Source organism: Kitasatospora sp. NPDC088351 (genome assembly GCF_040685575.1).
In the GTDB taxonomy this organism is placed as follows: Bacteria; Actinomycetota; Actinomycetes; order Streptomycetales; family Streptomycetaceae; genus Kitasatospora.
The window spans coordinates 1-56,579 of sequence record NZ_JBFBIL010000038.1; the positions used below are offsets into that span (position 1 = coordinate 1).

Genomic DNA, 56,579 nt, shown 5'->3' on the forward strand with positions numbered 1-56,579 from the left:
CAGTTGCGCTCGCGTCACACACCACGGTCTACCGGATCAGGACCCGCCGCGAAGGTGAATCACACAGATTGATCACGACCGAATACGCGCCCTAGCGTGACGTGTCCCTGGGTGGGTTCCCGGCGTTTCAGCCTGGGGCCCGGCCGGGGCCTGCCACGACAGACGAACGGACGACTGTGACCACATCCCGAATCCCGTACGCGGACCTGCCTGTTACGGCACGCAGGGCCGTCGAGGCGCACACCGGCCCGGTCCTGAAGGTGGAGTCGGAGACCGAGGGCTTCAACAGCTCGATCGCCGCCCGTCTGATGTCGCCGACTGGCATGTACTACGTGAAGGGGCTGCGGGCAGACCACCGACGAGCGTGGACTCAGGCCCGAGAGGCGGAAGTGAACCCGTATGTGCGAGGGATCGCACCCGCCTTGGTCGCCCGTGTCGAATCCGACGGGTGGGACCTGTTGATCTTCGAAGCGGTCGACGGACACCACGCCGACTACCGGCCTGGCTCACCCGACCTGCCGAAGGTCGTTGCCACACTGCGGCGTCTGTCGGAGATCCCTTGCCCACCGATCGAACTACGGCGCGCGGAGCAGCGACTCGCCCGGTACGCCGCACGGCCGGAAGACCTTGATCAGTTCGCTGGGGAGGCGCTGCTTCACACCGACTGGCACAACACGAACGTCCTCGTGACCGACCAGAGCGCCCAACTCGTTGACTGGGCCTGGGCCACCAAGGGCGCCCCGTGGCTGGATGCCGGGTACTGGGCGCTCTGGCTGATCGCGTTCGGGCACGACCCCGCCTCGGCCGAAGGATGGGCCGCCCGCGTTCCGACATGGCAGGCGGCGTCCGCCGAGGAGGTCAACGCGTTCGCTGTCGCCAACGCCAACATGTGGGACGAGATCGGCGAGGACGACCCCGACCCGTGGACGACCCGCATGGTCGGCGCCGCCCGCACATGGCGCGACTACCGGAAGGCGTGATCGGCCCCGGAACAGCCCCGGCTGTCCCCTCCCGTCGTGGAGAGGTGGCCGGGGCGTCATCGATTCCGGCTGGACCTACGCGTTGGGCTCGCTCTCGCCCTCGCGGTCCACCACGAACGTTCCGCGCTGCGGGAGGGTCCGGACCCACCCCTCGTCGCGCAGGAACTCGACCGCATGCCGTGCGGTGTTCCGGGCCACCCCGTAGGTCTGTATCAAGGCCGACTCGGACGGCACCCGCCCGCCGGGGCGCAGTTCGCCCGACCGGATGGCCCGGATCACATCGGCAGCGATCTGCTGGTACGGGTGCTCTTCGGCGTCCGGGTCGATAGGTGTGGCAGCCATGACGCAGAGCCTAGGCGTCTCGGCACGTCCTCGCGCGTGCCGGTACGAGTCAGAACGTATCTGTGCCGACAACGGCCCCGACGTCACCGCTGTGGGCGCCCAGGAGGCCGCCAGCCCCGGACAGGTCCTCTTCGCCTGCCCCCGCTGCGCCCCCGCCGTACGTGCCGTCTTCGCCATCGGCGACGACCGGTAGTCCACGCCACAACCACCCCGCCCGGCCGTCTGCCGGGCGGGGTTTCAAAGGCCCCTCGCTGTATCCCGAACGGTGTGCACTTCGGGCGAACGGCGCCACGCGTCCGCGGGCCGCTTCTGGCACGCCGCTCTCCACAACGCCCACACCGCCCACCAGCGCGACCTCGGCGCGGGCATCCTGTCCGATCTCGCGTATCAACTGCTGTGGCTCAAGGACGCACGAGCCGCCGCCGACATCCTCGACCACGCCATCCCTCGGACTCAGCACCCCACCGCGCGGTCCCTCCTTCACCTGCGACAGGCCCGCGCCCTCGCCGTGCTCGACGAGGGCGGCCTGTGCCGCCGGGCCCTCGCCGCCGCAGAGAAGGCGATGGATACCCCGCCGTATGATCCCGCACCCGCCTGGTGCTCGTGGATGTCGCACGCCGACCTGGCCGCGGACAGCGGCCGTTGCCTCGCGGACCTCGGTCAGCGCCGCCAGGCCCACCAGCTCATGGACGAGGGCATTGCTTTGCTGCCCGCCACCCGCTCCAAGACCAGATCCGTGTTCCTGACCTACCAGGCCGAGACCTACCTCCGCGACGGCGAACCCGACATCGCCGCGGAGACCGCCACACGCTCCCTCGACCTGGCCAGCCGGATCGACGCCCCCAGGTGCGTGACGATGATCCGCGACCTCGAACCAGAGCTGTCGCGATACACGCAGACCGCTTCCGTCGCCGAACTGCTCGAACGGCTTCGAGCGGTCGGTTGAAGCTTCGCCGCCGGCTGCCCACTCCTGCTTGTGGAGTTCGAACAGATGGTTGGACCGCACGGAGTACGAGGTGGTGCGGTCCGGCCCCCGCCGGCTGTGGGACGAGGTGGCCGCCGCGTACCGGTGGTGGGCCGACCAGGACCGCCCCGGGTACGAGCGGTTCGGCCTGACGGTCACCCCGGAGGGTCAGACGGCCTGGCTCGACTCTCCTGACCACCCGGTTCCGCGGCAGAGCTGACGGGCCGCCCTCGCCCCGGGCCCTACCGGCGGCCTGGCAGCGCCACCCAGATCCGGTCCCGCCCGTGCACGCCACAGCGGCGCACGGGCGGGGCTTCGCCTACCGTTGCGCACGCTGGTCACTCACCACGAACCAGCGGGTCAAAGGCAATGTGCACTCTTGTTCGCTTCGCCAACGCCGGGTGGGTACGGGGAGGCTGCTCGCTCACAGATCGGCGGGGTCATAGCCGAACGGGAGGAGCCCCCAGCGCTCCCAGTCCCGGATCATGCGTGGTGCAGCACCCACCGGATGCGGCTGATCGGCGTCCAGCAGCTCGGTGACGTCGTCGTGCTGCGATACGCGCCCAAGCAGGAATCCGTCTGAGCCTCGCCGTCAAGCCTGGCTGCCCGCCCAGCGCCGGTCGACGTGGGCGTTCCTGTGGTGACGGCGCAGTGGTCAAGCCCTCGCCCGGCGGCGCGCCGCCGGGCGAGGGCCGGGACAGCTGCTGCCTTCTCCGTCGGCAGGACGTCCCGGAGGATCCGGGCGGACCGACGGGCGTTGGGGCAGTGGATGACCTCTTCCGGCGTCACGGTGAGGTCGACTCTCACGTCGTTGGTCATATGTGCTGACTGTGGCGGTACTTGGGTGGGTGGGAGGTGGCTACCCACCCATTCCACTAGAAGGTCACTCGACCGCCGACACCGGAGCTTCGGCCGCGAAGGTGAGGAAGGCGGCCCAGGCGGAGGGCGAGAAGGCGAGCTGCGGGCCGGCCTTGTCCTTGGAGTCCCGGACGTGGACGAGGTTGGGGTGGGCAGCCACCTCGACGCAGTTGCCGCCCTCGTAGTCGCTGTAGCTGGACCGGATCCACGGTGCTGCGACGCTCATAGTTGCTCCGCTACCTTTCTGATGAACTGCATGGAATCCTCAACGCTGAGGGCTTGCGCGCGGATTATCGCGTGCCGCGTGCTGAGCTCGCTCACGACCTTCGGGTCGGAGTGGAGTGCGTTCGTTCCATGGGTTTCCACATATACGTAGTGCTCGTGATTGACCGTCTCTATGACAACCATCGATCCGGAGAGGGCCGAGGGGATGGCCCGGTCGATGGTCAGGATCTGGACTCGCACATTGCGCAACTGTTCGGTCTCCAGCAGGCGGTGCAGCTGTCGCTGCATCGTTCCTGGGCCGCCCAGGCCGGCGTGGAGGGCCGCCTCGTAGATCACGAAGCTGTACAGCACGGTGGGGCGGAGGGTCAGCTTCTCCTGTCGGAGCATCCGAGCCTTGACGCGATCCTCGACCGTCGCATCGTCCACGGGCGGCATGGTGTTGCTCAAGATCGCTCTCGCATACTCCTCCGTCTGTAGCAGGCCGGGGATGTAGAGAGGCTCATACGAGTACATCGCGATGGCCTCGTCTTCGGCGTCGCGGTACGAGTCGGTGCGAGTAGGCGGGCTCTCCGAGGCCAGGTACTGGTAGGCCCCGAGCAGCATGCCTCGTGCGTTGCACAACTCGTCGGCAACGGTGAGGAGCTTCAGTGAAGGCTTCCTTCGTCCGGCCTCCATCGACCGCACGCTCTCGCAGTCGTAGTTCGAGGCTGTGCTCAACTCATCTCGAGTGACACCGGCTTGGGCGCGCCAGCGCTTGATTTGGTCGCCGCAGTACTTCCATGCCGTCGGGTTCTGCTTGGGCGTGGCCATCTCCGGATCCCCTCCTCGTGCCGGTCAACCTGCGGTGCAAGTGCTGAGGTACCGGCGTCGTAACTCCCGAGGCTATGCCCGGTTGCCGACGCTTGGAACGTGCAATGGCCGAACTTCGCCCCACGGAGTGAGGCCCGACCTCCCCATGCCCCCAAGGACACTGATGATCACTCAGGCTGTCGACATCGAGTGGATGTTCCCCCGCCACCCCCGCAGCGCCGGCCGGGCCCGCGTCCAACTGCTCCGGCAGGCCTACGTCTGGCAGGTCGCCGACGAGACCACCGAGATCGCCGTCCTCCTTCTCAGCGAGCTGGTCACCAACGCCTGCCGGCACGCCCGTGGCCCGCGTGACCGTCTCGTGGGTGTCCGCTGCCTGATCGTCGACGACCTGCTCCGGGTCGAGGTCACCGACGCCAATGAGGACCTTCCCCAGCCCCGCGAGGCCGCCCTCGACGACGAGGCCGGCCGCGGCCTGCACCTCGTCGACGCCCTCGCCGACTCCTGGGGCGCCCACCTCCGCGGTGAGGGCTACCGCGGCAAGACCGTGTGGTTCCAACTGAAGCTCTGGGGCGGCGCGCTGTAGCGGCCGCGCGCCTGGGGGCCGGTCTCCCGGTGCAGGCTCTGATAAACATTTCAAGGTCATCCGGGCATTCCTCCTGCCCTTTCGGGCAATGCGTGGCCGAATTCCCTTTCGGTGGCCGATTCCCCGCGCCTCTCGCTCAATTCGGCCGGGCCGGAACTCCGGCCTGGCCGAATCCATGCCAGTCGTGGACAGTCTTTCGGTAACGGGCGGGGTGGGCGGATGGCAAGGTGATGGCGGCGTACCCCGATTGGTCAAGACCACTGCGATCTGCCCTGATCCATGCTGCGGAATGGTAAACCTCCACTTGTGGGCGGCGTACGGCCTGACCTGGCATGTCCGTTCTCGACCCGCCGTCTCGTGGTCTGGACCGCGCAAACCGGCCAACTCCTTGACAGGGCCATGCTGCCCATTGAAAGCTGGATGAGCTGCCGGAATCTCCCTGGGTTTCGGCTGTTGAAAATTTTACCGGCCGGCCGGTTCCGCGGTGTTCGAGTCCCTGTGCGCCCCCGTGAACGCACGTACTTCGAATGCCGCAGAGTCATGCGTCGTTACGCCGGATTCAACTTCGTTTCCATTTCTGATGCACCACCAACCCTCGACTGGCCCCGTCATGCCGTAATCGACCGAAGAGTGGAATCACTATGGGGAAACCTGCCATCGTGCTGCTGAGTGGCGGCCTCGACTCGACCACGAGTCTGGCGATCGCCAAGGACCAGGGCTTCACGCCCTACGCGCTGAGCTTCCGCTACGGCCAGCGCCACTCCGTCGAACTGGCGGCCGCGCAGCGGGTCGCCCAGCGGCAGGGGGTGGAGCGGCACGTCATCGCCGACATCGACCTGCGGGTGTTCGGCGGCTCAGCCCTCACCGACGACATCGAGGTCCCCAAGGGCCGGAGCGACGAGGAGATGGAGAGCGGCATCCCGCTCACCTACGTCCCCGCGCGCAACACCATCTTCCTCTCCTTCGCGCTCTCCTACGCCGAGGTCGTCGGGGCGCTGGACATCTTCACCGGCGTCACCGCCGTCGACTACAGCGGCTACCCCGACTGCCGCCCGGAGTACCTGGCGGCGTACGAGGCGATGGCCAACCTCGCCACCAAGTCGACGGCCGACGGCGAGCACCGCATCCGCCTGCACTCGCCGCTGCTGCACCTGTCCAAGGCGGACATCATCCGCACCGGCATCGGGCTCGGCGTCGACTACGCCCTGACCTCCAGCTGCTACGACCCGGACGAGGACGCCCGCGCCTGCGGCCAGTGCGACACCTGCCGGCTGCGGCTCAAGGGCTTCAGCGAGGCCGGCATCGCCGACCCGGTCCGCTACCAGGGCGTGTCGGCATGACCTACCTCGTCAAGGAGATCTTCTACACGCTCCAGGGAGAGGGCCGGCACGCCGGCCGCCCGGCGGTCTTCTGCCGCTTCTCCCGCTGCAACCTGTGGACCGGGCTGGAGAAGGACCGCCACCGGGCGATCTGCCAGTTCTGCGACACCGACTTCGTGGGCACCGACGGCGAGAACGGCGGCCGGTTCGCCACCCCGGAGGACCTCGCCGCCGCCGTCGAACGAGTGTGGGCGCCGGACGCCAGCGAGCAGCGGTTCGTCGTCATCACCGGCGGCGAACCCCTGCTCCAGCTCGACGCCCCCGCCGTCGACGCCCTGCACGACCGGGGCTTCGAGGTCTCGGTGGAGACCAACGGCACCCGGACGCCGCCGCCCGGCATCGACTGGCTCTGCGTCAGCCCGAAGCTCGGCTCCGAGATGATCGTCGAGCGGGGCAACGAGCTGAAGCTGGTCTACCCGCAGGAGAACGGCGAACCGTCCCAGTTCGAGCACCTGGCGTTCGAGTCCTTCCGCCTCCAGCCCATGGACGGCCCCGACATCGAGGCCAACACCCGCGCAGCCGTCCAGTACTGCCTGGACCACCCGCTCTGGAACTTCTCCCTGCAAACCCACAAGTACCTGGGGATTTCCTGATGAGTACGTTGCTTCTGCCCGGTGGGGCGGCGGCCCGGCACACCGTGTCGGTGCGGCACAACTTCGAGACCGCGCACCGGCTTCCGCACCTGGAAGGCAAGTGCGTCCACTTCCACGGGCACTCCTGGTGGATGCAGGCCAGCATCTCGGCGCCGGCCCTCGCCGACGGCACGGTGGTGGAGTTCGGCGCGTTCAAGGCGCGGATCCGCTCGTGGATCGACACCCACCTCGACCACGGCGCCATGCTGGGCGCCGACGACCCGCTCGCCGCGGTGCTGACCGAGCACAAGAGCAAGCTCTTCCGCTTCGGCGCCGCCGACCCGACCCCGGCCGAACGACTCGCCGAAGGACTGTCGTACCCGACCGTCGAGGCCGTCGCCGAACTGCTCGCCAGGGTCGCCGACGAGGCGCTGCGCTCGTTGGACAGTGCGCCCGGCGCGTTCGTCCAGGAGGTCCTGGTGAACGAGACCCACGTCAATGCCGCGGGATGGCGCAATGTGCCGGCCTGAGCTCGGCCGGCCGTCCCCGTTGTCCACCGAGGAGTTCACGACATGACCAGTATCGACAGCCCGGCTCTCACCGGATCGGCTCTCACCGGGGCCGCCCTCTCCGGGGCCGAGCTCTCCGGCGAGGCCGCCCTGGACCAGGCCACCGCCCACGCGCGCGCCATGCTCACGTCGCTCGGCATCGACTGCGACAGCGCGTCCACCCGGCGCACCCCCTACCGGTTCGTGAAGGCCCTGGCCGAGATGACCGACGGGCTGCGCCAGGACCCGACCCGGCACCTGAAGGTGCAGTTCCCGGCCGAGTCCGTCAACCAGGGGATCATCGCCGCCGTCGACGTCCCCTTCGTCGCCGTGTGCGAGCACCACGTCCTGCCGTTCCTCGGCCGGGCGACCGTCGCCTACCTCCCGGCGCCGGGCGCCCACATCGTCGGCCTCTCCAAGCTCGCCCGGGTGCTCCAGGAGTACGCGGCCAGGCCGCAGGTGCAGGAGCGGCTCGGCGAGCAGGTGGTCGAGGCGCTCAGCAAGCACCTGACCTCGCTCGGCGCGGCCTGCCTGATCCGCTCCGAACACGCCTGCCTCACCCTGCGCGGGGCCGAGGCGCACGGGGCGGTCATGGTGACCAGCCACCTGTCCGGGGAGTTCACCACGGACCAGGGCCTGCGCGCGCAGGTCCTCGCCCTGGCGCCCGCCCACACCGGGCGCTGACCGCTCCCCGCACGACCACCCGGCGGCGGCGCCCCTTCGGCGCCGCCGCCAGGCGCCTTCGCCCCCGATCCGACCTGCTCCGACCTGCTCCGACTTGCTCCGACCTGCTCCGACCCTGAACGGACCACGCGCGTGAACATCGCCTTCGTGCTGCTGACCCACAACCCCGACGAACCGGCCGGGATCGAGCGCAGCATCGCCTCGCTCGCCGACGGCCTGCGCGAACTGGGCCACCGCGCCCTCATCGTGGCGGCCGGCCCGGCCCACCCGGCCGACGACCCCGACCTGCTCCGCCTGAGCAGCCTCGCCCTGCCGCGCCCCGTCCAGTACGACGAGGTGATGCGCCTGCTCGCCGAACCCGCCGCCGTCGACCGGGAGGTGCGGGACCTGCTCACCGCCCACCGGGTCGACCTGGTCTGCTGGGTCGACGCGGGCGCCGGCCTCGGCTTCCTCAACCCCGCCCCGCCCGGCGTGCGCACCGCGCTGATGGTGCACTTCCTGCGCACCGACGACGCGATGCACGAGAGCCTCAAGCACCAGCCGGGCGTCGTCCTGCCGGTCAGCGACTTCCTGACCGGCGAGGCCGCCCGCGCCGGGCTCGACACCACCGGCTGGCAGGCCCTGCCCAACGCCCTGCTGCACCACAGTGCGCCGCCCACCGCCGAGGAGCGCGAGCGGCTGCGGCGCACCGGCCCGGTGCGGACGCTCTCCCGGGCCGATCCGCAGAAGGGCGTCGCCGAGCTGCTCCGCGCCTACCCCGCCGAAGGGCTCGGCCGGCCCGTCCAGATCGTGCTGGCGGCGGCCGGGTTCGAGTTCTGGCCCGGCATGCAGGAGCAGGTGATCAGCGAATGCCGCGCCCTGGCCGCCGGCCTGCCGGACGTCGAGATCCTGCCCGCCCTGCCCTGGCAGGAGGTGCAGCCGTTCCTCGCGGGCGCCGCCGTCACCGTGATGGGCTCGAACGCGCCGGAGACCTTCGGCAACGTCGCCGCCGAGTCGCTGTCGGTGGGCACGCCGGTGGTCGGGTACGGGCTCGGGCACCTGCCCGTGCTCACCGGCGGGGCGGGCCGGATGGTGGAGCTGGAGCAGGGGCCGGAGGGGATCTGGCGGGCGCTGCGGGAGCTGGTCGACGACCCGGAGGCCTACCACGCGGCCGTCGGGCAGGCGCCGCGGCAGGTCGCCGACCAGACGCCGGTCGCGGTCGCGCGGGCGTTCCTGCGGGCGGCGGCGCCGGACGCGGTCTGAGCGGCTGCGTGCTTGAGCGGCCACGTGGTTGAGCGGCCGGTGCGGTGGAGTGGTCATCGCGTCTGAGCGGCCATGTGTCTGAGCGGCCATGTGTCTGAGCGGCCATGTGTCTGAGCGGCCACACGGCTGAGGGCCCCCGGGGTGTCCGGGGGCCCTCAACCGGCCTGTGGGGGTCAGGACTTGGCGGCCGATCCGGGCCGGGCGACCAGGACGGCACCCTGGTCCCCGATCGCGTGCGGGCGGCGTGCGAAGTGGCGGCGCAGCGCGGGCGCGATCGCCTGCCGCATCGCCCCGGCGTCCGGGTGGTCCTCGTACCAGAAGTTGACCAGCGTCGTCGTCGCCGCCCGGACCCGGTCGTCCAGGTCGGGCTCGGGGAAGTGCAGCGCGGCCTCCGTCCGGTACAGCGAGAAGTCGTGGAACCCGTGCGTGCTCAGCAACTCGGCCGCGGTGGCCAGCAGATAGCCCTGGTGGTCATGGGGCTCGCCGGCCAGCGGGACGCAGGTCTCGTTGAGGATGCTCACCAGCTCGTTGTCGTCGGCGCCGCCGATCAGTACGACCTTCGCCTCCGGGTCGGTGCGGTCGCAGACCCGCGCCAACTCGGCGACGGACCGCTCCAGATCGTCCACGTAGGGCAGGATCCAGGTGGCGAACACCACGTCGAACGAGGCGTCCGGGAACGGCAGCGACTCCGCGTGCCCGGGGATGATCTCGATCGTGCCGGTGCCGCCCTCCTCCGCGCGCTCGGTGAGCGTCGCCACCCGCTGGCTGTGCGGCTCGACGGTGGTGCAGTGGCCCAGCTGGACGGCCACGGCGCGGGTGAGGTCACCGGTGCCGCCGCCGACGTCGAGCGCGCGCTTGTTGGCGGCGGTGGTGGAGCAGATCAGCGAGATCTCCTCCCGGCGCTCCAGCCGGCTGGTGAAGTCCAGCCAGCCGCCGTGACTCAGCCGGTGCGGCCCGCGATAGGCGGCCGGCATGCGGTCGGCCGGCCCGCACAGCGGATGCGTGCGCACACCCGTGGCGTCGAGGCCGGTGGAAACCAGTGCGGTGGATATCGGCGCGTTCAAATTAGAGCTCCCCTGAGGAGATTGTTCACGGGTGCATTCCATTGTGGCGCAGGGTGTCTCCATCGTAGCCATTGGCGGTGGCCAGTCAATGGTGGTCCGGAAAGGTCTGATGAAATGGCTTGGAATGGACCTCTCGGTACGACCGGACAGTGCCCCGGCATTCACTGGAGCCGAATTCAAGGTTTACTGCGAGGGGTGACCGGTGATTCCAGGCAGGTGGCGAGCGCCGTCTGATTCGCCAGGAAGCGCGTCGCCACCGCGATGCTCCGTGACTCCGCTATCGAACTGCCGCGGACTTCCTGGAGGATCCTGCGCAGGGCGACCAGGTCGTACCGCCGCACGACCTCGATGATCGCGGTTTCGGCCAGCGGCCCGAGGCGGGCGCCCGGCACGATCGACCGGGTGCACAGGTCGAGAAGTGCGGCCGCCGCCCCGGAACGGGGGCCGCCGGGCCAGGCGAGACCGGCGATCCGCCGGATCCTCCGGTCGTCGGCCTGCGGTTCGTCGGCCCGCGGCCCGTCGGCCGGTTCCGGGGCGAACCAGTGGTGGCGCCGGGAGAGGACGGCCGCGCACAGCAGCGCGTCGACGTAGGTCGTGTGGTACGAGTGGTAGAAGCGGTAGCCGGCGCGGCCGGCCGGTTCCTGCTTCGCCAGCTCCGCGTCCCGGAACGTGGGACCGGGCAGCGCCCCCCGGTCGTCGAGCACCCGGGTGCGCACCGCCCAGCCGCAGCGTGCGGCCGCCGAGGCGTGCCCCGGCAGTACCGCATCGGCCAGCAGCAATTCCCCCAGCAGGTCGAAATCGTCGATGGCCAGCGCGAAGCAGATGGTGGATCCGATCGAGGACCGGAGCCTTTCCGTGTCGATTCCCGGAATCCCGGCCGCGCCGAAGTCGGTGGCGTACATGAGGGTATGGGTGAGTGCGTAGCAGTCCTCCCGGGTGGCGTAAAGACCGTCCCGATCGGAGGCAATGGCCGACACCTCCGGACGCCACTTCGACGCCGCCCGGCCGGATTCGGCGAACGCCGGATGCGCCGCCCCGCGCCGCGCCCACTCGAATTCCAGGCGACGGAACGGCACATGCTCCTCGATGCCCACCTGGCCGGTCCCGACCGCGTTTTCCAGCAGGTGGTCCAGGTCCTCGTCCGGGCAGCCCAGGGCGGAAAGGAAAAGGTGGCCCAGGCCCAGACTCGACACCGTTCTGGGGTGGCGGGCGATCACGCAGCGCACCCGGCCGCCGCGGCACCTCCGTACGCACTCGTCGACGAGCCGCCGCCAGGCCTCGCCGTCCCGGTGACCCGGAATCCGGCCGGTCACCAGCAGGAGCATCGCCGTCTCGATGGCGACCTTGTCCTCCTTGCGGACCATCTCGCCGGGGTCGTCGTGCCAGTGGGCGGCGTAGTCGTCCAGGTGTCGCAGCTGCCCGGCGGCGAACTCCAGTACCTCGTCGATCCGGTGGTGCAGATACTCCGCCCGGGGGGCCGCACCGGGCGGGGCGGTCAGGCGGTCGCGCGGGCCGGCCATGGTGATGAACCTCCGCCGGGCGTCCGGTCCCCTTGTTCGTGGGTCCGCTTGTTCGGGGCGGCCTTGTTCGGGGTGGCCTTGTTCGGGGTGGCCTTGTTCGGGGGTGGCCGCAGGGCCGGTGGCGATGGCGCCCCGACTCCTGCGGTCACCGTGTGCCGGTTGTCGACGATGCCATTCCTCATTCCTCAAGCGGGCGGACTACGACGCAGTAGTTGGGATTGCATGCCACGAACGACTGGGTCTGCTTCTCGCTGTTGATCACCTCGGGCGTCAGATGCCCGCGGAGCTTCTCCGCCAAATTGATCAACTCGCTGTCGGACAGCTCCTGGGCAAGCTTCTGCAGGTCCACCTGGCGTTCGGTCATCGCTCCCACCTCCTTTCCGTTCGGCTAGCGGAACAGCCGCTGCAGAGTGGGGGACCGCAGCAGGATGTCCGTGATCTTCTCGATGAGACGCGGATGGTATTCCGGGCGCCCGCCCAGCTCGTGGACCACGCGTTCGGCCGGGCTCCCGCCCAGCAGGAGACGAAGGATCTCCGGCAGCGGCTCGACGGGATCGATCCCGTCGGCCTGGGAGAGCAGATCGCCGATCCCCGCAGCCATCCGCCCGACCGGATCGGCCCCGTACCGTGCGGCGAAGGCGTCCAGGGAGCCCCGGCGGTCCAGGCCGTTCAGCGCGAGCGCCAGCACGAGCCGCGCCTCGGGGGAGTTCACCCGGCGGCGCAGGGCCGTCAGCCGGTGGTCGCGCACCACCTCGCGGGCGGCTGCCCGCAAGGGGTCGGCGAACTCCGCCCGCCGGTCGGCGACGAGGCCGATCGCCTCCTCGGTGAAGGCGCCGTCGAGGTCCAGCCCGCACACGTCCAGCAGGACGGTGACGGCGGAGACGAGATCGTCCGTGGCGAGGGAGCGCCGGACGGCCTCCCGCAGCCCCTTCTCGTCCTCCTGCCGTAAGAGGTGCAGCAGTTGGAGCCGGCGGGTGAGCGACGGGTCCTCGTCGAACGGGTTGACCGAGAGCGACGGTGGACAGTACTCGTACTGGGGCTGAGCGCCGGGGTCGGACCGGGTCCGGACGACCAGCGTCGCCGACGGCTGGTCGAGGTGGAACAGCGCGTGCGCGCCCCGGGCGCCCGGCAGGATCGGGCGCACATCGCCCACGGCCAGGACCTCCGACCGCAGCCGGGTCGTGCGGCCGAGGAGCAGCCGCCCCGAGATCCGCGCACTCTCGTCGAAGCGCCAGGAACTGTGCAGGCTCGACCCGTGGAGCACGCGGAAGGCGCCCTGGAACGCGTGCTCGTGGATGGACGTGGTCGACTCCAGCCAGTACAGCAGCGTCATGTGGAAGCGGCTGGTGCTGTACAGCGTGAGCGGCGGCTGGCCGAAACGGGCGTCGAGATCCGTCTGCGCCGGAAGCACCGGCTCACTCGCGGCCCGCGCGGCCAGTTCGAGCGCGTCGACCTCGTCTAAGCAGGCGGCCTCCGACAGGCGCCGCACGGCGATGCCGACGAAGGCGTCCTCCCCGAAGTCGTGCGCCCGCCACTCCCGTGCGACGGCGTCACCCAGCTCCCGGAACGGACTCCACACGTCGTTTCCAGCCACGATGACCGACGACCCATCCAGTGCACGGCGCCGACCTGGCAATGCCCACCAGGCGCAGACGCCTCGGAGGTTCGGGCATTTACAATTTTCCTACACCCCCGGGAGCCGCGCACCCGGGGGAGGCCTGCTCACTCTGCGTCAGATACCCCGGGGAGTGAATCCGCCGAGCCGAGCGGCTGAACCCGGTGCGCTCGCCAGAGGTGGAGGGCGGTCGGCAGCGCGATCGCGGCGCAGCCGCGTGCCGCGCCCGCTTCGCTGCGTCAGGCCGGACGGCGGGTCGAGGTGCCCTTCCGCCGGGCGCGCGGGGCTTCCAGCCGTGCGGAAGCCCCGGCAGGGGCTCCTCCGGTTACCAGGGCGCGCGGCCCGGGCGACCCTGTCGCGGTTTCAGGCGCGGCTGATCGCCGCCCCGTCGCTGCGCGGGTCGGCGGCGGCGTGCAACGTGCCGCCGGGGCCCACCCGGACCAGTTGGCCGTGGCCGACCTGCTCGTCGAGAGTCCCGCCGACCTGGACCTGCGCACCCATGCCGCGCAGGGAGCCGATGGCGGCGGCGGGGACGTCCGGTTCCACGAAGACGGCGTCCGTCGGCGCGTCCACCTCCATGCCGCCGACCACCCACCGGGGGCTGTGCAGGGCGGTGGTGACGGAGTCCCCGGCGTGCAGGCGCAGCGCGAGGTGGGCGTGGATCTGCGGTTGCGCCTTGCCACCCATGGTGCCGTGCGCGCCGGTGACGGCGCCGTCCCGCCGGGTCAGGACGGGCATCAGCGTGTGGGCGGGGCGGCTGCCGCCGCGCAGGTGGTTGGGGGCGCCCGGGAGCAGGCTGAAGAACGACCCCCGGTTGTGCAGGACGACACCGGTGGCCGGGTCGAGGATGCCGGATCCGAAACTGTGGAAGAGGCTCTGGATCAGGGAGACCGCGTTGCCTTCGGCGTCCATGGCGACCACGGCGACGGTGTCGCCGCTGGGGCGGGCGGCCTGCGCGGCTGCGGTCGGGGAGGGCCCGCCGGGGTGGGCGTCCGGGTCGGTGGCGGCCTCGGCGATCCGGGCGATCCGGGCGGCGCCGAGCAGGTCGTCGACGGGGACGGGCGCGTACCGGGGGTCGGCGAGGAAGGTGTCCCGGTCGTTCGCGGCCTGTCGGAAGACGCGGGCGAGCACGGCCGCGTCGGCTCCGAGCAGGTCGAGGCCCGGATCGAGGCGTTCCACGGCGCCGAGGATCTGCAGCAAGTGCTGGCCCTGGGAGTTCGGTGGCGCGGTGAGGTACTCCTCGCCGCGGAAGGTCCGGCCGATCGGCTCGGTGGTCTCGGTGCGGTGCCGGGCGAGGTCGTCGCGGGTGATGGGCGAGCCGAGGCTCCGCAGGTGGCCGACGATCGAGGCCCCGATCTCCCCGTGGTAGAGAGCGTCCGGCCCGTGGTCGGCGATGGCCGCGAGGGTCCGGGCCAGGGCGGGCTGGACGAGCGGTTCGCCGGCGGCGAGCGGCCGGCCGGCGGCGAAGAAGACCTCGCGCATGCCCTCGTCCGGTGCGAGCAGGGGCTGTTCGAGGGTGAGGGCGTGCGCGACGCCGGGCGCGGTGGGCACCCCTTCCTGGGCGTAGGCGATGGCGCTGGTGAACAGCCGGTCGAAGGGGAGCCGTCCGGCGGTCCGGGAGAGGGTGGCCCAGCCCGCGACGACGCCGGGCACGGTGACGCTGAGCGGGCCGGTGACCGGCATCCCGCCGGCGCCGGCGAGGGCGTCCGGGTCGGCGGCCATGGGTGCCGCTCCGCTGCCGTTGACCGCGACGGGATGCCGGCCGGGCCGGGCGACCAGGGCGATCAAGTCCCCGCCGACGGCGCACTGGTGGGGGTAGACCACGGTGAGTGCGATGGCCGCGGCGATGGCCGCGTCGACGGCGTTCCCGCCGTCGCGTACGGCCTGCTCGCCGGCGGCGGTGGCGAGGGCGTGGGGGGTGGCCAGCGCGAAGGCGGTCGGGGCGGGAGCGGGTGCGTGGATGCTCATGGGAGGGGCCGTTCGTCGGGGGTGCGGATGGTACCCGGCCGGTGGGCGACCGGTCAGCGAGCGGGTCCGGGGCTCTGGCTCGGGCTCTGGTGCTCGTTCGGGCTCGCGGACTGGATGGTCTCCACGATCGCCTGGTGGACTTCGAGCAGGTGCTCGGACATGGCCTGCGCGGCCGTCTCGGAGTCCTGGCCCATGACGGCCTCCAGGATGCGTCCGTGCGCCCTCAGCGAGCTGACGAGCCGTTCGGTGCTCTGGTAGGCGGGGTTGCGGGAGAGCTCGACCCATTGGTTGGTGGTTTCCAGCAGCTGGGTCAGCAGCGGGTTGTGGGCGGCCTTGGCGAGCGCCACGTGGAACTCGCTGTCGAGTTGGACCAGGCGCGGCAGCAGGCCGTGCTTCAGCGCCCGGTCCGCCTCGGCGAGCAGGTCGCTCAGGTGCTGCAGGTCGGTGTCGGTGGCACGTACCGCCGCGCGGGCGGCGACGGGCGGCTCGACGGCGGAGCGCAGGTCCATCACCTCGTGGATGAGCCTGGCCGCCGAGTCCATGTCGCCCAGCTGCCAGTCTCGCAGGGCCGGGCGGGCGATGCCCGCCACGATGGTGCCCCGGCCGGGGCGGCGGTCCACCAGTCCGCGCAGTTCCAACTCGCGGAGCGCTTCGCGGACGGTGGCCCGGGAGACCCGCCAGGTGTCCGCCAGTTCTCGTTCGGGAGGAATGCGGTCACCCTCCGCCAGTTGTCCGTCCTCGATCAGCCGGTGGATGCGTCCGGCCAGCCGCTGCGGGCCGGAACGTGCTTCGGGAGTGATGAGCGACCAGTTGACGGACAACTGACGACCTCCATAACGGTGGGGCGGAACATGACCTACGGCGTCCATGCTCCCCGGCCGAGGACACCGGCCGGACGGCGGGAGTGGGCTCAGTCGCGGATCTCGACGGTGACCCACGCCTCGAAGGAGCTCCGCCGGGCCAGGCTCATGACGCCGATGGTGGCACGCCCACCCAGTCCGACCTCGGGGCCGAACACGTCGCGGAACAGGTCCGTGGCCCCGGAGGAGACCTTGTGGACGTCCTCGAACTCGGGCGTGGTCACCACGAAGCACAGCGACCGCACCACCGACGCGACCCGGTCGAGCGAGCCGAGGGCGTACCGGATGCCGCCCAGGCAGTTCAGCGCGGTGAGGCGGGCCGCCTGGTAGCCCTCCTCGACGGTCAGGTCCTGGCCCAGACGTCCGGCGAACCGCACGTTGCCCTGGTCGTCGTCGGCGGTGTGGCCGCCGAGGAAGAGGAGGTTGCCGGTGATGTGGTGGGGCTTCATGGAGCCGTAGTCGGCGCCGTAGTACGGGCGGCTGCTGTAGTCGGGCAGTTCCAGCCCGAGCTCCGCCACCCGCGCTTCGTAATCGGTCCGTGACATGCGCTGCTCCTTGGGGGAGGTTGACGGCTCTGCCGGTGAGCCAAGATAGTCAGATGGTCCGACCAAGTCGGGGGATTCTCTCCACACCACCCGGTTGCCTGTCAAGGCTTCCGGCCTTGAGGGCCCGGACATCTCGCCCGCGCACCCTGCCGTAAGGACCGCCCCAGATGAGATCCATCCGCTCCAACACCGCCGCCGACCAGCCCGCCGCGGCGCCCGCCGGGTCCGACCGGCGCCTGGTGGACCTGCTCCTGGTCCTGCTCACCGCGGCGGCCGGGGCCACCGACGCCGTGGCCTACCTGGGTCTCGGCGGCGTCTTCACGGCCAACATGACCGGCAACCTCGTGCTGTTCGGCATCGCCGGGGCGCACGGTGCGGACATGCACCTCGCCCGCGCGGGCATCGCCGTGATCGCCTTCACGGCGGGCCTCGTCGCCGCCTACCGGATAACCGATCGGTCCGGCCTGTCCGACTGGCTCTGGCACCCGCGGATCAGCGCCGCGCTCGGCGTCAACCTCGCCCTGCAGACGGGCTTTCTGGCCATCTGGGCGCAGTCCGGCGCGGAGCCGGGCCGCGCGGTCGACATCGCCCTGGTCGCGCTGTCCGGAGCGGCCATGGGCCTCCAGACCGCCACCGCCCGCCGCATCGCCAGGGCCGGCATCACCACGACCTTCGTCACCGGCACGCTCACCTCCGTCGCCGAGTCCCTGTCCCACGGCTCGACCAAGGACGTCCTGCGGCGCTGCGCAGTCCTCCTGGCCCTGGTCGCGGGCGCACTCGCGGGTGCGGTCACGCTGCGCTTCGCCCCTGTCCTGGCCGCGGCGATCGCGCCAACTCTGGTGCTTGCCACGCTCGTTGTGGCTCGCCGCCGCCTGCACGGAAGGCGCGGCTGAACCAGGCGCCAACGGATTCCGTCGATTCGCACCGCCCGCGCGGACGATTCCGTCAGGACAGCGGAAATCTTTCCGCCGGACCTTGACTCCGTGTCGGGGAACGCGTAGACGTTGGGCCCCGGAGGCAGTCCTGCCGGAACGCCTCCCGGTCCTTCCGGCCAAGTCATGCCCCGCCGGACCGCCTCCCCCACGGCGGTACGCGTCCCAACTCGCGCCCCCACCGGGCCGCCTGCCCTCCTTCCGGACGCCCCGGCAGCACCCCGCGGCTCACCACCGCCCGGAGAAGGACACCCCCGTGACCACAGACAGCACCCGGACCAACGGCAAGCAGACCACCCGCAGACCCAGGCCCCTGGACGTCTCCTTCCACGACGACCCCCGTGTGGTCAAGGAGGCCGCCAACGAGGACTACTCCACCCACGTCGTCCCACTGAGCTGGCGCAGCAGCCGGCTCTCCCTGACGATGACCTGGTACGCCGTGATCAGCGGCATGTTCTACCTCGTCACCGCGGCGACGCTGGCTGTCACGGTCGGCACCGTCAACACCCTCATCGGCATCGTCCTGGCCGTCATCGTGTTCGGCGTCGTCGGCGGCGCCCTGTCGCGCTACGCCGCGCACACCGGGCTCACCGTCGCCCTGCTCTCGCAACGGCTCTTCGGCCTCGCCGGCTCCGTGCTGGCCCCGCTCATCCTCGCGGCCACAGCGCTGTACTACGCCGTGTTCGAGAGCTCCGTCATCGCCCACGCCCTGCACGCCTACACCGGGGTGCTGGATATCCGGATCTGGTACGCCGTCGCCGTCGTCACCAACTTGCCGATGGTCATCGGCGGAGTGCGCCGCTGGATGGACAAGTTCAACGGCTTCCTGCTGCCGCTGTACTGGGGCGGCCTGCTCGTCGCCGTCGTCCTGGCCGCGGTGAAGTACCCCTCCAAGGGCTGGCTGACCCACGTCCCGGACAGTGCCCCGGACCTCAGCGCGCCGGGCTGGCTCTACGCCCTGTTCGTCTACCTCGGCGTGTTCGTCTTCATGATGTACACGGTGGACTTCGCCCGCTTCGGCAAGCCCGAGGACAGCCGCTACCACAGCGTCGTCACCTTCGGCCCGGTCTTCTACCTCTTCGTGTACCTCGCCAACGGTCTCATCGGGATCTTCCTGGTGATGGCGGCCGGCACCTCCGGCGCCTTGTCGGAGACAGCCATCGGCGACACCGTCATCAACCTGATGGGGATCTCGGGCCTGGTCGTCGTCTGGGTGACCCAGTCCAGGATCAACACGGCGAACTACTACGTCGCCTCCACCAATCTGGAGGCCCTGTTCACGCGGCTGCTGCGGATCCGCGTCCCCCGGGTCGCCGCCCTGATGCTCGCCGGCGTGCTGACCTACCTGTTCATGCTCACCGATGTCCTCAGCTACCTGCTCACCGCGCTGGCCTGGCAGGGCGCGTTCGTCGTCGCCTGGGTGGGCATCGCCCTGACCCACATGTGGCTCAGCCGCCACGGCGACCGCGACGGGCTGCCGGAGTTCCGCCCCGGCCGGGTGGCCTCGTTCGGCCCCGGCGCGATCGTCTGGCTGATCGTCTCGGTGCTCGGCATCGCGGTGTACGAGGGCACCGGCACCTTCGGGACCACGTGGTCCACCCCCCTGGTCCTGGTGCTCAGCATCGTCCTGTACACCGTGGCCCACCGGCTCGGCCGACCCGTCGCCCTCGACCGGCCGGGCGACCCGCGCGACGAGGTCGAGGACATCTGGGAGACCCGCGTCCGCTGCCACACCTGCGACCACTCCTATATCGCCGTGGAGATGGACCGCGACCCCAGCACCGAGGACGGCGCCGCGATCTGCGCCGACTGCGCGGGACGCAGCGCGGCGTTCCGCCGGGCCGTACTGCTCGAAGCCCGCACGGCCCCGACCGGCCGGCCCGCAGACCGCTGAGCCCGCGCCGGGCCCGTCCCCTCACGTGCCGAAGGACACGGGGGACGGGCCCGGCGCCCGGCCGCGCCTGGAGGTGACGGCGCGTCCGTGGCCGGGGCCGGGTGTCGCGCCGCTGAGCCGGCCGGACGGGGGCCGTCCGGCCGGCTCGGCGGGGGAGTGCGGGGGTCAGCACTCGATGACGTTGACGGCGAGGCCGCCGCGGCTGGTCTCCTTGTACTTGATCTTCATGTCGGCGCCGGTCTCCTTCATGGTCTTGATCGCCTTGTCGAGGGAGACGTGGTGGCGGCCGTCGCCGCGCAGGGCCATCCGGGCGGCGGTGACGGCCTTGACGGACGCCATGCCGTTGCGCTCGATGCAGGGGATCTGGACCAGGCCGCCGACCGGGTCGCAGGTGAGGCCGAGGTTGTGCTCGATGCCGATCTCGGCGGCGTTCTCGACCTGTTCGGGGGAGCCGCCGAGGACCTCGGCGAGGCCGCCGGCGGCCATCGAGCAGGCGGAGCCGACCTCGCCCTGGCAGCCGACCTCGGCGCCGGAGATGGAGGCGTTCTCCTTGAAGAGCATGCCGATCGCGCCGGCGGCGAGGAGGAAGCGGACGATGCCCTCGTCGTCGGCGCCGGGGATGAAGTTCAGGTAGTAGTGCAGGACGGCGGGGATGATGCCGGCCGCGCCGTTGGTGGGGGCGGTGACGACGCGCCGGCCGGAGGCGTTCTCCTCGTTGACGGCCATCGCGTAGAGGGTCACCCACTCCATGGCGTTGGCCGGGCCGATGCCCTCGGCGCGCAGCGCGCGGGCGCCGGAGGCGGCGCGGCGGCGGACCTTGAGGCCACCGGGGAGGATGCCCTCGCGGGACATGCCGGCCCGGACGCACTCCTGCATGACGCGCCAGATCTCCAGCAGCCCGGCCCGGATCTCCTCCTCCGTCCGCCAGGCCTTCTCGTTCTCCAGCATCAGGCCGGAGATGGACAGACCGGTCTCGCGGGTGAGCCGGAGCAGTTCCTCGCCGGTGCGGAAGGGGTAGCGCAGGGCGGTGTCGTCGGGCTTGACCCGGTCCGCGCCGAGCGCGTCCTCGTCGACCACGAAGCCGCCGCCGACCGAGTAGTACGTCTTCTCCAGCAGCGTGGAGCCGTCGGCCGCGTACGCCCAGAGGGTCATGCCGTTGGCGTGGTACGGCAGCGAGCGGCGGCGGTGCAGGACGAGCTGGGTGTCCGGGTCGAAGTCGATCGGCTGGCTGCCGAGCAGGTTGAGGCGCTTCTCGGCCCTTATCCGCTCGACGTCCAGGTCGGCCTGGTCGACGTCCACGGTGCGCGGGGAGTTGTTCTCCAGGCCCAGCAGGACGGCCTTCGGGGTGCCGTGGCCGTGCCCGGTGGCGCCGAGCGAGCCGTACAGCTCGGCGCGGACGGCGGTGGTGCCAGCCAGCAGGCCCTCGGACTTCAGTCGGCGGGCGAACATCCGGGCGGCGCGCATGGGGCCGACGGTGTGGGAACTCGAAGGGCCGATGCCGATGGAGAAGAGGTCGAAGACGCTGATGGCCACGGGGGACGTCCTTGTCTGGTCTCGTGGAAGGACAGGCGGGCAGGTGCCGGCACGGAACGGGGCACCGCGCGCACTGTCCAGTGTGCGCGGTGCCCCTTGATCGCAGGTGGCCCGACGGGGTGAGGCCGGTCACCCGCGCCGGACTACAGGTTCGGGTAGAGCGGGTACTTCGCGGCCAGCGCGGAGACGCGGGCCTTCAGAGCGGTGGCGACGGCCTCGTCGAAGGCCGGCTTCAGCGCCTCGGCGATGATGTCGGCGACCTCGCGGAAGTCCTCGGCCTGGAAGCCGCGGGTGGCGAGCGCCGGGGTGCCGATCCGCAGGCCGGAGGTGACCATCGGCGGGCGGGGGTCGTTCGGGACGGCGTTGCGGTTGACCGTGATGCCGACCTCGTGGAGGCGGTCCTCGGCCTGCTGGCCGTCGAGCGCGCTGTTGCGCAGGTCGACCAGGACCAGGTGCACATCGGTGCCGCCGGACAGGACGGACGCGCCGGCCTCGGCGACATCGGCCTGGAGCAGGCGCTCGGCCAGGATCCGGGCGCCGTCCAGGGTGCGCTGCTGGCGCTCCTTGAACTCCTCCGAGGCGGCGACCTTGAACGCGACGGCCTTGCCGGCGATCACGTGCTCCAGCGGACCGCCCTGCTGGCCGGGGAAGACCGCGGAGTTGATCTTCTTGGCGAACTCGGCCTTGGAGAGGATGACGCCGCCGCGCGGGCCGCCCAGGGTCTTGTGGGTGGTGGTGGTGACCACGTCCGCGTACGGCACCGGGTTGGGGTGCAGGCCGGCGGCGACCAGACCGGCGAAGTGCGCCATGTCGACCATCAGCAGCGCGCCGACCTCGTCGGCGATCCGGCGGAAGGCGGCGAAGTCCAGCTGGCGCGGGTAGGCGGACCAGCCGGCGATGATCAGCTTGGGCTGGTGCTCCTTGGCGAGGCGCTCGACCTCGGCCATGTCGACCTGGCCGGTCTTCTCGTCGACGTGGTACGCGGCCACGTTGTAGAGCTTGCCGGAGAAGTTGATCTTCATGCCGTGGGTCAGGTGACCGCCGTGGGCCAGGCTCAGGCCCAGGATGGTGTCGCCCGGCTGGATCAGCGCGAACATCGCGGCGGCGTTGGCCTGCGCGCCGGAGTGCGGCTGGACGTTGGCGTGCTCGGCGCCGAACAGGGCCTTGATCCGGTCGATCGCGATCTGCTCGACGACGTCCACGTGCTCACAGCCGCCGTAGTAGCGGCGGCCGGGGTAGCCCTCGGCGTACTTGTTGGTGAGCACCGAGCCCTGGGCCTCCATGACCGCCACCGGGGCGAAGTTCTCGGAGGCGATCATTTCCAGGGTGGTCTGCTGGCGGTGCAGCTCGGCGTCGACCGCGGCGGCGATCTCCGGGTCGAGAGCGTGCAGGGACTGGTTGAGAACCGTCATGGTGTGGTCTTCCCGGGGAGGAGAGAAGGACGTGCCGCGCTTGGCGCGCCCTTGGGAGGGAGGCGGCGGGCGACGGGAGGGCGGGGACGGCCGGCCGCGGGGCGGCCGCCGCGCTGCGGCCGCCCCGGCGGACGATCAGGCCTCGGGGTTGGTGAGCGCGTCGTACTCGTCGGCGCTCAGCAGCTCGTCGGTGGCCTCGACGCGGACCTTGAACAGCCAGCCGCCTTCGAAGGGCTCGCTGTTGACGAGGGCGTTGTCGTCCAGGACGGCCTGGTTGACCTCGACGATCTCGCCGGTGACCGGCGAGTACAGGTCGCTGACCGACTTGGTGGACTCGAGCTCGCCACAGGTCTCACCCGCGGTCACGGTCTCGCCGACCTCGGGCAGCTGCACATAGACGATGTCGCCCAGGGCGTCGGCCGCGTGGGCGGTGATACCGACCGTGGAGACACCGTCAGCGGCGGCCGTCAGCCACTCGTGCTCCTTGGTGTACTGCAGGTGCTGGGGGTTGCTCATGGCGTCATTCTCCAGGATGGGAAGCGGGTACGACGAAGCGGTCCGGCGGGCGGACGGCATCGACGTGGATCTACGGGGGGAAAGCGGGCCTCGGCGGACGGGCCGGAGGCGGGCTCCGCCCCGCGCCGGGGAGCTGCCCGGCGCGGGACGGAGCGGGCCCTCAGCGGGCGCGCTTGTAGAACGGCAGCGCCACGACCTGCACCGGCTCGGGCCGGCCGCGGACGTCCACCGCGACGGTGGTGCCGGGCGCGGCGTGCGCCGCGTCCACGTAGGCGATCGCGATCGGCTTGCCCAGCGTGGGGGAGGGGGCGCCGGAGGTGATCCGGCCGATCGGCGTGCCGTCGGCGGAGACCACGGTGTAGTCGGCGCGCGGGACGCGCTTGCCCTCGGAGACCAGGCCGACCAGCACCCGCGGCGGGTGGGCCTCGGCCTCGGCGGCGGCCTTCTCCAGCGCCTTGCGGCCGATGAACGCGCCCTCGTTGGTGGTCTTGTCGAACCGGACGACCCGGCCCAGGCCGGCGTCGAACGGGGTCAGGTCGGTGGACAGCTCGTGCCCGTACAGCGGCATGCCCGCCTCCAGGCGCAGCGTGTCGCGGCAGGACAGGCCGCAGGGCACCAGGCCGCGGTCGGCGCCGGCCTCGGTCAGCGCCGTCCAGACGGGCTCGGCGTCGGCCGGGGCGCAGAAGATCTCGAAGCCGTCCTCGCCGGTGTAGCCGGTGCGGGCGAGCAGCACCTCGCGGCCGGCCACCCGGGCCGGGAGGATCGCGTAGTACTTCAGGCCGGGCAGGTCGGCGTCGGTGGTGTCGGCGAGGATCGCGGTGGACTCCGGGCCCTGGACGGCGATCAGGGAGTAGGTGTCGCGGTCGTCGGTGACGACGGCGTCGAAGCCCTTGGCGCGGGCGATCAGCTCGTCCAGCACCAGCTGGGCGTTGGAGGCGTTGGCGACGACCAGGAAGGCGTCCTCGCGCAGGCGGTAGACGATCAGGTCGTCCAGGATGCCGCCGTCCTCGGCGCAGATCATGGTGTAGCGGGCGCGCAGCACGCCCAGCGCGGAGACGAAGCCGACCAGCGCGTGGTCCAGCATCTCGCCGGCCTGCGGACCGGTGACGGTGATCTCGCCCATGTGGGAGAGGTCGAAGAGGCCGGCCCTGGTGCGGACGGCGAGGTGCTCCTCGCGCTCGCTGCCGTAGCGCAGCGGCATGTCCCAGCCGGCGAAGTCGGTCATGGTCGCGCCGAGGGCGCGGTGCAGCGCGTCGAGCGCGGTGAGGCGGAGGGACGACATGGCCTGGGACTCCTCGGTCTGGGCACTCAGGTGTGCGCACGCCGGACCGGTCCCGCTCGGGGCCGACCCTGCGCGCGGGCATGCGGCGGCTGGGTCTCCCCATCTGTCGTCGTACCTGAGAGCTTCACCGCACGCAGGCCCGCAGCTCTTTACAGCTAACAGGACAACATGGCGGCTTGCACCGTGGGTGGGCGCGTGGCAGAGCCGTGCGCCGCTTTCCAGATGTGCCTAACCCGTGCGGTAAGGGGTGCCTGAGAGTTTCCGGGGAGGACTTGCTCCTTCGGCGCCGGCTGTGCCGCCTGACGGGGCACTCCGGGCTCTCCCGCGCGGGTTCGAGCGGCCTGTATGGAGTTAGGGGCCTCCGTCGGGAAAGCGCGGAGACGCGCACATCATGGCACGTCTGCGCCCCGGGCGGGAGAGGGGGCCCGGGCGGCCCGCTAGGCTGCTCGGCGTCGGCGGGCGCGCCGGCGGGCACGGCGCGGCGCACGAGCACGACACACGGACACAGGGCGGTACAGGGGCGCATGGGGTACCCGGCGGAGCAGCAGCAGGGGTGGGGCGGCCCGGAGACGGCGCCGCAGGGCGGCGGATGGCCGGCCAACGAGCTGGAGCAGGTGCTCACCGCCGCGCTCGGCGACCCGGGCGCGACCGCCCGGGTGATCGAGGTACTGGCCCGCAGCCAGGTGTGGATCCCGCTGCCGGCCGGGGCCGATCCGCAGGGCCAGTCGCTGAACCTGCCGACCGTCGAGCTGGCCGGCGACCCCTATGTGCCGGTCTTCTCCTCGCAGGAGGTGTTCCTGCGGCAGGCGCCGGGGATGGCCTTCGCGGTCGCGCCGGTCTGGGAGTTCGCCCGCGGGCTGCCGCTGGGCATCGGCATCGCGGTGAACCCGGAGGCGGCGGTCGGCATCCCGGTGCCGCCGGAGGGCGTGGCCGAGCTGCGGCGCGGGCCGCGCGAGGACCGCTGGGAGGCCCCGGACAGCCCGACCGGCGGCCGGGTGGCGCTGCGCGAGCCGGTGCCGGGCGAGGACCCGGAGGCCTTCCTGGCCGCCGCCCGGGCCGAACTCGCCGGCCTGCCCGGGGTGCTGACCGCCCGGCGGGCGCTGGCCAGCGTCGAGGGCGAGCCGACCGTGATGTTCATCGGGGTCCAGCTCGACCCGGCGGCCCCGGCCGAGCCGGCCACCGTGAACGAAGCACTGGGCCGGGCACTGGGAACCGCGCCGCTGCCCGGCGGCGTCCACCTCGTACTACTCGATCTCGTGGAGGATCCCGTGGTCGAGTGGTTGCTCAACCAGGTCCGGCCGTTCTACACACGGATGTGACGCGTTCCCTCCCCGCCCGGCGTCGGGCCGGAGGAGGGGACGAGGCAGACACGTCGGCGTGGCGGCGGTCGGTGGCGCGCCATAGGGTGCGTGCAGGCAGCCGCCGGGTCGGCGGGTGAGAGAAGAAGAGGCGCAGCGAGGTGGGCGCATGAGTGCGGGAGCGGTAGCGGGCGGTGCACCGGGGCCCTGGGGCCAGGCGCCCGCCGGGCGCCCCGGCGCGGATCCGGGTGCGCTGGAGCGAGCCCTGCGCGAGGTCGCGCCGGAGCGCTACGAGGCGTACGAGGCGCTGCTGCACGCCCTTGCCGCGGGCCAGGTCTGGATGCTGCTCTGGCACGGCACCCCCGGCAGCCCGGACGCCCAGTACGGGAACATGGAGATCAGCGGCCACGGCTACGCGCCGGCCGTCACCTCGCCCGAGCAGCTGGCGGCGTCCGGCTGGGCCCGGGCGCACGAGGTGATCTCCGGCCGGGAGATCGCCGCCTCGCTGTACCGCACCCGCTGGGGCCTCTGGCTGAATCCGCACGCCCCCGGCGGCGGTGTCGGGGTGCCCTGGGCGGACCTCCGGCGGATCGCGGCGGGGCTGGACCGGCTGCCGGCCGGGCCGCTGAAGCTGAGCGAACCGCAGGTGCCGGCCCAGCAGTTCTTCGCGCTGCTGGAGCGGCAGGCGGGCGAGGTGCGGGCGGTCAGGGCGCTGTGCCGGGCCTGGGTGCAGCCCGCCGTCGGCGAGCCGTACCTGGCCATCGGCCTTGATCTTTACGAGAGTTCGCCACCGACCGTGGAGGCCGTCCGGGCCCTGATGCAGCGGGCGATCGCGGTGGCCCCGGAGGGCCTGGCCGTCTCCACGGTGGCGATGGGGGACGAGTACGACCCGGTGGCGCTCTGGATGCGGGCCAACGCGCGGCCGTTCTTCGACCGTGAGGTGGCCGGCCACGGGCGGCCGGCGACCGCGCCCTACCCGCCGGTGCCGCCACCGCCGTACACCTCGCAGACGGGGCCGGCGTACGGCGGTTACGGCACCCAGCCGCCCGGCCCTGGCTGGCCGGGGCAGCCGCCGCAGCAGCAGCCGTGGCCCGGCTATCCGGGGCGCTGACCGGGCGCGCCGGAGCCCCGCACCGTCGAAAACCAGTACGAGAAGCCGACTTGACGTGACGTCAGGTCGGCTTCCTGGTTTTTCCGGACGATTTTCCGGCCGGTGCCGTCACACATCTTGACATGCCTGTAACAGCTGTGTGAAGAGGGATATGCCGAGAATCCGGAGGTGCATGCGCACAGATCACAGTTGGGCATCTGTCGGTGGTCAGGGCTGGCGCAAGCCAGTTCAGATGGCAGAGAGTTCTGCGCAACGCACCGCGTGTACTTGGAGCCCCACAAAGGTGAACGCGCGCCGCGAACCGCTCGAACCGCGCGATGCCCATCCCGCGTGGCAGCAGCACCGAGTACCTCGTACCGCCGTGCACCACCCGAACCCTGCACCTCCGCACGTCCGCACCAGCCGTAGCGCCGAACCGGCGACCGGCACCCGTGGGCCGGCCACCGTCGGCGAGGGGACCAACTGACCATGACCGCACCCATCAAGACCGCCGGGAGCGAACCGGGGGCAGCCGCCGCCGCGAGCCCGGCCAAGAAGATCGAAGGCCGCTCGCTCGGCCGGATCGCCTGGACCCGCTTCAAGCGGGACAAGGCCGCCGTCGCCGGCGGTGTCGTGGTGATCCTGCTGATCCTGCTCGCCCTGCTGGCCAAGCCGATCGAGTCCGTCTTCGGACTGGACCCCGACGCCCTCAACCAGGACCTGCTGGACGCCAACCTCGGCGGCCTGCCGCTGGGCGACTGGGGCGGGATGAGCTGGGACCACCCGCTCGGGGTCGACCCGCTGCAGGGCCGTGACCTGCTCACCCGGGTCATCGAGGGCTCCTGGGTCTCCCTGCTCGTCGCCTTCGGGGCGACCCTGCTGTCCAACACCATCGGCGTGGTGCTCGGCGTGATGGCCGGCTACTACGGCGGCTGGGTGGACACCCTGATCAGCCGGGTGATGGACGTCTTCCTCGCCTTCCCGCTGCTGCTCTTCGCCATCGCGATCTCCGCCTCGCTCCAGGGCGGCGCCTTCGGCCTGCACGGGCTCCCGCTGCACATCGCCGTGCTGATCTTCGTGATCGGCTTCTTCAACTGGCCCTACATGGGCCGGATCGTGCGCGGCCAGACCCTCTCGCTGCGCGAACGGGAGTTCGTGTTCGCCGCCCGCAGTCTGGGCGCCCGGGGCCCGTTCATCCTGTTCAGGGAGCTGCTGCCCAACCTGGTCGGTCCGATCCTGGTCTACTCGACGCTGCTGATCCCGACCAACATCCTCTTCGAGGCGGGCCTCAGCTTCCTCGGCGTCGGCATCCAGGCCCCGCAGGCCTCCTGGGGCGGCATGCTCAACGACGCGATCAAGTACTACCAGGTGGACCCGCAGTACATGGTGGTCCCCGGTATGGCGATCTTCCTCACCGTGCTCGCCTTCAACCTGCTCGGCGACGGGCTGCGTGACGCCCTCGATCCCAAGAGCAACTGACTTCTCGTCAGGACCCTTCGATCCGCCACCACTTCCTCAAGGGGTTGATCCCACCCATGCGTAGGTCCCGTACCGTCGCGCTCACCGCCGCGGCCGCTGCCACGGTCCTGATCGTCACCGGCTGCTCGTCCGGCTCGTCCAAGAGCGACAGTTCCTCCTCCGCCCCCTCCTCCGCCGGTGTCGGCGACGGCGGTGCCTCCGGCGCGGCCACCAAGGGCATCGTCAACGCCTCGGACAAGAAGGGCGGCACCGTCACCTACGAGATGCGCGGTACGCCGGACTCCTTCGACCCGGGCAACACGTACTACGCGTACATCTACAACTTCTCGCGCCTGTACGGGCGTCCGCTGACCACCTTCGCGCCGGGCCCCGGCGACGAGGGCAACAAGCTGGTCCCGGACCTGGCCGAGTCCATGGGCACGCCCAGCGCGGACGGCCTGACCTGGACGTACAAGCTGCGGGCCGGCCTGAAGTACGAGGACGGCACCCCGATCAGCTCCAAGGACGTCAAGTACGCGGTGGAGCGCTCCAACTTCGCGGCGGAGGTGAACTCCAACGGCCCGACGTACTTCAAGGAGCTGCTGGTCGACAACCCGACGCCGTACGAGGGCCCGTACAAGGACAAGACCGGCGGGCTGAACTCGATCGAGACGCCGGACGACACCACCATCGTCTTCCACCTGAAGCACGCCTTCGCCGACTTCGACTACCTGGTCAGCGCCCCGCAGACGGTGCCGGTCCCGCAGGCCAAGGACACCGGCGCGGACTACGTGAAGCACGTGGTGGCCTCGGGCACCTACAAGTTCGAGTCCTACGAGGACGGCAAGCAGCTCACCCTGGTGCCCAACACCAACTGGGACCCGAGCACCGACCCGATCCGCAAGCAGCTCGCGGACAAGATCGTGGTCAGGATGAACATCGAGCAGTCCACCATCGACAAGGACCTGCTGGCCGGCAACGCCCAGGTGGACCTCGTCGGCGCCGGTGTCGACCCGCAGACCCAGGCGCAGATCCTGCGCGACCAGAAGCTCAAGGCCAGCACCGACAACGCCTTCGGCGGCCGCCTGGTCTACACCGCGATCAACACCAAGGTCGCGCCGTTCGACAACATCGAGTGCCGCAAGGCCGTCCAGTACGCGATCGACAAGGTCTCGGTGCAGACCGCCATGGGCGGCCCGATCCGCGGCTCGATCGCCAGCACCGTGCTCCCGCCGGACATCCCGGGCCACCAGGACTTCAACGTCTGGGAGACCAAGGACAACAAGGGCGACGAGGGCAAGGCCAAGGCGGCCCTCAAGGCCTGCGGCAAGCCGGACGGCTTCAGCACCGTGCTCACCGCCCGCACCGAGCGCGCCCCCGAGGTCGCCGCGGCCACCTCGATCCAGGCCGCGCTGAAGAAGGTCGGCATCAACGCCGAGATCCAGCAGTACCCGCAGGGCAAGTACTTCACCGACCACGCCGGTGTCCCGCAGTTCACCCAGGACAAGAACATCGGCCTGATGATGATGCAGTGGGGTGCCGACTGGCCGACCGGCTACGGCTTCCTGCAGCAGATCGTCGACGGCCGCTCGATCAAGGCCTCCGGCAACAGCAACCTGGCCCAGGAGAACAACGCCGACGTCAACAAGCTGCTGGACGAGGCCGCCGTCAACACCGACAAGGCGGCCCGCGAGAAGATCTACGGGGCGATCGACAAGAAGGTCATGGAGGACGCGGTCTACGTGCCGCTGACCTACTTCAAGGTCTTCCTGTACCGCCCGGACAGCGCCACCAACGTGGTGTCCACCTCGGCCTTCTCGGGTGAGTACGACTACCTGAACATCGGCACCAACAAGTAAGAGCCTGGCTCCACATCCCTGAAGGCAGGTGAAGGCAGCGGCGCCCGCCGCCGTCCGGAGGATCCCGGACGGCGGCGGGCCGCCGGAGCCGCCCAACTGTGTTTGCCTACATCATCCGCAGGACGTTCGCGGCCCTGGTGCTGCTGCTGGTGGTCAGCGCGGTCACCTTCGCGATCTTCTTCCTGCTCCCGCGCCTGGCCGGCGAGACGACCGACCAGCTGGCCGCGCAGTACATCGGGAAGAACCCGTCACCCGAGGCGATCGCGGCGATCAAGAAGAACCTCGGGTTCGACCAGCCGCTCTACACCCAGTACTGGCACTTCCTGAAGGCACTGGTCAGCGGCGCCGAGTACAAGTTCGGCCCGGACCCGGTCACCTGCCACGTGCCGTGCTTCGGCTACTCGTTCAAGAACCACCTGGAGGTCTGGCCCGAGCTGACCAAGCGCATCCCGATCACCCTCTCGCTGGCCAGCGGTGCCGCGGTGGTCTGGCTGGTCTCCGGTGTCGCCACCGGCGTGGTCTCCGCCCTCAAGCCGAAGTCGATCTTCGACCGGCTCTCCATGGGCGTCGCGCTGGCCGGCGTCTCGCTGCCGGTCTTCTTCACCGGCGCGCTGCTGCTCACGCTCTTCAGCTACGAGTGGCCGATCCTGGACAACCCGCACTACGTCAACTTCACCGACGACCCGCTGATGTGGGCCCGCAACCTGATCCTCCCGTGGATCTCGCTGGCCTTCCTCTACTCCGCGCTCTACGCCCGGCTCACCCGCGCCGGAATGCTGGAGACGATGAGCGAGGACTACATCCGCACCGCCCGGGCCAAGGGCCTGGCCGAGCGCAAGGTGGTCGTCCGGCACGGGCTGCGCTCCGCGCTCACCCCCGTCGTCACCATCTTCGGCATGGACCTCGGCCTGCTGCTCGGCGGTGCGCTGATCACCGAACAGGTCTTCTCGCTCCAGGGCGTCGGCCAGTTCGCGGTCTCCGCGATCACCGACAACGACCTGCCGAAGATCCTCGGCGTCACGCTGCTCGCCGCCTTCTTCATCGTGCTCTGCAACCTCGTGGTTGACCTCCTGTACGCCGCTGTCGACCCCCGGGTGAGGCTGTCGTGACCGACCTCCAGAAGACCGCTGCCCCGGCGGGGGAGGGCGCGGCGCGGGACGCCTTCCTCTCCGTGCGCGACCTGCGGATCCACTTCGACACCGACGACGGCCTGGTCCGCTCGGTCGACGGGGTCAGCTTCGACCTCCAGAAGGGCCGGACCCTCGGCATCGTCGGCGAGTCCGGCTCCGGCAAGTCCGTCACCTCGCTCGGCATCATGGGCCTGCACCGCACCAAGCGGGCCAGGATCGGCGGCGAGATCTGGCTGGACGGCGAGGAGCTGATCGCGGCCGGACCGGACCGGGTCCGCCAGCTGCGCGGCCGCCAGATGGCGATGATCTTCCAGGACCCGCTCACCGCGATGCACCCCTACTACACCGTCGGGGCGCAGATCGTCGAGGCCTACCGGGTGCACCACCCGCAGGCGACCAAGAAGCAGGCCCGCGCCCGCGCCGTCGAGATGCTCGACCGGGTCGGCATCCCGCAGCCCGACCGCCGGGTCGACGACTACCCGCACCAGTTCTCCGGCGGCATGCGCCAGCGCGCCATGATCGCCATGGCGCTGGTCAACGACCCCTCGCTGCTGATCGCCGACGAGCCCACCACCGCCCTGGACGTCACCGTCCAGGCGCAGATCCTGGACCTCATCCGCGACCTCCAGCAGGAGTTCGGCTCGGCCGTCATCATCATCACCCACGACCTCGGGGTGGTCGCCGAACTCGCCGACGACATCCTGGTCATGTACGGCGGCAAGTGCGTCGAGCGCGGACCCGCCGACACCCTCTTCGACGCGCCCGAACACCCCTACACCTGGGGCCTGCTGGGCTCGATGCCGCGACTCGACCGCGAGCTCCAGGACCGGCTCGTCCCGGTCAAGGGCACCCCGCCCAGCCTGATCAACGTGCCGTCCGGCTGCGCCTTCCACCCGCGCTGCCCGTACGCCGAACTGACCGGCGGGCGCTCGGCCGAGGAGATCCCGGTGCTGGCCGAGGCCACCCCCGGGCACTACGCGGCCTGCCACCTCGGGGCCGCCGACCGGCACCGCATCTTCGCCGAAGAGATCGCACCCCGGCTGTGAGCCCGGCCTCGTACCACCTTTCTGGAGACCACTGATGACGGACACTCAGACGGCGGGGATCCCTGCGCCGACACCCGCCCCCGACCGCGAGCCGCTGCTCCGGGTGGCCGGTCTGACCCGGCATTTCCCCATCCACGGCGGGCTGTTGCGGCGCCGGACCGATGCGGTGCGGGCCGTCGACGGCATCGACTTCACGGTCAACGCGGGCGAGACCCTGGGCGTCGTCGGCGAGTCCGGCTGCGGCAAGTCGACCATGGGCCGGCTGGTCACCCGGCTCGACGAACCGACCGGCGGAACGATCGAGTTCGAGGGCACCGACATCACCCACCTGGGCGCCGGTGCGATGCGTCCGCTGCGCCGCGACATCCAGATGATCTTCCAGGACCCGTACTCCTCGCTGAACCCCCGGCACACCGTCGGCACCATCGTCGGCGCGCCGTTCCGGCTGCAGAAGGTGCAGACCGAACACGGGGTGAAGCGGGCCGTCCAGGACCTGCTGGAGCTGTGCGGGCTCAGCCCCGAGCACTACAACCGCTACCCGCACGAGTTCTCCGGCGGCCAGCGCCAGCGCATCGGCATCGCCCGGGCGCTCGCCCTGCGGCCCAAGATGGTCGTCGCCGACGAGCCGGTCTCCGCCCTCGACGTCTCGATCCAGGCGCAGGTGGTCAACCTGCTGGACGACCTCCAGCGCGAGCTGGGCCTGACGTACCTGATCATCGCGCACGACCTCTCGGTGGTCCGGCACGTCTCCGACCGGGTCGCGGTGATGTACCTCGGCAAGATCGTCGAGATCGCCGACCGGGACTCGCTCTACGCGAGCCCGCTGCACCCGTACACCAACGCCCTGATGTCCGCCGTGCCGGTGCCCGACCCGCGCCGCAGGCAGCAGGGCGGGCGCGAGCGCATCCTGCTCCAGGGCGACGTGCCGTCACCGATCAACCCGCCCAGCGGCTGCCGCTTCCGCACCCGCTGCTGGAAGGCCCAGGAGATCTGCGCCGCCCAGGAACCGCCGCTCGCCGCGCTGAAGACCGGCCACCAGGTGGCCTGCCACTTCCCGGAGAACGCCCCCGCGGGCGGGGCGTCCTGAACAGCTGCGCCCTGAACAGCGGTGTCCTGAACACCTGACGCCGACGGCGAAGGCCGTCCGCCCGGAGCCTGGGAGCTCCGGGCGGACGGCCTTCGCGTTCGGTGGTCGGCGGCAGCCGGTCGCGGTCAGCCGCTGCCGGACAGCGCGGGCTCCGGATCCCGCCCGGTCGGCACGGCCGGACCGCCCGCCCCCGCCTCCGGCCGGGACGGCGCCGCGGGCGGCGGGAACCGGCGGTTCACGGCCTTCATCACCCGGCGGCCGAGGTTCTGGAACGGGATCTCGATCAGGCGGTAGCTGAGGTAGCTGAGGATCAGCAGCACGGCCATGAAGGCGACGAACTGCACCGTGCGGCCCTTCCAGCCGACGATCGGCGCATGGCCCTCCAGCATCCAGTTCATGCCGTGGACCAGCGGGTTGTGCAGCAGGTAGACCGAGTAGCTGATCGCACCCAGCCAGCTGAGCGCCCGCGGGAAGCGCCGCTTGCGCAGCAGCATGCCGACCACGAAGACCGCCCAGGCGGCCACGTACGCGTAGGAGAACGACATCCAGGAGCCGCTCCAGGTGCGCCACAGTGCCGGGCCGCGGTTGTACAGGTAGCCGACCAGGAAACCCGACGCGGCCACGAAGAGGCAGCAGAGGATGGCCGGGAGCCGCTCGATCTGGCCGTGCTCGAGCCGGTACAGCACGGTGCCGGCGAACATCGTCGCGAAGATCAGCATGGTCTCGAACGCGGTGGACCGGCTGTTCAGCAGGATCAGCACCAGGCCCAGACCGCCGAGCAGCACCCCGCCCCAGCGGACCAGTTCCGGCCGGGCGGTGAAGATGCAGACCATCGCCATGACGACGACGAGCCCGCCGGCCGTCACCAGATGGCGGGTGGCGGCGAGATCGGTCGAGATGGTGCCCAGCGCCAGCCAGGAGCCGAGGACCAGCGCGAAGGCCGCGAAGCCGATCGCGATCGGGGCGCTCCGCCGGTGCCAGCCCAGGACGAACAGGGCCGTCACGAAGTAGTAGAAGAGCATCTCGTAGGTGAGCGTCCACATCACCCCGACGACGTTGGGCACGCCCATCATGTCCTGCAGCATCATCCCGTTGCCGGCGAGCGACAGCAGGGGGTGCTCGAAGGCCCAGCCCTGCACGACGGTGTAGTTGCGCGGGAGGATCAGCAGGCAGCCGACCACGGTCAGGATCACCACGGGGTAGATCCGGAAGAAGCGCCCGGCCCAGAACGCCCGCACGTCGCCGCGCCGCTCCAGTGAGGCCGGGATGATGTAACCGCTCACCAGGAAGAACAGCATCACGCCGAAGATGCCCGGGTCCAGGTAGTACGGCACCTTGGTGCCGTGCGGGATCCAGTAGAACGGCAGCGCGAGGTGGTAGACGGCGACGGAGAGCGCGGCGATGCCGCGCAGCGCGTCGAGCCAGCCGAGTCTCGACGAGGCGGGGGCGGGGCTCCCGGCGCGTCGCCTGGATACACGTTCGATCAGCTTCACAGGCGGAGGCTAGCGGAAGCCGCGATGACCGGGAACGTTCGAGTGGTGCCGACGGCGCCCCGGGAAGCGCTTCGTGGCCCGACTGTGACCATTGCCCGTGACCATTGCCCGGGCCCGCCCGGCGCATCGGGTACACATGGGACGGTGAGTTCGCAGATCTTCCCCTCCGACGTGCAGCAGACGCTGGACCTCGTCGGCATCTTCGTCTTCGCCCTCTCCGGGGGGCTGCTCGCCGTGCGCAAGAACATGGACATCTTCGGGATCTGTGTGCTGGCGGAGGTCACCGCGCTGGGCGGCGGTGTGATGCGCGACCTGGTGATCGGGGCCACACCGGTGGCCGCGTTCTCCAACCTCGGCTACTTCTCGACGCCGCTGGTGGCCGGCCTGGTGGTCTTCTTCCTGCACCCGGAGGTCGAACGGATCAACCGGGCGGTGCAGACCCTGGACGCGCTCGGCCTCGGGCTGTTCTGCGTCACCGGCACCGCCAAGGCGCACGACTACGGGCTCGGTGCGGTGGCCGCGGTGGCGCTCGGCATGGTGACGGCGGCCGGCGGCGGCGTGATGCGGGACGTGCTGGCGGGCGAGATCCCCTCGCTGCTCCGCTGGGACCGGGAGATCTACGCCGTCCCGGCCCTGGTCGGCGCGGCGCTGGTGGCGGCGCTGATCGGCCTCGACCGCCTGACCGCGGTGACCGGCACGACGGCCGCGCTGACCGCGTTCGTGCTGCGGATGTGCGCCCTCAGGTTCGGCTGGCGCGCCCCCCGGGCCTGGCACCGCAACGGTTCTCGCACCAGCGAGGAGTAGGCGAGCCGCCGTACGCGAGCGAGATCGCCTCGGCGGTGCAGAGCAGCTCCGGCAGCAGCCGGGCCAGCTCGGCGGCCGGCACCCGGTCCGCCGGGGCGCTGACCGCACAGGCCGCGACCGCCTGCCCGCCGCTGCCGGCCACCGGGGCGGCCACGCAGGTCACCGCCTCCCGGTGCTCGGCCGACTCCGCGGCCCAGCCCTGGCGGCGCACGGCGGCCAGCTCGGCGGGCAGGCCGTCCTCCCGGGCGCCGTCCTCCGGCAGGCCGGCCAGCAGCACCCGGCCGATCGCCGTCCCGGCCGCCGGGGCGCGCCGGCCGATCCGGGACGGCCGGGCCGCGGCGCCGTCCCAGCGGCCGGCCAGCTCGTCCAGGTACAGCACCTCGCCGTCCTGCAGCACGGCCAGCTGGACCGTGAAGCCGCAACGCTCGTTGAGGGCCGCGAGATGCGGCGCGGCGACCTGCCGGACGTCGATCTCCTCCAGCGCCCGGTGCGCGAGCGAGAGCAGCCGGCCGCCGAGCCGGTAGCGCAGATCGGACTGGCGGTGGACGAAGCCGTGCTCCTCCAGCGTGCGCAGCAGCCGCAGCGCGGTGGACTTGTGCACCCCGATGCCGGTCGCGGCCTGTTCGAGGGTGACCGGGCCGTCGCCGAGGGAGCCGAGGATGGTGAGCGCGCGGTCGACCGACTGCGACATTCCGCCCCCAGTCCCGTCCGGCCGATTGCAGTGGCCGTCAGGCTAACCGCTTCCCCGAGCGACAGGCCAACCACCCCACGGGCTTTGGGTCCCGTTCGGCCAACGGTGCGGCACAGTCGGGGCAATGGCCTGACCGCCCCTCGGCGGCCCTCTACAATCGGATGGTTATGCCATACCTGGACCACGCGGCGACCACGCCGATGCTGCCCGAGGCGATCGCCGCGATGACGGCGCACCTGGGGGTCGTCGGCAACGCCTCAGCCCTGCACGCGTCCGGCCGCCGGGCCCGCCGGGTGGTCGAGGAGGCCCGCGAGTCGCTCGCCGACTCGCTGGGCGCCCGCCCCAGCGAGATCGTGCTGACCGGCGGCGGCACCGAGTCCGACAACCTCGCGGTCAAGGGGCTGTACTGGGCCCGGCGCGGCGCCGACCCGGCCCGGACCAGGGTGCTCTGCAGCCCGGTCGAGCACCACGCCGTACTGGACGCGGTGCACTGGCTCTCCGAGCACGAGGGCGCCGAGGTCGAGTACCTGCCGGTCGACGCCGTCGGCCGGGTGCGCCCGGAGGCGCTGCGCTCGGCGATCGAGCGGGACCCTTCCTCGGTCGCGCTGGTCACCGTGATGTGGGCCAACAACGAGGTCGGCACCGTCCAGCCGATCGCCGAACTCGCCGCCGTGGCAGCCGAGTACGGCATCCCGACGCACGCCGACGCGGTGCAGGCGCTCGGCCAGGTCCCGGTCTCCTTCGCGGAGTCGGGGCTCACCGCGCTCACCGTCACCAGCCACAAGATCGGCGGCCCGTTCGGCATCGGCGCGCTGCTGCTGTCCCGCGGGGCGGCGCCCGTCCCGCTGCTGCACGGCGGCGGCCAGGAGCGCGACGTCCGCTCCGGCACCCTGGACGCGCCCGCCGCCGCCGGCTTCGCGGCCGCCGCGGCGATCGCGGTCGAACGCCGGGCGGAGCACCAGGAGGCGCTCGGCGCGCTGCGGGACGAACTGGTCGCCGCCGTGCTGGCCGCCGTCCCGGACGCGGTGCTCAACGGTGACCCGACGGCCGGGGGCCGGCTGCCCGCCAACGCGCACTTCTCCTTCCCCGGCTGCGAGGGCGACGCACTGCTGATGCTGCTCGACGCCCAGGGCATCGAGTGCTCCACCGGCTCGGCCTGCTCGGCCGGGGTGCCGCAGCCCAGCCACGTGCTGCTGGCGCTGGGTGTCGACCCGGTGCTGGCCCGCTCCTCGCTGCGGTTCTCGCTCGGCCACACCTCCGTCCGGGAGGACGTCACCGCGCTGGCCGCCGCCATCGCGCCCGCCGTCCAGCGCGCCCGCAACGCCGGTCTCGCGGCCGCCGCCCGGCGGTAGGAAACCCGGCCGCGCGTTCGCGGTGAGCACGTACCCTTGTTGGCATCATGACTGATTTCCCGGGTGCTCCGACCGTTCCGTCCACTGGCCGCCTGCGCGTGCTCGCGGCGATGTCCGGCGGGGTCGACTCCGCCGTCGCCGCGGCCCGCGCCGCCGAAGCGGGGCACGAGGTGACGGGCGTGCACCTGGCCCTCTCGTCCAACCCGCAGTCGTTCCGCACCGGTGCCCGCGGCTGCTGCACCATCGAGGACTCCCGGGACGCCCGCCGGGCCGCCGACGTGATCGGCATCCCGTTCTACGTCTGGGACCTCGCCGAGCGCTTCCGCGAGGACGTGATCGACGACTTCGTCGCCGAGTACGCGGCCGGCCGCACGCCCAACCCCTGCCTGCGCTGCAACGAGAAGATCAAGTTCGCCGCGCTGCTGGACAAGGCGATCGCGCTCGGCTTCGACGCGGTCTGCACCGGCCACTACGCCCGGATCGTCGACCTCCCGGACGGCCGCCGCGAGCTGCACCGCGCGGTCGACGCCGCCAAGGACCAGTCGTACGTGCTCGGTGTGCTCGACGCCGACCAGCTCGCCCACTCGCTCTTCCCGCTCGGCGACACCACCAAGGACGTCATCCGGGCCGAGGCCGAGCGCCGGGGCCTGGCCGTCGCCAAGAAGCCGGACAGCCACGACATCTGCTTCATCGCCGACGGCGACACCCAGGGCTTCCTGGCCAGGCACCTCGGCACCGCCACCGGCGACATCCTCGACGCGGACGGCACCAAGCTCGGCGAGCACGACGGCGCCTACGGCTTCACCATCGGCCAGCGCAAGGGCCTGCGGATCGGCCGCCCGGCCGCCGATGGCAAGCCGCGCTACGTCCTGGACATCTCCCCGGTGAACAACACCGTCACGGTCGGCCCGCTGGAGGGCCTGGACGTGACGGCGCTGACCGCGATCCGCCCGCGCTGGTGCGGCACCGAGGCGGCGGCCGAGGGCCGGTACACCGCCCAGCTGCGCGCCCACGGCGAGGAAGTGCCGGTCACCGCCGCCGTGGTGGACGGCGAGCTGCGGGTCCGGCTGGACAGCGCGGTGCGAGGCATCGCCCCCGGCCAGGCCGTGGTGCTGTACGACGGCACCCGGGTGGTCGGCTCCGCCACCATCGCCACCACCGAACGCCCGGCCGTCCGCGCGTAAGGCAATGCTTCGGGCGGGCCGGCGGGCTCCGCCCGGCCCGCCCGCTCTATGGCAGCGTCCGGATCAGCCCGGTCGGTTGGTCAAGCCAGACCCATTGCTCGGCTCCGATGATCGTCAGCCCGAAGCGCTCGGGCTGCGGCCGACCTTGCTGTTCCCACCATCGGTAGGCTGCCTCGATTTCGTCCCAGAGCCGGCGCGGGCCGTGCTGCCAGACGGTGAATCGGTTGCTCTGCCCGCCGTCGTGGTCCACCGCCGCCCACGATCGGGTATCCGTGGTCGCCACCCACAGACGGGTGGCGACCCCGTCGATGTCGGGTTCGTGGTCCCACGCGGTCCAGACATCGCCGAGCTTGAGGCCGAGGGCGAAGCGGGCCTCCCAGTGGTCTCCGGTCACCTGTGATGGAGCCAGGGTGGTGTGGGACTCGTCAGGCTGATGGTCATCGTGGACGACGTCGCGGAAGATCCGCAGATCCTGGCGCTGGTTCCGCATTAGCATGAACGCCGAGTGCGGGCTGAAGCGCCCGTGCGTTCGGTCACGTCCGACGGTGAGCTTGAGCAGTCCCCAGCAGAGCATGGGGTTGTCCCACGGGGTGAGGATGATGCTGCCTGGCTCGGTCTGCTCGATCCATGCCTGCGGCACCCTCCGGACCGAGCAGGTCGAGATGATCCGGTCGTACGGTTGTCGCACACTCCAGCCTTGTGCGCCGTCCCCGCAGACCAGCTCCACATTCAGGCCCGCCGCGTTCAGCGAGGCCCAGGCCTGCATGGCGACCTCTGGGTCCACCTCGACCGAGGCCACGTATCCGGCACCGAGGCGGTGGACCAGGAGTGCCGCGTTCCAGCCGGTGCCGGTGCCGATCTCCAGGACGTTCATCCCAGGCCGCAACTCGAGGTCGCGCAGCATCCTGACCACGATCGAGGGCGCCGAGGCCGAGGAGGACGGCCAGAGGTCGGCCGGGTCGTCAGGCTCCCTGCCGTCGTTGATCTGGGTGACAACAGGAACGTTGGAGTAGGCCGACCCGAACCAGCGGTTCGGGTCGGCCTGGAGGTCGCACGGTCTGTAGGTTCCTGTACCGGTCTCCAGCCAGATTCTCTCCGGCAGGAACCGGTGACGTGGAACCGCCTTGATCGCGGCCTTCCACTCGGAGGGGACAGGGCCGCCGAGTTCTTCTCCGATGGCCCGGAGCAGGCCGCGTACGGCGGCCTGCTCCGGTTGGTGCGCGGGGTTCGTCACTTCTTGCCGTCGTCCTTCTTGTGCTTCGGCTCGGGCGTCGGCCGCGCCCCGTCGGCGGACGGCTTGGCCGCACCCGGGTCCTTCTTGCCCGCGTGCTGCCCCTCGCCGCCGCCGACACGGCGTAGACGGTCCCGAAGTCGAGAGGCCCGCGTTCGCCGGGCTCGGGGGCCTGGCTGTGGTTGTCCGAGGCGGCTGCGAGGTCGCCGGAGTGCTGTGCCGCAGGTGATCCACTCACTGCGTGATGTCGGCGTGGACGACTTTTCCGAACGGTTCGACGGTGACTCCCCACCGGCCGGCCGTCAGCTGGTGGACGAGGCTGAGGCCACGGTGGCCTTCGTCGTCGTCGGAAGCGCGGATCAGCACCGGTAGGGATCGCGAGCCGTCGCGGACCGAGATCCGCACGGTTGCGTCTGCGACTCGCTGGATGGTGACCGTTATGTGGAGACCGCAGCCCGTCTTCGCCGCGTTGGTGACCAGTTCGCTGGCGACCAACTCGGCCGAGTCGATGAGGTGGGACAGCCCCAACTCCGTCAGCTTGCGCCGGACCAGCTTTCGGGCCTGGCTCGCGGACTCGGGCCGGTAGGGCAGCAGCACTTCATCTGTCGTCAGAACCGGCGTCAATCCGGTGTCGAGAGGCGCGCGAGCCTCCAGCGGCGCGCACGACGTGGGAAATGTGGCCATGACGGCTATCTCCTCTAGATGGTGCACCATCCTGTACTTATGTGCAGGAGTGACGAGTAGAAGAGTGCCCTACTCCTGTACATGAGTCAACCCGCCACAAGAAGAATCCTGTGGCGGGCTGGAGGAGTTGATCGTGCGTCAGTCGCGGGCCGCGAAGCGATAGTCCAGAACAAACTGGTCAGCGGCCATAATGGTGTCGCACACCTCTACCACGCGGCCGTCCGTGGTGATCGCGTTCCGAACGAGATGGATTACCGGCGAACCGGGGCTCAGCGCCAGTGCCGCGGTCTCGGGCTTGGTCGCCAGCCGGGCCCGTACGGACTCGGTGAACTCGGCGAGAACATGGCCGTGTTCTTCGAGGCGGGCGTAGATGCCGCCGCCGCCGGGGTTCTCGGCGAAGACTTCCGGGATGTCCTTGACCACGTCCCACGGCAGGTACGACATGGCTTCTTCGGTCGGCACACCGTCACGGAAGTACCGGCGCTTGCGTGCCAGCACTTGGGTCCCCGCAGGGAGGCTCAGCCGCTCGGCGATCTCCAAGGGTGCCTCTGCGGGGCCGACGAACAGCACCGTCACGGACGGGACGCCGCCGGTCGCCTCCGCCTCGGCGAGGTAGGCGGCCTTGCCGGCATTGCGGTGGGCGCGGCGGAACCGGTCCGAGGACTGGCGCTGAACCGGCGGACGCGAGCGGACGAAGGAGCCGCGACCGTGATGCGTCTCGATCAGCTGGGCCGTCCGGAGTTCGGCGACGGCCTTGCGGACCGTGCCGGACGCGACTCCGTACCGTTGCATGAGCCCGGCTTCACTGGGCACGGCCGCCCCGGGCGCGAGGCCCCCTGACTTGATCTGCGCGGCGAGGTCGTCCGCGATCTGCAGGTACTTCGCCTTGGCCGACGAGGCCACGTCATCACTCGCCATAGTCCTTCAGGGCTCCTATTCTCCTGCACATGAGTAACAGCGCCGGGAAGTCCCAGTCAACGCAGCTCCACTCGGTGTCCGTTGCCGGGGCGGTGGTGCGAAGGGATGGCCGGGTGCTGGCGATTCGCCGGGCCGACAACGGGACCTGGGAGCCTCCGGGCGGCGTTCTGGAGCTGACGGAGGCCATCGAGGACGGCGTGCGGCGCGAGATCTACGAGGAGACCGGGATCAAGGTCGGTGTGGAGCGGCTGACCGGCGTCTACAAGAATATGAACCGGGGGATCGTCGCCCTGGTCTTTCGTTGCCGCCCCGAGGGCGGGAGCGAACAGCTCTCGGACGAGTCGATCGAGGTCGACTGGCTCACGCCGGCCGAAGTGTCCGGTCGCATGGCCGAGGTGTACGCGGTGCGGATGCTGGACGCGCTCCGGGAAGACGCCGCACCGAGCGTCCGCACACACGACGGTCGTCACTTGATCGGTGAACACACTGTCCGATGAGCGAGCCGCCAGGCCGTCCGGATAAGCGGCTGAGCCGAGCACCAGGCTCGTGATAGACCGGACGCACTATGAATATCTGTGTTTTCTGCTCCGCGTACTCCCTGGACGACCGTTACACCGACCCCGCCGCCGAGTTCGCCCGGCTGCTCGGGGAGGGGGGCCACACGCTGGTCTGGGGCGGCTCCCACACCGGCCTGATGGGGCTGCTCGCCGACGGGGTGAAGGCCGCCGGGGGCCGGCTGGTCGGGGTCTCGGTCGACCTGCTGGCCGACAAGGTCTACCAGGGCGCCGACGAGCTGGTGATGACCCGCGACCTCGCCGAGCGCAAGGCCCAGCTGCTGACGCGCGCGGACGCGGTCGTCGTCCTGGTCGGCGGCCTCGGCACGCTGGACGAGGTCACCGAGGTGCTGGAGCTCAAGAAGCACGCGCTGCACGACAAGCCGGTCGTCGTCCTGGACACCGAGGGCTTCTACGCGGGCCTGCGCACCCAGCTGGAGCGGATGGACGCCGAGGGCTTCCTGCCCCGGCCGCTCGGCGACCTGATCGGCTTCGCCGGGACCCCGGCCGAGGTCTTCGAGCAGCTCAAGACCGGCGCCTGAGAGGATCGGGGACATGGCTACCCATCTGATCACCGGCGCGGGCTCCGGCATCGGCGCCGTCGTCGCCGAGCGCCTCGCCGAACGCGGGGACGACCTCTGGCTGCTGACCCGCGACGCCCGCCGGGCCGCCGAACTGCGGGAGCGCTTCCCCGGCGCCCGGACGCTGGTCGGCGACCTCGGTGACCCGGCCAAGCTCTCCTGGGCCCTCGGCCACCAGGAGCTGCCGGTCCGGCTGGACTCCCTGCTGCACATCGCCGGCGTCGTCGAGCTGGGCCAGGTCGGCGACCTGCCGGTCAAGGCCTGGCAGGACACCCTCGCCGTCAACCTGGTCGCCCCCGCCGAGCTGACCCGTCTGCTGCTGCCCTCGGTCCGGCTGGCCAAGGGCCATGTGGTCTTCGTCAACTCCGGTGCGGGGCTGCGGGCCAGTGCCGAGTGGGGGGCGTACGCGGCCAGCAAGCACGGGCTGCGGGCGCTCGCCGACTCGCTGCGGCTGGAGGAGCACGAGCACGGCGTCCGGGTCACCTCGGTCTTCCCCGGCCGGGTCGCCACCGCGATGCAGGTCAAGGTGCACCAGCAGGAGGGCAAGGAGTACGACGGCGACCGCTGGATCGCCCCCGAGTCCGTGGTCAAGGCCCTGCTCACCGCCATCGACCTGCCGCGCGACGCCGAGATCACCGAGATCACCGTCCGCCCGGGCCGCTAGGGCCGCTAGGGCCGGGCACCATGCCCGGGAGCAGGGAGTCGGCCGGTCCGACTTCCTGTTCCCGCCCCCCATTTATCGGTGGCGTCGCGGAACCCCCTGTGGAATCATCCGTTCGCCCTCCGGCGGATCAGGCGTCCTGAGGGCTGTCCCGCCGGATCGTCCGGCTTTTCGCCCAGGGGGGCCTCCAATTTCCAGAACTCGCACAGCACTGGCTGTGGGCGCGGTGCTGATCGGCTCGATAGGCCTGCCGGCCGTCGGAACGGTCGGCGCGTCCGCTGCGGCCGGCACGCTCTACGTCAACAACGCCGCCGGTGCCAACTGCACCGACGGCGGCAGCGGCACCCAGGCCGCCCCGTTCTGCCACGTGGCCGCGGCGGCCGCGGTCGTCCAGCCCGGGCAGACGGTCGAGATCGCCGCCGGCGCCTACAACGACACCGCGGTGATCGTGACCCGTTCCGGTACGGCCGATGCCCCGATCACCTTCCGCGGCCCGGCCCATCAGTACTCGCCCGGTGGCCCCGCCAACCTCACCGGTGGAGCCCCGAACCACCCGGACAGCGCCCTCGTGGTCCGGGGAGCCGATCACCTCAGGTTCGAGAACCTGAGCCTCGGCGCCTACCAACGGCCGGCCGTGGTGGTCGACGGCGGACACGACGTCTCCTTCACCAACGTCTCGGCCTGGGGCGGCGGCGTCCGGATCACCAACGGCTCCGACCGGGTCGTCTACGGTCGCGGTGACTTCGACTACCTGCCGGGCCCGGTGTTCCAGGTCGACGGCGGGTCCACCGGGACGGTCCTGACCACCAACGTGGTCCGGGCCAACAACGTCAACGACATGACCGGCATCCTGGTCAAGGACGCCCCGAGCACCACCGTGGTGAGCAACACCGTCTACTCGTCCTGCTTCGCCGGCATCGTGCTGGACGGCTCCTCGGGCGGTGCGGTCGTCGAGAACAACGTGGTGAACACGGCGGACTACCGGACCAAGGCGTGCGGAACGCCCGGCAGGGCCACGGGGATCACCGTCGCCCAGAGCGCCACGGCCGGTACCAAGGTCGACTACAACGTCGTCGACCCGATCAGTGGCGCCGCCGCCTACAACTGGGCCGGTGTCGCCTACACCAGCCAGGCCGGCTTCACCGCGGGCAGCGGCGGCCAGGGCGTCCACGACTTCGTCGCCCCGACCTACGTCCCGAAGGGGCCGAACGCGCCGATCGACCACACGATCGACTCGGCCGACGAGACCGCCCCCGGCATACTGGCGACCGACCGAGGTGGCTGGGCGCCCGTCGACGACCCGACGGTGCCCAACACCGGGACGGGCAAGGGCTACCGCGACCGCGGCGCGTACGAGCACCTGGACATCGGCTCCGCGTTCACGCCGGCCGGTCCGACGCGTCTGCTGGACACTCGCGAGGCGGTCGGTGTGCCGCAGAAGCAGGCCGTCCCGGCCGGTGGCACGGTGGACCTCCAGGTCGCGGGCATGGCCGGCATCCCGGCCGAGGGTCTCACCGCCGTGACCATGAACGTGACCGTGACGGAGACCCAGCAGGCCGGCTTCCTGACCGTCTACCCGCACGGCGACGAACTGCCGAACGCCTCGAACCTCAACTGGGCGGCGGGGAGCACGATCCCGAACCTGGTGACGGTGCCGGTCAAAGACGGCAAGGTCTCCTTCCGCAACTCCTCCGGCGGCACCGTGCAGGTGATCGCCGACCTGGCCGGCTACCACAGTGCCAAGGGCTCGCTGTTCCACGCGCAGGGCCCGACCCGGCTGCTGGACACTCGCGAGGCGGTCGGTGTGCCGCAGAAGCAGGCCGTCCCGGCCGACGGCACGGTGGACCTCCAGGTCGCGGGCGTCGGTGGCATCCCGGCGAGTGGTGTCACCGCGGTGACGCTGAACGTCACGGTGACGGAGCCCCAGCAGGCCGGCTTCCTGACCGTCTACCCGCACGGCGACACGCTGCCGGACACCTCGAACCTCAACTGGGTGGCCGGCCGCACCATCGCCAACCTGGTGACGGTGCCGGTCAAGGACGGCAAGGTCTCCTTCCACAACGCCTCCGGCGGCACCACGCACGTGGTCGCCGACCTCGCCGGCTACTACAGCGACGAGGGCAAGGTCTCCTACCGGCAGGCCGGACCGGTCCGGGTCCTGGACACCCGTGAGCACACCTACTACGAGATGGGTGACCGTCCGGCCGCACCGGTCCTCGCCGGCGAGACCGTGGACATCCCGTTCGACATCCCGAACGTCGCCGCGGTCACCCTGAACGTCACGGTGACCGAACCCCAGCAGGCCGGCTTCCTCACCGTGTACCCGCACGGTGACACGCTGCCGGACACCTCGAACGTCAACTTCGAGGCCGGCGAGACCATCGCCAACCAGGTCGTGGTCCCGGTAAAGGACGGCAGGATCACGATCCGCAACTCCAGCGGCGCCCCGGCGCACATCGTGGTCGACCTGTTCGGCTACCAGGCGTACTGACACCAGGCGTACTGAGCCTGGCGTTTCTCCTGAGCGGCCCCGGTACCGAGCCCAGCGCTCGGTGCCGGGGCCGTCGGCGCTCCGGATCTCGTACGCTTCCGGGGTGAGCAACGGACACTCCTTCCCCGACCTGCGCGGCGCCGCCACCGGCGTCGGATCGCTGCCCGGTACCGACGCGCGGGAGGCCGCCAGGACCTCCACCGGGGCGCTGGAACAGCTGCCGTTCCTCCCCGAACTGCCGGCCCGCGGCCCCGGCGCCGACATGATCGGACGCGGAGCCGGCCTGCTGGTCGAGCTGTTCGCGCAGACCGAGCCGAGCGGCTGGCGGTTCACCGACCGCCCCGGCCGCGACACCCGGCGCGCCCACTCCTGGCTCGGCGAGGACCTGGACGCGCTGGAGGAGTTCACCCAGGGCTACCAGGGCGCGCTCAAGGTCCAGGCCGTCGGGCCGTGGACGCTGGCCGCCGCGATCGAGCTCAGGCACGGCGAGAAGGCGCTCGCCGACCCCGGCGCCTGCCGCGACATCGCCGGCTCGCTCACCGAGGGCCTGCGCCGCCATCTCGCCGACGTCCGCAAGCGCATCCCGGGGGCGGAGGTCGTGCTCCAGCTCGACGAGCCCTCGCTGCCCGCCGTGCTGGCCGGCGACGTGAAGACCGCCAGCGGCTTCCAGCGGCTGCGCTCGGTCGACCGCCAGGTCGCCGAGGAGGTGCTGCGCGAGGTGATCCGGGGCCTCGACGCCCCCGTGGTGGTGCACTGCTGCGCGCCGCGGGTGCCGATCCCGCTGCTGCGCCGGGCCGGAGTGGCCGGGATCTCGCTGGACTTCACGCTTCTCACCGACCGGGCGGACGACGATCTCGGCGAGGCGGTCGAGGCCGGCACGATGATCCTCGCGGGTCTGGTGCCCGCCGTTGACCTGCCCGTTTCTCAATCAACGGCAGTGTCCGACCCGGCCGGTATGGTCCAGGGTGTCAGGACGTTGTGGCGCAGGCTCGGGTTCGCCCCGGAGCTGCTGGGCCGGCGCGTGCTGGTGACACCCACCTGCGGGCTGGCCGGGGCCTCCCCGGCCGGTGCGCGCAAGGCGCTGTCACTGAGCGTGCGGGCGGCCCAGAGCCTGGTGGACAACCCGGAATGAGAACGTAGGAGGGCTTGCGGTGGTGGCTGTCGAGGGCTGGGAGGAGATCCCGGCGGAGGTCCGCAGACGGCACGCCGAGCTGGCGGCCGAGATCGAGGACCACCGCGCCCGCTACTACGAGCAGGACGCGCCGATCATCAGCGACGCCGACTTCGACGCCCTGATGCGGGCGTTGGAGGCGCTGGAGGCCGAGCACCCGGCGCTGGTCACGCCGGACTCCCCGACCCAGCGGGTCGGCGGCGCGCCCACCGTGCTGTTCGCCCCGGTCGAGCACCGGGAGCGGCTGCTCAGCCTGGACAACGCGATGGACGACGACGAGCTGGCCGCCTGGGCCGAGCGCGTCGCCGCCGAGCTGGCCGGCATCGACTACCACTACCTCTGCGAGCTCAAGGTCGACGGCCTGGCCGTCAACCTCACCTACGAGAACGGCCAGTTGGTGCAAGCGGCGACCCGCGGCGACGGCCGGGTCGGCGAGGACATCACCGCCAACGTCCGCACCATCAAGGAGATCCCGCACCGGCTCAAGGGCGACGACATCCCCGAGCTGGTGGAGATCCGCGGCGAGGTGTACTTCCCGACCGACGCGTTCGAGGCGCTCAACGCCTCCTTCGCGGAGGAGAACGAGCGCCGCCGGCTGGAGAACGAGGAGCGCGCCAAGGAGGGCAAGCGCCCCCGGGCGATGATCCGGCTCTTCATGAACCCGCGGAACGCCGCCGCCGGCTCGCTCCGCCAGAAGGACCCGCTGATCACCGCCGCCCGCCCGCTGCACATGGTGGTGCACGGCATCGGCGCCCGGGTCGGCTTCGACATCGACAACCAGTCGCACGCCTACCAGCTGCTGCACGACTGGGGCCTGCCCACCGCCCGGCACAACAAGGTGGTCGGCACGCTGGCGGAGGTCCGCGCCTTCGTCAAGCACTTCGGCGAGCAGCGGCACTCGGTCGAGCACGAGATCGACGGTGTGGTCGTCAAGGTGGACGAGATCGCCCTGCAGGGCCGGCTCGGCTCCACCTCCAAGTCCCCGCGCTGGGCCATCGCCTGGAAGTACCCGCCGGAGGAGGTCACCGGCAAGCTGGCCGAGATCAAGATCGGCATCGGGCGCACCGGCCGGGCCACCCCGTACGCGGTGCTGGCCGAGCCGGTCAAGGTGGCCGGCTCGATGGTCCAGTACGCGACGCTGCACAACCAGGACGTGGTGAAGGCCAAGGACGTCCTGCTGGGCGACACCGTGGTGCTGCGCAAGGCCGGCGACGTCATCCCGGAGATCCTCGGCCCGGTCTACGACCTGCGGGACGGCGACGAGGTGCCGTTCGTGATGCCCTCGCACTGCCCCGAGTGCGGCGAGGAGCTGCGGCCGATGGCCGAGGGGGACATCGACCTGCGCTGCCCCAACGCCCAGTTCTGCCCGGCCCAGATCCGCGAGCGGATCGCCTTCCTCGGCGGGCGCTCGGCGCTGGACATCGAGGGCCTGGGCTACGTCGCGGCCACCGCGCTGACCCAGCCGCTGGCGCCGGTCGCGGCGCCGGTGGGGAACGAGGGCGACATCTTCGGCCTGACGGTGGAGCAACTGCTGCCGATCAAGGTGCTGGTGCGCGACCAGAAGACCGGCATGCCCAAGCTCGACGACGAGACCGGCGAGGAGAAGGAGGTGTTCTTCTTCGCCACCACCACCGGGGCGCCGAAGAAGAACACCGGGCTGATGCTCGACAACATCGAGAAGGCCAAGGACCGCCCGCTCTGGCGCTTCCTCAACGGCCTCTCGATCCGGCACGTGGGCCCGGTCGCGGCCCAGGACCTGGCCCGGGAGTTCCGCGACCTGGACGCGATCTTCGCGGCGGGCGAGGAGCGGCTGGCCGCGACCGACGGCGTCGGCACGGGCACCGCGCGGTCGATCATCGAGTGGTACCAGGTGGACTGGCACCGGGAGATCGTGGAGAAGTGGCGCGAGGCCGGTGTCCGCTTCACCGAGGAGGCCCCCGAGGAGGAGGCCGAGCGCCCGCTGGAGGGCCTGACCGTCGTCGTCACCGGCACGCTGACCGGCCACACCCGGGACGGCGCCAAGGAGGCACTGACCTCGCGCGGCGCGAAGGTGACCGGGTCGGTCTCGAAGAAGACCCACTTCGTGGTCGCCGGGGACAATCCCGGGTCCAAGTACGACAAGGCGGTCCAGCTCGGGCTGCCGGTCCTCGACGACGCGGGTTTCGCCGTCCTGCTGGAGCAGGGTTCCGCCGCGGCCCGGGTCCACCTGGGCCTGCCGCCGGAGCCCGTGGTCGAGGAGCCGGTGAAGAAGGCGCCCGCGAAGAAGCGCGCCGCGAAGGCCGCGGCGGAGCCTGCGGCGGACGTCACGGCCGGCGGCGCGGCCGACCTCGCTGCCGACCTCGGCGCGGACCTCGGCGCGGAGGCCGCCGGACAGGAGCCCGCGGCGGAGGAGCCCGTCGAGGGCTGACCCGCGCGCGGAAGCCCGGGATTTGTCTTGTTATCGTCCTGATGCACCGTCATCAGGTGCCGCACGGTGAAGGCGGGCATTGTGTCACCGTGCGGCACCGGAGCGCGGTGGCGCTTTTCCGGTTGTCCGAAAGTCTGCCCACCGGGTGGGCCCGGGAATACCCTTGAGCGCAACAGAGTGTCAGCAGGGGTGGGGGCACCGGCTGAGCCGGTTCTCCGCGGGGTCGCTCCATGCCCGGCAGCTGCCGGCGCCGGTACGGTGCTTCACCGTTAAGGCGGCCTGACGGGGCGGTCCCGACGGAGGACAAGGCTTATGGATCGTACGACCGGCGGTGCGCCCACACGCCCGCCGCAGGGGGTGGCAGGTGCGGTCCTGCTGCTCGGCGTACTGCTGGCCGGCGCCGCACCGCTCATCCCGCTGGCCGTCCTGGTCTACCGGTACGAGCCCGAGCTGTTACCGCTGTTCGCGGTGCCCCTGGCCGTCCTGGTCGCGGCCTGGCGGATCGCCCGGGACCGGGCCCGGGACCAGCTCACCGACCCGCTGACCGACCTGCCCAACCGACAGGCCCTGCTGCTGGCAGCCCAGGAGGCCATCGCCGAGCACGACGAGGGCTACAGCGTCGGTCTCATCCTGCTCGACCTCGACCGGTTCCGGTCGCTCAACGACACCCTCGGCCATACCGCCGGCGACCGGCTGCTGGTGCACATCGCCCGCCGGCTGCACCGTGCGCTGCGCTCCGGCGGCCCGCCGGGCAGCGCGACCAGGGGATCGATCGACGACGTCTTCGCCGGGCTGCCCCCGCGCTACCGGCGCGGCCGCCCGCTGGTGGCCCGGATGGGCGGCGACGAGTTCGCCGTCCTGCTGCCCGGCATCGGCTGCCCGAACACCCTGGAACGGGTCGCCAAGGCGCTGATCGCCGAGCTGGCGGCGCCGATCCGGCTGGACGGGCTGCTGCTCGTCCTGGAGGCCAGCGCGGGCGTCTGCGTCTACCCGCAGCACGCCCAGGACGCCGAATCGCTGCTGCGCCGCGCCGATGTGGCGATGGCCCACGCCCAGCGCGGCCACAGCTGCGTCGAGCAGTACGACGAGGCCCAGGACGCCGACACGCCCTACCGGATCGGCCTGCTCGGCGATCTGCGGCGGGCCCTGGAGACCGGCGAGGTGCAGCTGCACTACCAGCCGAAGGTGGCCTTCGACGGCCGGGTGGTCGGACTGGAGGCGCTGCTGCGCTGGGAGCGCCCCGGCCAGGGCAAGGTCTCGCCGGACGAGTTCGTCGGGCTCGCCGAGTCCAGCGGTCTGATGCCCCGGCTGACCGACTACGTGCTGGAGGCGGCCGTCGGCCAGCTCGCCCACTGGCGCGAGCAGGGCCTCCAGGTGCAGGTGGCGGTGAACGTCTCACCGCGCGACGTGCTCAACCCCGGCTTCGCCCAGCGGGTCGCCGGGCACCTGGTCCGCCACCAGGTGCCCGCCCACGCGCTCCAGCTGGAGATCACCGAACGGCTGCTGCTGGACGACTCGCGCCGGGCCGCCGACACCCTGGCCGAACTGCGCGGCTACGGCGTCGGGATGTCCCTGGACGACTTCGGCACCGGCCACTCCTCACTGGTGCGGCTGCGCAGCCTCCCGGTCGGCGAGCTGAAGATCGACCGCTCCTTCGTCTCCCGGATGGTCGCGGACGACCACGACGCGGCCGTGGTCCGCTGCTCGGTGGAGCTGGCCCACTCGCTCGGGCTGACCGTGGTCGCCGAGGGCGTCGAGGACGACGAGACCTGGGAACGGCTGCACCTCATGGGGGTGGACGCCGTCCAGGGCTGGCTGGTCTCGGCGGCGCTGCCGGCCGAGCAGGCCACCGCCTGGCTGCGGGTGCACCGGACCGGCGCGCCGCCGGTGGAGCGGATGTCCGCGGCCACGCAGCTGCCCCCGGGCATGCAGCCGGTCCTGCCGCCCGTGCTGCCGCCCGTCCTGCCGCCGGTGATCCAGGCGGTGCAGGCCGCGCAGATGGAGATCCAGGCCCCAGGCGTCCCCAACTGGGCCCCGACCAGGCCGCAGTAGTCCCGCCCGCGGCCGCTGTGACCGGTCCGCGCGCTCACTCGTTGGCCGGTGGCCGGGTCGGGCCCCATAGGATGGGGGCCAAAGACCAAGAGGACGGGGCCGCCGAGCCGGCTGCCCCCGCCCGGGCCCGGCACCGCCTGACCGCATCGCCGGGCCTCACCAGAACTCACCCCTGAGGATCGCTGCATGCCTGGCATCACGCGCGAGGAGGTCGCCCACCTCGCTCGGCTGTCGCGTCTTGAGTTGCAGGCCGAAGAGCTGGACCACTTCGCCGAGCAGCTCGACGTGATCATCGGCGCGGTCGCCCGCGTTTCCGAGGTCGCCGGACAGGACGTCCCGCCGACCTCCCACCCGCTGCCGCTGACGAACGTCATGCGCGCGGACGAGGTGCGGCCGTCGCTCACCCCGGACCAGGCGCTGGCCGGCGCCCCGGCCGCCGAGGAGCAGCGTTTCCGTGTGCCGCAGATCCTCGGGGAGGACTGAACCACCCATGACTGACCTGATCCATCCCTCCTCGCCCGCCTCCGGCGAGGAGGGTCCCTCTGCCACTGGAGCAGCTGCCATGGGCATCACCAAGTGGACGGCCGCCGACACGGCCGCCGCCATCGCCAAGGGCGAGGTCTCCGCCGTCGAGGTCGCCCAGGCCCACCTGGACCGCATCGAGGCCGTCGACCAGAAGGTCAACGCCTTCCTCCACGTCGACACCGAGGGCGCGCTCGGCGCCGCCCGCGCCGTCGACGAGAAGCGCGCCAGGGGCGAGGAGCTGGGCCCGCTGGCCGGCGTCCCGCTCGCGCTGAAGGACGTCTTCACCACCAAGGGTGTCCCGACCACCTGCGGCTCCAAGATCCTCGAAGGCTGGATCCCGCCGTACGACGCCACCCTGACCTCGCGTCTCAAGGACGCCGGCGTGGTGATTCTCGGCAAGACCAACATGGACGAGTTCGCGATGGGCTCCTCCACCGAGAACTCCGCCTACGGCGTGACCGGCAACCCGTGGGACCTCAGCCGCATCCCCGGCGGCTCCGGCGGCGGCTCGGCCGCCGCGCTGGCCGCCTACGAGGCCCCGCTGGCGATCGGCACCGACACCGGCGGCTCGATCCGCCAGCCCGGCGCCGTCACCGGCACCGTCGGCGTCAAGCCCACCTACGGCTCGGTCTCCCGCTACGGTCTGGTCGCCTTCTCGTCCTCGCTGGACCAGGGCGGCCCGTGCGCCCGGACCGTGCTGGACGCGGCGCTGCTGCACGAGGCCATCGCCGGCCACGACCCGCTGGACTCCACCTCGATCGACGCGCCGGTCCCGGCCGTGGTCGAGGCCGCCAAGCGGCGCGACATCCGCGGCATGCGGATCGGCGTGGTCAAGGAGTTCGCCGGCGAGGGCTACCAGGCCGGCGTGATGCAGCGCTTCAACGAGTCCGTGGAGCTGCTGCGCGAGCTGGGCGCCGAGGTCGTCGAGGTCTCCTGCCCGTCCTTCACCCTCGCGCTGCCCGCGTACTACCTGATCGCGCCCAGCGAGGCCTCGTCCAACCTGGCCCGCTTCGACGCGATGCGCTACGGCCTGCGGGTCGGCGACGACGGCACCCGCTCCGCCGAGGACGTCACCGCCCTCACCCGTGAGGCCGGCTTCGGCCCCGAGGTGAAGCGCCGCATCATCCTCGGCACCTACGCCCTCTCCTCGGGCTACTACGACGCCTACTACGGTTCGGCCCAGAAGGTCCGCACGCTCATCTCGCGCGACTTCGACGCCGCCTTCGCGGGCGTGGACGTGCTGGTCTCCCCGACCACCCCGACCACCGCCTTCCCGATCGGCGAGCGCGCCGACGACCCGATGGCGATGTACCTGGCCGACCTCTGCACGATTCCGTCGAACCTCGCGGGCAACGCGGCCATGTCGCTGCCCTGCGGACTGGCCCCGGAGGACAATCTCCCGGTCGGCCTGCAGATCATCGCACCCGCGATGGCGGACGACCGCCTGTACCGCGTGGGCGGCGCCGTCGAGGCCGCACTCAACGACAAGTGGGGGCACACCCTGCTGGAGGAGGCACCGGCACTGTGAGCAAGATCGAGAAGGCGAAGGGCTTCAAGCACTCGAAGCCGGGTCTGTGGCTGTCCATCGGTACCAGCGCCTTCGGCGCGGTGTCGATCGTCAAGGACGTCAAGAAGGCCCGCGGCGAGCACGACACCCTGAAGCTGATCAACGCCCTGGTCGGCGCCGCGGCCCTGGTCACCGGCACCGCCCTGCTGGTGCGCGAACTGCGCCGCCTGGGCGACGACGACGTGCTGCTGGGCTGAGCGCCCCGGCCCGGCCCCGCGCGAGCGGCGGCCGGGCCCGTACCTCCCGAAGACTTTTAGCGAAGGGGACGCTGTGAGCGTCAAGAACCTGGTCTCCTACGAGGACGCTCTCGCGTCGTACGACCCGGTGATGGGCCTTGAGGTCCACGTCGAGCTGGGCACCAAGACCAAGATGTTCTGCGGTTGCTCGACCGAGCTGGGCGCCGAGCCGAACAGCCAGGTCTGCCCGACCTGTCTGGGCCTGCCGGGCTCGCTGCCGGTGGTCAACGCGATCGGCGTGGAGTCGGCCGTGAAGATCGGTCTGGCGCTGAACTGCGAGATCGCCGAGTGGTGCCGGTTCGCGCGGAAGAACTACTTCTACCCGGACATGCCGAAGAACTTCCAGACCTCGCAGTACGACGAGCCGATCGCCTTCAACGGCTACCTCGACGTGCAGCTGGAGGACGGCTCGACCTTCCGGGTGGAGATCGAGCGCGCCCACATGGAGGAGGACACCGGCAAGTCCAGCCACGTGGGCGGCGCCACCGGCCGGATCCACGGCGCCACGCACTCGCTGCTGGACTACAACCGGGCCGGCATCCCGCTGATCGAGATCGTCACCAAGCCGATCGAGGGCGCCGGCGAGCGGGCCCCCGAGGTCGCCAAGGCGTACGTCGCCGAACTGCGCGAGCTGATCAAGGCGCTGGGCGTCTCCGAGGCCCGGATGGACAAGGGCCAGATGCGCTGCGACGTCAACCTGTCGCTCCGCCCCAACGGCACCGAGACCTTCGGCACCCGCTCGGAGACCAAGAACGTCAACTCGCTGCGCAGCGTCGAGCGGGCCGCCCGGTTCGAGATCCAGCGGCACGCCACCGTGCTCATCGACGGCGGCACCATCATCCAGGAGACCCGGCACTTCCACGAGGAGGACGGCAGCACCACCTCCGGCCGGATCAAGGACAACGCCGAGGACTACCGCTACTTCCCCGAGCCGGACCTCGTCCCGATCGCGCCCTCCCGCGCGTGGGTGGAGGAGCTGCGGGCCGGGCTGCCGGAGCTGCCGCGGGTGCGCCGGGCCCGGCTGCAGGCCGAGTGGGGCCTGTCCGACAAGGACATGCAGTCGGTGCTGAACGCCGGTGCGGTCGAGCCGATCCTGGAGACCATCGCCGCGGGCGCCCCGGCCGACCAGGCCCGCAAGTGGTGGATGGGCGAGCTGGCCCGTCGCGCCAACGAGACCGGCACCGACCTGAGCGAGCAGCCGATCACCCCGGCGCAGGTCGCCCGGGTCGCCGCGCTGGTCGCCGAGGGCAAGCTGAACGACAAGCTGGCCCGCCAGGTCATCGAGGCCGTGCTGGCCGGCGAGGGCGAGCCGGACGAGGTCGTGGCGAAGCGCGGCCTGGCCGTCGTCTCGGACGACTCCGCGCTCGGTGCCGCCGTCGACCAGGCCATCGCCGAGAACGAGGCGATCGCCGCCAAGATCCGTGACGGCAAGGTCGCCGCGGTCGGCGCCCTGGTCGGCGCGGTCATGAAGGCCACCCGGGGCCAGGCCGACGCGGCGCGCGTCAAGGATCTGATCCTGGAGCGGCTTGCCGTGGAAGGACAGTAGGCGCAGTCTGGAGCGGCCGGGCGCTGCCTAAGCGGCGGCCGAGGCTCCTAAGGCCCGCGCTAAGGCCCGCCCAGGCCCGCCGAGCGCGGCCGGCTGAGCACCGAGGCCCGGATCCGCCCCCTTACCGGGGTGGATCCGGGCCTTCGCCGTTCCCCGGCCGGTCCGGCTAAGGCCCGGGCGGGCCGGAAGATGCGGCAGGCTGCCGATGCGGCACACCCCCCTTGCGGAGGAGGCTCATTCCAGATCGAGCGGATCGATCGGACCGAGAAGCAACCACGAGGGGAACCACCGTGATCGAGTACGAGCTCATCCAGCAGCAGGTGCGCGAGCTCCACGCCCGCGCCGACCGGCAGCGGCTGGTCCGCGAGGCGCGGAACGCCCGGCGGGCCCAGAGCCGGCTGGTCGCCACCCGTGCCGAGCGGCGCGCCACGCGCCTGCGCGAGTGCTGACGGACCGGCACCGGGGCGGTGCCGAGGTGAGCCGGGAAGGGGAGGTGCCGCAGGACGGCGCCTCCCCTTCCGGGCGTCCGGAGGGCGGGATAACCGCTCGGCCCGGTCAGGCGGCCTGTGGCATGCTCGCCTCCATGCAGCAGATATCGGTGAGTCCCGTCTTCGTCGGCCGCGGCACCGAGATCACCGCACTGACGGACGCGCTGCGACGGGCCGGGTCGGGGCACCCGCAGGCGGTGCTGATCGGCGGCGAGGCCGGCGTGGGCAAGACCCGGCTGCTGGAGGAGTTCCTGGCGCGGGCCTGCGGCACCGGGGGAGTGGTGACCACCGTCGGCGGCTGCCTGGAGGTCGGCGCCGAGGGCCTGCCGTACGCGCCGCTGGCCACCGCGCTGCGCCGGCTGCACCGCAGCCTCGGACCCGAACTGGAGGCCGCCGCGGCCGGCAGCGAGGGCCATCTCGCCCGCCTGCTGCCCGAGTTCGGCGAGGCCGACGGCGAACCGAACGACGAGTACGGCCGGGCCCGGCTGTTCGAGCACACCGCGAGGCTGTTCGAACGGCTCGGCACGGACCGTACCCTCGTCCTCGCCGTCGAGGACCTGCACTGGTCCGACCGCTCCACCCGGGAGCTGTTCGCCTACCTGGTCCGCACCCTGCACCGGGTCCGGGTCCTGCTGATCGCCACCTAC

At 71.4% G+C, this 56,579-nt stretch carries 55 protein-coding genes and 1 riboswitch (1 of these 56 running past the window's edge); of the genes, 35 read left to right on the forward strand and 20 right to left on the reverse strand.

Annotation, left to right across the window (positions count from 1 at the left end; genetic code table 11):
* Positions 1-176: 176 nt before the first annotated feature.
* On the forward strand, positions 177-980 hold the full coding sequence (locus tag AB0P06_RS24305; protein WP_363610677.1) for an aminoglycoside phosphotransferase: 804 nt from the start codon (positions 177-179) through the stop codon (positions 978-980).
* 75 nt (positions 981-1,055) lie between these two features.
* On the opposite strand, the gene AB0P06_RS24310 is transcribed toward AB0P06_RS24305, so the two are convergent.
* Entirely contained in the window at positions 1,056-1,322 is a 267-nt protein-coding gene (locus tag AB0P06_RS24310) for a winged helix-turn-helix domain-containing protein (RefSeq protein ID WP_363610679.1), read from the reverse strand.
* Here AB0P06_RS24310 and AB0P06_RS24315 point away from each other — a divergent pair.
* From AB0P06_RS24315 to AB0P06_RS24325, 3 genes are all read left to right on the forward strand, one after another.
* The gene (locus AB0P06_RS24315) at positions 1,321-1,515 is read left to right on the forward strand and encodes a hypothetical protein (RefSeq protein WP_363610681.1); all 195 of its coding nucleotides are present in this window, start codon (positions 1,321-1,323) and stop codon (positions 1,513-1,515) included. The genes AB0P06_RS24310 and AB0P06_RS24315 overlap by 2 nt on opposite strands.
* 72 nt (positions 1,516-1,587) lie before the next feature.
* Positions 1,588-2,268 (forward strand): hypothetical protein, encoded by a 681-nt coding sequence (locus AB0P06_RS24320; RefSeq protein ID WP_363610683.1) that lies wholly within the window; start codon positions 1,588-1,590, stop codon positions 2,266-2,268.
* Positions 2,269-2,317: 49 nt separating this feature from the next.
* Positions 2,318-2,506, forward strand: coding sequence for a hypothetical protein (locus tag AB0P06_RS24325; protein ID WP_363610685.1), 189 nt, complete (start codon positions 2,318-2,320; stop codon positions 2,504-2,506).
* 263 nt (positions 2,507-2,769) lie between these two features.
* Here AB0P06_RS24325 and AB0P06_RS24330 read toward each other — a convergent pair whose 3' ends face one another.
* The 3 genes from AB0P06_RS24330 to AB0P06_RS24340 form a co-directional block, all read right to left on the reverse strand.
* Complete coding sequence (locus AB0P06_RS24330) at positions 2,770-3,105, reverse strand: hypothetical protein (RefSeq protein WP_363610687.1); 336 nt, start codon at positions 3,103-3,105, stop codon at positions 2,770-2,772.
* 64 nt (positions 3,106-3,169) lie between these two features.
* Entirely contained in the window at positions 3,170-3,370 is a 201-nt protein-coding gene (locus AB0P06_RS24335) for a DUF397 domain-containing protein (RefSeq protein WP_363610689.1), read from the reverse strand.
* The gene (locus AB0P06_RS24340; RefSeq protein WP_363610691.1) at positions 3,367-4,179 is read right to left on the reverse strand and encodes a helix-turn-helix transcriptional regulator; all 813 of its coding nucleotides are present in this window, start codon (positions 4,177-4,179) and stop codon (positions 3,367-3,369) included. Before AB0P06_RS24340 ends, AB0P06_RS24335 begins: the two co-directional genes overlap by 4 nt.
* A 163-nt stretch (positions 4,180-4,342) precedes the next feature.
* Here AB0P06_RS24340 and AB0P06_RS24345 point away from each other — a divergent pair, with 163 nt between their 5' ends.
* The 6 genes from AB0P06_RS24345 (at position 4,343) to AB0P06_RS24370 (ending at position 9,187) form a co-directional block, all read left to right on the forward strand.
* On the forward strand, positions 4,343-4,762 hold the full coding sequence (locus AB0P06_RS24345) for an ATP-binding protein (RefSeq protein WP_363610693.1): 420 nt from the start codon (positions 4,343-4,345) through the stop codon (positions 4,760-4,762).
* 641 nt (positions 4,763-5,403) lie between these two features.
* Positions 5,404-6,102, forward strand: a complete 699-nt coding sequence (gene queC / locus AB0P06_RS24350) for a 7-cyano-7-deazaguanine synthase QueC (protein ID WP_363610695.1) — start codon at positions 5,404-5,406, stop codon at positions 6,100-6,102.
* Positions 6,099-6,734: a 7-carboxy-7-deazaguanine synthase gene (gene queE / locus AB0P06_RS24355; protein WP_363610697.1), complete on the forward strand. Its 636-nt coding sequence runs from the start codon at positions 6,099-6,101 to the stop codon at positions 6,732-6,734. The genes queC and queE overlap by 4 nt, the downstream gene beginning before the upstream one ends.
* On the forward strand, positions 6,734-7,243 hold the full coding sequence (locus tag AB0P06_RS24360) for a 6-carboxytetrahydropterin synthase (RefSeq protein WP_363610699.1): 510 nt from the start codon (positions 6,734-6,736) through the stop codon (positions 7,241-7,243). Before queE ends, AB0P06_RS24360 begins: the two co-directional genes overlap by 1 nt.
* Before the next feature lie 42 nt (positions 7,244-7,285).
* A complete protein-coding gene (gene folE, locus AB0P06_RS24365) occupies positions 7,286-7,945 on the forward strand; it encodes a GTP cyclohydrolase I (protein ID WP_363610701.1) in 660 nt (219 codons plus the stop codon).
* A 132-nt stretch (positions 7,946-8,077) separates the two neighbouring features.
* On the forward strand, positions 8,078-9,187 hold the full coding sequence (locus AB0P06_RS24370) for a glycosyltransferase family 4 protein (RefSeq protein ID WP_363610703.1): 1,110 nt from the start codon (positions 8,078-8,080) through the stop codon (positions 9,185-9,187).
* Positions 9,188-9,360: 173 nt separating this feature from the next.
* Here AB0P06_RS24370 and AB0P06_RS24375 read toward each other — a convergent pair whose 3' ends face one another.
* The 7 genes from AB0P06_RS24375 to AB0P06_RS24405 all read right to left on the reverse strand — a co-directional run bounded on the left by AB0P06_RS24375 (position 9,361) and on the right by AB0P06_RS24405 (position 16,759).
* Positions 9,361-10,251, reverse strand: coding sequence for a methyltransferase domain-containing protein (locus AB0P06_RS24375; RefSeq protein ID WP_363610705.1), 891 nt, complete (start codon positions 10,249-10,251; stop codon positions 9,361-9,363).
* Between the two features lie 176 nt (positions 10,252-10,427).
* Positions 10,428-11,771 (reverse strand): hypothetical protein, encoded by a 1,344-nt coding sequence (locus tag AB0P06_RS24380; RefSeq protein WP_363610707.1) that lies wholly within the window; start codon positions 11,769-11,771, stop codon positions 10,428-10,430.
* A 178-nt stretch (positions 11,772-11,949) separates the two neighbouring features.
* On the reverse strand, positions 11,950-12,135 hold the full coding sequence (locus tag AB0P06_RS24385) for a hypothetical protein (protein WP_363610709.1): 186 nt from the start codon (positions 12,133-12,135) through the stop codon (positions 11,950-11,952).
* 24 nt (positions 12,136-12,159) lie between these two features.
* The gene (locus AB0P06_RS24390; protein WP_363610711.1) at positions 12,160-13,350 is read right to left on the reverse strand and encodes a hypothetical protein; all 1,191 of its coding nucleotides are present in this window, start codon (positions 13,348-13,350) and stop codon (positions 12,160-12,162) included.
* Between the two features lie 399 nt (positions 13,351-13,749).
* Complete coding sequence (locus AB0P06_RS24395) at positions 13,750-15,354, reverse strand: gamma-glutamyltransferase (RefSeq protein ID WP_363610713.1); 1,605 nt, start codon at positions 15,352-15,354, stop codon at positions 13,750-13,752.
* Positions 15,355-15,407: 53 nt separating this feature from the next.
* Positions 15,408-16,175, reverse strand: coding sequence for an FCD domain-containing protein (locus AB0P06_RS24400; RefSeq protein WP_363610715.1), 768 nt, complete (start codon positions 16,173-16,175; stop codon positions 15,408-15,410).
* A gap of 89 nt (positions 16,176-16,264) precedes the next feature.
* A complete protein-coding gene (locus tag AB0P06_RS24405) occupies positions 16,265-16,759 on the reverse strand; it encodes a RidA family protein (protein WP_363610717.1) in 495 nt (164 codons plus the stop codon).
* Positions 16,760-16,926: 167 nt separating this feature from the next.
* Between AB0P06_RS24405 and AB0P06_RS24410 the strand changes: the two genes are divergently transcribed.
* Both AB0P06_RS24410 and AB0P06_RS24415 read left to right on the forward strand, forming a co-directional pair.
* On the forward strand, positions 16,927-17,652 hold the full coding sequence (locus tag AB0P06_RS24410) for a YoaK family protein (RefSeq protein ID WP_363610719.1): 726 nt from the start codon (positions 16,927-16,929) through the stop codon (positions 17,650-17,652).
* 295 nt (positions 17,653-17,947) lie between these two features.
* Positions 17,948-19,585, forward strand: coding sequence for a cytosine permease (locus tag AB0P06_RS24415; RefSeq protein WP_363610721.1), 1,638 nt, complete (start codon positions 17,948-17,950; stop codon positions 19,583-19,585).
* 165 nt (positions 19,586-19,750) lie between these two features.
* Here AB0P06_RS24415 and AB0P06_RS24420 read toward each other — a convergent pair whose 3' ends face one another.
* The 4 genes from AB0P06_RS24420 to gcvT form a co-directional block, all read right to left on the reverse strand.
* Complete coding sequence (locus AB0P06_RS24420) at positions 19,751-21,118, reverse strand: L-serine ammonia-lyase (protein WP_363610723.1); 1,368 nt, start codon at positions 21,116-21,118, stop codon at positions 19,751-19,753.
* A 143-nt stretch (positions 21,119-21,261) separates the two neighbouring features.
* Complete coding sequence (gene glyA / locus AB0P06_RS24425) at positions 21,262-22,530, reverse strand: serine hydroxymethyltransferase (RefSeq protein WP_363610725.1); 1,269 nt, start codon at positions 22,528-22,530, stop codon at positions 21,262-21,264.
* A 135-nt stretch (positions 22,531-22,665) separates the two neighbouring features.
* Positions 22,666-23,046 carry a glycine cleavage system protein GcvH gene (gene gcvH / locus AB0P06_RS24430; RefSeq protein ID WP_363610727.1) on the reverse strand — a complete coding sequence of 127 codons (381 nt, stop codon included), beginning with the start codon at positions 23,044-23,046 and terminating at the stop codon, positions 22,666-22,668.
* Positions 23,047-23,206: 160 nt separating this feature from the next.
* Positions 23,207-24,328 (reverse strand): glycine cleavage system aminomethyltransferase GcvT, encoded by a 1,122-nt coding sequence (gene gcvT, locus AB0P06_RS24435; protein WP_363610729.1) that lies wholly within the window; start codon positions 24,326-24,328, stop codon positions 23,207-23,209.
* Positions 24,329-24,556: 228 nt separating this feature from the next.
* Positions 24,557-24,663: riboswitch (glycine riboswitch) on the reverse strand.
* A 189-nt stretch (positions 24,664-24,852) separates the two neighbouring features.
* Between gcvT and AB0P06_RS24440 the strand changes: the two genes are divergently transcribed.
* The 7 genes from AB0P06_RS24440 to AB0P06_RS24470 all read left to right on the forward strand — a co-directional run bounded on the left by AB0P06_RS24440 (position 24,853) and on the right by AB0P06_RS24470 (position 33,296).
* Entirely contained in the window at positions 24,853-25,647 is a 795-nt protein-coding gene (locus tag AB0P06_RS24440) for an enhanced serine sensitivity protein SseB (RefSeq protein WP_363610731.1), read from the forward strand.
* Positions 25,648-25,795: 148 nt separating this feature from the next.
* The gene (locus AB0P06_RS24445; RefSeq protein WP_363610733.1) at positions 25,796-26,737 is read left to right on the forward strand and encodes an enhanced serine sensitivity protein SseB C-terminal domain-containing protein; all 942 of its coding nucleotides are present in this window, start codon (positions 25,796-25,798) and stop codon (positions 26,735-26,737) included.
* A gap of 468 nt (positions 26,738-27,205) precedes the next feature.
* On the forward strand, positions 27,206-28,195 hold the full coding sequence (locus AB0P06_RS24450) for an ABC transporter permease (protein ID WP_363610735.1): 990 nt from the start codon (positions 27,206-27,208) through the stop codon (positions 28,193-28,195).
* 56 nt (positions 28,196-28,251) lie between these two features.
* A complete protein-coding gene (locus AB0P06_RS24455) occupies positions 28,252-30,033 on the forward strand; it encodes an ABC transporter substrate-binding protein (protein ID WP_363610737.1) in 1,782 nt (593 codons plus the stop codon).
* A gap of 98 nt (positions 30,034-30,131) precedes the next feature.
* Entirely contained in the window at positions 30,132-31,142 is a 1,011-nt protein-coding gene (locus AB0P06_RS24460) for an ABC transporter permease (RefSeq protein WP_363610739.1), read from the forward strand.
* Complete coding sequence (locus AB0P06_RS24465; protein ID WP_363610741.1) at positions 31,139-32,209, forward strand: ABC transporter ATP-binding protein; 1,071 nt, start codon at positions 31,139-31,141, stop codon at positions 32,207-32,209. Before AB0P06_RS24460 ends, AB0P06_RS24465 begins: the two co-directional genes overlap by 4 nt.
* A 34-nt stretch (positions 32,210-32,243) precedes the next feature.
* Entirely contained in the window at positions 32,244-33,296 is a 1,053-nt protein-coding gene (locus tag AB0P06_RS24470) for a dipeptide ABC transporter ATP-binding protein (RefSeq protein ID WP_363610743.1), read from the forward strand.
* A 125-nt stretch (positions 33,297-33,421) separates the two neighbouring features.
* Here AB0P06_RS24470 and AB0P06_RS24475 read toward each other — a convergent pair whose 3' ends face one another.
* Positions 33,422-34,789: an acyltransferase gene (locus AB0P06_RS24475; protein WP_363610745.1), complete on the reverse strand. Its 1,368-nt coding sequence runs from the start codon at positions 34,787-34,789 to the stop codon at positions 33,422-33,424.
* A 144-nt stretch (positions 34,790-34,933) separates the two neighbouring features.
* On the opposite strand from AB0P06_RS24475, the gene AB0P06_RS24480 reads away from it, so the two are divergent.
* Positions 34,934-35,593: a trimeric intracellular cation channel family protein gene (locus tag AB0P06_RS24480; protein ID WP_363610747.1), complete on the forward strand. Its 660-nt coding sequence runs from the start codon at positions 34,934-34,936 to the stop codon at positions 35,591-35,593.
* Here the strand turns inward: AB0P06_RS24480 and AB0P06_RS24485 are convergent.
* Positions 35,529-36,284, reverse strand: coding sequence for an IclR family transcriptional regulator (locus tag AB0P06_RS24485; protein WP_363610749.1), 756 nt, complete (start codon positions 36,282-36,284; stop codon positions 35,529-35,531). The genes AB0P06_RS24480 and AB0P06_RS24485 overlap by 65 nt on opposite strands.
* A gap of 167 nt (positions 36,285-36,451) precedes the next feature.
* On the opposite strand from AB0P06_RS24485, the gene AB0P06_RS24490 reads away from it, so the two are divergent.
* Both AB0P06_RS24490 and mnmA read left to right on the forward strand, forming a co-directional pair.
* Positions 36,452-37,636: a cysteine desulfurase family protein gene (locus AB0P06_RS24490; RefSeq protein ID WP_363610751.1), complete on the forward strand. Its 1,185-nt coding sequence runs from the start codon at positions 36,452-36,454 to the stop codon at positions 37,634-37,636.
* A gap of 47 nt (positions 37,637-37,683) precedes the next feature.
* On the forward strand, positions 37,684-38,820 hold the full coding sequence (mnmA, locus tag AB0P06_RS24495) for a tRNA 2-thiouridine(34) synthase MnmA (protein WP_363610753.1): 1,137 nt from the start codon (positions 37,684-37,686) through the stop codon (positions 38,818-38,820).
* A 46-nt stretch (positions 38,821-38,866) separates the two neighbouring features.
* Here the strand turns inward: mnmA and AB0P06_RS24500 are convergent, their stop codons facing one another.
* From AB0P06_RS24500 to AB0P06_RS24510, 3 genes are all read right to left on the reverse strand, one after another.
* Positions 38,867-40,054, reverse strand: coding sequence for a methyltransferase domain-containing protein (locus AB0P06_RS24500; RefSeq protein WP_363610755.1), 1,188 nt, complete (start codon positions 40,052-40,054; stop codon positions 38,867-38,869).
* Between the two features lie 231 nt (positions 40,055-40,285).
* Positions 40,286-40,735, reverse strand: coding sequence for an ATP-binding protein (locus AB0P06_RS24505; RefSeq protein WP_363610757.1), 450 nt, complete (start codon positions 40,733-40,735; stop codon positions 40,286-40,288).
* 138 nt (positions 40,736-40,873) lie between these two features.
* Positions 40,874-41,653 carry a GntR family transcriptional regulator gene (locus tag AB0P06_RS24510; protein ID WP_363610759.1) on the reverse strand — a complete coding sequence of 260 codons (780 nt, stop codon included), beginning with the start codon at positions 41,651-41,653 and terminating at the stop codon, positions 40,874-40,876.
* A gap of 17 nt (positions 41,654-41,670) precedes the next feature.
* On the opposite strand from AB0P06_RS24510, the gene AB0P06_RS24515 reads away from it, so the two are divergent.
* The 13 genes from AB0P06_RS24515 to AB0P06_RS24575 form a co-directional block, all read left to right on the forward strand.
* Positions 41,671-42,150 carry an NUDIX domain-containing protein gene (locus AB0P06_RS24515; RefSeq protein ID WP_363610806.1) on the forward strand — a complete coding sequence of 160 codons (480 nt, stop codon included), beginning with the start codon at positions 41,671-41,673 and terminating at the stop codon, positions 42,148-42,150.
* Positions 42,151-42,218: 68 nt separating this feature from the next.
* Positions 42,219-42,749: a TIGR00730 family Rossman fold protein gene (locus AB0P06_RS24520; RefSeq protein ID WP_363610761.1), complete on the forward strand. Its 531-nt coding sequence runs from the start codon at positions 42,219-42,221 to the stop codon at positions 42,747-42,749.
* A gap of 13 nt (positions 42,750-42,762) precedes the next feature.
* Entirely contained in the window at positions 42,763-43,452 is a 690-nt protein-coding gene (locus AB0P06_RS24525) for an SDR family oxidoreductase (RefSeq protein WP_363610763.1), read from the forward strand.
* A gap of 214 nt (positions 43,453-43,666) precedes the next feature.
* Positions 43,667-45,940 (forward strand): right-handed parallel beta-helix repeat-containing protein, encoded by a 2,274-nt coding sequence (locus AB0P06_RS24530; protein ID WP_363610765.1) that lies wholly within the window; start codon positions 43,667-43,669, stop codon positions 45,938-45,940.
* 103 nt (positions 45,941-46,043) lie between these two features.
* On the forward strand, positions 46,044-47,072 hold the full coding sequence (locus AB0P06_RS24535; RefSeq protein ID WP_363610767.1) for a methionine synthase: 1,029 nt from the start codon (positions 46,044-46,046) through the stop codon (positions 47,070-47,072).
* Between the two features lie 19 nt (positions 47,073-47,091).
* Complete coding sequence (ligA, locus tag AB0P06_RS24540; RefSeq protein WP_363610769.1) at positions 47,092-49,518, forward strand: NAD-dependent DNA ligase LigA; 2,427 nt, start codon at positions 47,092-47,094, stop codon at positions 49,516-49,518.
* A 312-nt stretch (positions 49,519-49,830) separates the two neighbouring features.
* Positions 49,831-51,570: a bifunctional diguanylate cyclase/phosphodiesterase gene (locus tag AB0P06_RS24545; RefSeq protein ID WP_363610771.1), complete on the forward strand. Its 1,740-nt coding sequence runs from the start codon at positions 49,831-49,833 to the stop codon at positions 51,568-51,570.
* 186 nt (positions 51,571-51,756) lie between these two features.
* Positions 51,757-52,053, forward strand: a complete 297-nt coding sequence (gatC, locus tag AB0P06_RS24550) for an Asp-tRNA(Asn)/Glu-tRNA(Gln) amidotransferase subunit GatC (RefSeq protein WP_030302932.1) — start codon at positions 51,757-51,759, stop codon at positions 52,051-52,053.
* Between the two features lie 79 nt (positions 52,054-52,132).
* Complete coding sequence (gatA, locus tag AB0P06_RS24555; RefSeq protein WP_363610773.1) at positions 52,133-53,623, forward strand: Asp-tRNA(Asn)/Glu-tRNA(Gln) amidotransferase subunit GatA; 1,491 nt, start codon at positions 52,133-52,135, stop codon at positions 53,621-53,623.
* Entirely contained in the window at positions 53,620-53,859 is a 240-nt protein-coding gene (locus AB0P06_RS24560; protein ID WP_363610775.1) for a hypothetical protein, read from the forward strand. Before gatA ends, AB0P06_RS24560 begins: the two co-directional genes overlap by 4 nt.
* A 73-nt stretch (positions 53,860-53,932) precedes the next feature.
* Positions 53,933-55,444: an Asp-tRNA(Asn)/Glu-tRNA(Gln) amidotransferase subunit GatB gene (gatB, locus tag AB0P06_RS24565; protein ID WP_363610777.1), complete on the forward strand. Its 1,512-nt coding sequence runs from the start codon at positions 53,933-53,935 to the stop codon at positions 55,442-55,444.
* 290 nt (positions 55,445-55,734) lie between these two features.
* Positions 55,735-55,893: a hypothetical protein gene (locus tag AB0P06_RS24570; RefSeq protein WP_363610779.1), complete on the forward strand. Its 159-nt coding sequence runs from the start codon at positions 55,735-55,737 to the stop codon at positions 55,891-55,893.
* A 134-nt stretch (positions 55,894-56,027) separates the two neighbouring features.
* Positions 56,028-56,579, forward strand: the 5' end (the start) of a protein-coding gene (locus tag AB0P06_RS24575) for an AAA family ATPase (RefSeq protein WP_363610781.1). 2,487 nt of this gene lie beyond the right edge of the window; only the first 552 of its 3,039 coding nucleotides appear in the window; it begins with the start codon at positions 56,028-56,030; the stop codon falls past the right edge of the window.

Coding starts and splice junctions, on each gene's coding strand:
- AB0P06_RS24380 (WP_363610707.1), bottom strand. CDS start 11,771: ATGGCCGGCCCGCGCGACCGCCTGACCGCCCCGCCCGGTGCGGCCCCC.
- AB0P06_RS24485 (WP_363610749.1), bottom strand. CDS start 36,284: ATGTCGCAGTCGGTCGACCGCGCGCTCACCATCCTCGGCTCCCTCGGC.
- mnmA (WP_363610753.1), top strand. CDS start 37,684: ATGACTGATTTCCCGGGTGCTCCGACCGTTCCGTCCACTGGCCGCCTG.
- AB0P06_RS24330 (WP_363610687.1), bottom strand. CDS start 3,105: ATGACCAACGACGTGAGAGTCGACCTCACCGTGACGCCGGAAGAGGTC.
- AB0P06_RS24315 (WP_363610681.1), top strand. CDS start 1,321: ATGACGCAGAGCCTAGGCGTCTCGGCACGTCCTCGCGCGTGCCGGTAC.
- AB0P06_RS24335 (WP_363610689.1), bottom strand. CDS start 3,370: ATGAGCGTCGCAGCACCGTGGATCCGGTCCAGCTACAGCGACTACGAG.
- AB0P06_RS24470 (WP_363610743.1), top strand. CDS start 32,244: ATGACGGACACTCAGACGGCGGGGATCCCTGCGCCGACACCCGCCCCC.
- AB0P06_RS24385 (WP_363610709.1), bottom strand. CDS start 12,135: ATGACCGAACGCCAGGTGGACCTGCAGAAGCTTGCCCAGGAGCTGTCC.
- gcvT (WP_363610729.1), bottom strand. CDS start 24,328: ATGTCGTCCCTCCGCCTCACCGCGCTCGACGCGCTGCACCGCGCCCTC.
- AB0P06_RS24360 (WP_363610699.1), top strand. CDS start 6,734: ATGAGTACGTTGCTTCTGCCCGGTGGGGCGGCGGCCCGGCACACCGTG.
- AB0P06_RS24310 (WP_363610679.1), bottom strand. CDS start 1,322: ATGGCTGCCACACCTATCGACCCGGACGCCGAAGAGCACCCGTACCAG.
- AB0P06_RS24345 (WP_363610693.1), top strand. CDS start 4,343: ATGATCACTCAGGCTGTCGACATCGAGTGGATGTTCCCCCGCCACCCC.
- AB0P06_RS24525 (WP_363610763.1), top strand. CDS start 42,763: ATGGCTACCCATCTGATCACCGGCGCGGGCTCCGGCATCGGCGCCGTC.
- folE (WP_363610701.1), top strand. CDS start 7,286: ATGACCAGTATCGACAGCCCGGCTCTCACCGGATCGGCTCTCACCGGG.
- AB0P06_RS24395 (WP_363610713.1), bottom strand. CDS start 15,354: ATGAGCATCCACGCACCCGCTCCCGCCCCGACCGCCTTCGCGCTGGCC.
- AB0P06_RS24445 (WP_363610733.1), top strand. CDS start 25,796: ATGAGTGCGGGAGCGGTAGCGGGCGGTGCACCGGGGCCCTGGGGCCAG.
- queC (WP_363610695.1), top strand. CDS start 5,404: ATGGGGAAACCTGCCATCGTGCTGCTGAGTGGCGGCCTCGACTCGACC.
- AB0P06_RS24410 (WP_363610719.1), top strand. CDS start 16,927: ATGAGATCCATCCGCTCCAACACCGCCGCCGACCAGCCCGCCGCGGCG.
- gatC (WP_030302932.1), top strand. CDS start 51,757: ATGCCTGGCATCACGCGCGAGGAGGTCGCCCACCTCGCTCGGCTGTCG.
- AB0P06_RS24505 (WP_363610757.1), bottom strand. CDS start 40,735: ATGGCCACATTTCCCACGTCGTGCGCGCCGCTGGAGGCTCGCGCGCCT.
- AB0P06_RS24545 (WP_363610771.1), top strand. CDS start 49,831: ATGGATCGTACGACCGGCGGTGCGCCCACACGCCCGCCGCAGGGGGTG.
- AB0P06_RS24450 (WP_363610735.1), top strand. CDS start 27,206: ATGACCGCACCCATCAAGACCGCCGGGAGCGAACCGGGGGCAGCCGCC.
- AB0P06_RS24520 (WP_363610761.1), top strand. CDS start 42,219: ATGAATATCTGTGTTTTCTGCTCCGCGTACTCCCTGGACGACCGTTAC.
- AB0P06_RS24340 (WP_363610691.1), bottom strand. CDS start 4,179: ATGGCCACGCCCAAGCAGAACCCGACGGCATGGAAGTACTGCGGCGAC.
- AB0P06_RS24455 (WP_363610737.1), top strand. CDS start 28,252: ATGCGTAGGTCCCGTACCGTCGCGCTCACCGCCGCGGCCGCTGCCACG.
- AB0P06_RS24510 (WP_363610759.1), bottom strand. CDS start 41,653: ATGGCGAGTGATGACGTGGCCTCGTCGGCCAAGGCGAAGTACCTGCAG.
- AB0P06_RS24440 (WP_363610731.1), top strand. CDS start 24,853: ATGGGGTACCCGGCGGAGCAGCAGCAGGGGTGGGGCGGCCCGGAGACG.
- queE (WP_363610697.1), top strand. CDS start 6,099: ATGACCTACCTCGTCAAGGAGATCTTCTACACGCTCCAGGGAGAGGGC.
- gcvH (WP_363610727.1), bottom strand. CDS start 23,046: ATGAGCAACCCCCAGCACCTGCAGTACACCAAGGAGCACGAGTGGCTG.
- AB0P06_RS24490 (WP_363610751.1), top strand. CDS start 36,452: ATGCCATACCTGGACCACGCGGCGACCACGCCGATGCTGCCCGAGGCG.
- gatA (WP_363610773.1), top strand. CDS start 52,133: ATGGGCATCACCAAGTGGACGGCCGCCGACACGGCCGCCGCCATCGCC.
- AB0P06_RS24405 (WP_363610717.1), bottom strand. CDS start 16,759: ATGTCACGGACCGATTACGAAGCGCGGGTGGCGGAGCTCGGGCTGGAA.
- glyA (WP_363610725.1), bottom strand. CDS start 22,530: ATGACGGTTCTCAACCAGTCCCTGCACGCTCTCGACCCGGAGATCGCC.